The organism is Streptomyces sp. NPDC008121, assembly GCF_042957155.1.
GTDB lineage: Bacteria > Actinomycetota > Actinomycetes > Streptomycetales > Streptomycetaceae > Streptomyces.
Genome location: NZ_JBIBHT010000003.1, coordinates 794,123 through 849,541, shown reverse-complemented (window position 1 = coordinate 849,541; position 55,419 = coordinate 794,123). Strand labels below are relative to the sequence as shown.

General features: G+C 72.7%; 55 protein-coding genes (2 of these 55 only partly in view). 25 read left to right on the top strand and 30 right to left on the bottom strand.

The window, feature by feature from the left end:
* The 5 genes from ACFZBD_RS13900 to ACFZBD_RS13880 form a co-directional block, all read left to right on the top strand.
* Positions 1–504, top strand: the 3' end of a protein-coding gene (locus ACFZBD_RS13900) for an ABC transporter permease (protein ID WP_391139568.1). Its footprint begins 786 nt before the window's first position; only the last 504 of its 1,290 coding nucleotides appear in the window; the start codon falls outside the window, past its left edge; the stop codon is at positions 502–504.
* Positions 501–908 carry a cytidine deaminase gene (locus ACFZBD_RS13895; RefSeq protein WP_391139567.1) on the top strand — a complete coding sequence of 136 codons (408 nt, stop codon included), beginning with the start codon at positions 501–503 and terminating at the stop codon, positions 906–908. Before ACFZBD_RS13900 ends, ACFZBD_RS13895 begins: the two co-directional genes overlap by 4 nt.
* 82 nt (positions 909–990) lie before the next feature.
* Complete coding sequence (locus tag ACFZBD_RS13890; protein WP_391139566.1) at positions 991–2,268, top strand: thymidine phosphorylase; 1,278 nt, start codon at positions 991–993, stop codon at positions 2,266–2,268.
* Positions 2,269–2,384: 116 nt separating this feature from the next.
* Positions 2,385–2,975: a Uma2 family endonuclease gene (locus ACFZBD_RS13885; RefSeq protein ID WP_391139565.1), complete on the top strand. Its 591-nt coding sequence runs from the start codon at positions 2,385–2,387 to the stop codon at positions 2,973–2,975.
* A 96-nt stretch (positions 2,976–3,071) separates the two neighbouring features.
* On the top strand, positions 3,072–3,341 hold the full coding sequence (locus tag ACFZBD_RS13880) for an STAS domain-containing protein (protein ID WP_391139564.1): 270 nt from the start codon (positions 3,072–3,074) through the stop codon (positions 3,339–3,341).
* A gap of 17 nt (positions 3,342–3,358) precedes the next feature.
* Here ACFZBD_RS13880 and ACFZBD_RS13875 read toward each other — a convergent pair whose 3' ends face one another.
* The 3 genes from ACFZBD_RS13875 to ACFZBD_RS13865 form a co-directional block, all read right to left on the bottom strand.
* Positions 3,359–4,336, bottom strand: a complete 978-nt coding sequence (locus ACFZBD_RS13875; RefSeq protein ID WP_391139563.1) for an RNA polymerase subunit sigma-70 — start codon at positions 4,334–4,336, stop codon at positions 3,359–3,361.
* A gap of 81 nt (positions 4,337–4,417) precedes the next feature.
* Entirely contained in the window at positions 4,418–5,113 is a 696-nt protein-coding gene (locus ACFZBD_RS13870; protein ID WP_391139562.1) for a L,D-transpeptidase family protein, read from the bottom strand.
* Between the two features lie 77 nt (positions 5,114–5,190).
* Positions 5,191–6,465 carry an MFS transporter gene (locus ACFZBD_RS13865; RefSeq protein WP_391139561.1) on the bottom strand — a complete coding sequence of 425 codons (1,275 nt, stop codon included), beginning with the start codon at positions 6,463–6,465 and terminating at the stop codon, positions 5,191–5,193.
* A 62-nt stretch (positions 6,466–6,527) separates the two neighbouring features.
* On the opposite strand from ACFZBD_RS13865, the gene ACFZBD_RS13860 reads away from it, so the two are divergent.
* Entirely contained in the window at positions 6,528–7,499 is a 972-nt protein-coding gene (locus tag ACFZBD_RS13860) for a LysR substrate-binding domain-containing protein (RefSeq protein WP_391139560.1), read from the top strand.
* A gap of 94 nt (positions 7,500–7,593) precedes the next feature.
* Here ACFZBD_RS13860 and ACFZBD_RS13855 read toward each other — a convergent pair whose 3' ends face one another.
* The gene (locus ACFZBD_RS13855) at positions 7,594–8,361 is read right to left on the bottom strand and encodes an alpha/beta hydrolase (RefSeq protein WP_391139559.1); all 768 of its coding nucleotides are present in this window, start codon (positions 8,359–8,361) and stop codon (positions 7,594–7,596) included.
* Positions 8,362–8,490: 129 nt separating this feature from the next.
* On the opposite strand from ACFZBD_RS13855, the gene ACFZBD_RS13850 reads away from it, so the two are divergent.
* Positions 8,491–9,645: an adenosine deaminase gene (locus tag ACFZBD_RS13850; protein WP_391139558.1), complete on the top strand. Its 1,155-nt coding sequence runs from the start codon at positions 8,491–8,493 to the stop codon at positions 9,643–9,645.
* Between the two features lie 162 nt (positions 9,646–9,807).
* The gene (locus ACFZBD_RS13845; RefSeq protein WP_391139557.1) at positions 9,808–10,173 is read left to right on the top strand and encodes a hypothetical protein; all 366 of its coding nucleotides are present in this window, start codon (positions 9,808–9,810) and stop codon (positions 10,171–10,173) included.
* Positions 10,174–10,252: 79 nt separating this feature from the next.
* Here the strand turns inward: ACFZBD_RS13845 and ACFZBD_RS13840 are convergent, their stop codons facing one another.
* From ACFZBD_RS13840 to afsQ1, 5 genes are all read right to left on the bottom strand, one after another.
* Positions 10,253–10,453, bottom strand: coding sequence for a PspC domain-containing protein (locus ACFZBD_RS13840; protein ID WP_391139556.1), 201 nt, complete (start codon positions 10,451–10,453; stop codon positions 10,253–10,255).
* Positions 10,454–10,546: 93 nt separating this feature from the next.
* Positions 10,547–11,083 (bottom strand): VanZ family protein, encoded by a 537-nt coding sequence (locus tag ACFZBD_RS13835; protein ID WP_391139555.1) that lies wholly within the window; start codon positions 11,081–11,083, stop codon positions 10,547–10,549.
* 130 nt (positions 11,084–11,213) lie between these two features.
* Entirely contained in the window at positions 11,214–11,855 is a 642-nt protein-coding gene (locus ACFZBD_RS13830; RefSeq protein WP_391139554.1) for a hypothetical protein, read from the bottom strand.
* Entirely contained in the window at positions 11,852–13,327 is a 1,476-nt protein-coding gene (locus ACFZBD_RS13825; RefSeq protein WP_391139691.1) for an ATP-binding protein, read from the bottom strand. The genes ACFZBD_RS13830 and ACFZBD_RS13825 overlap by 4 nt, the downstream gene beginning before the upstream one ends.
* An 8-nt stretch (positions 13,328–13,335) precedes the next feature.
* On the bottom strand, positions 13,336–14,013 hold the full coding sequence (afsQ1, locus tag ACFZBD_RS13820; RefSeq protein WP_175439295.1) for a two-component system response regulator AfsQ1: 678 nt from the start codon (positions 14,011–14,013) through the stop codon (positions 13,336–13,338).
* Between the two features lie 159 nt (positions 14,014–14,172).
* Between afsQ1 and ACFZBD_RS13815 the strand changes: the two genes are divergently transcribed.
* Positions 14,173–14,895: a SigE family RNA polymerase sigma factor gene (locus ACFZBD_RS13815; RefSeq protein ID WP_391139553.1), complete on the top strand. Its 723-nt coding sequence runs from the start codon at positions 14,173–14,175 to the stop codon at positions 14,893–14,895.
* 121 nt (positions 14,896–15,016) lie between these two features.
* Here ACFZBD_RS13815 and ACFZBD_RS13810 read toward each other — a convergent pair whose 3' ends face one another.
* Complete coding sequence (locus ACFZBD_RS13810) at positions 15,017–15,649, bottom strand: uridine kinase (protein ID WP_391139552.1); 633 nt, start codon at positions 15,647–15,649, stop codon at positions 15,017–15,019.
* Between the two features lie 120 nt (positions 15,650–15,769).
* Here ACFZBD_RS13810 and ACFZBD_RS13805 point away from each other — a divergent pair, with 120 nt between their 5' ends.
* Complete coding sequence (locus tag ACFZBD_RS13805) at positions 15,770–16,177, top strand: hypothetical protein (protein WP_391139551.1); 408 nt, start codon at positions 15,770–15,772, stop codon at positions 16,175–16,177.
* Between the two features lie 83 nt (positions 16,178–16,260).
* On the opposite strand, the gene ACFZBD_RS13800 is transcribed toward ACFZBD_RS13805, so the two are convergent.
* Genes ACFZBD_RS13800 through deoC form a run of 3 tightly spaced genes read right to left on the bottom strand, consistent with a single transcriptional unit; the run spans position 16,261 to position 19,546 of the window.
* Positions 16,261–17,151, bottom strand: coding sequence for an aldehyde dehydrogenase family protein (locus tag ACFZBD_RS13800; protein WP_391139550.1), 891 nt, complete (start codon positions 17,149–17,151; stop codon positions 16,261–16,263).
* The gene (locus ACFZBD_RS13795; protein ID WP_391139549.1) at positions 17,144–18,580 is read right to left on the bottom strand and encodes an aldehyde dehydrogenase family protein; all 1,437 of its coding nucleotides are present in this window, start codon (positions 18,578–18,580) and stop codon (positions 17,144–17,146) included. The genes ACFZBD_RS13800 and ACFZBD_RS13795 overlap by 8 nt, the downstream gene beginning before the upstream one ends.
* A 6-nt stretch (positions 18,581–18,586) precedes the next feature.
* On the bottom strand, positions 18,587–19,546 hold the full coding sequence (deoC, locus tag ACFZBD_RS13790) for a deoxyribose-phosphate aldolase (protein WP_391139690.1): 960 nt from the start codon (positions 19,544–19,546) through the stop codon (positions 18,587–18,589).
* Positions 19,547–19,657: 111 nt separating this feature from the next.
* Between deoC and ACFZBD_RS13785 the strand changes: the two genes are divergently transcribed.
* Positions 19,658–20,290 carry a PH domain-containing protein gene (locus ACFZBD_RS13785; RefSeq protein ID WP_391139548.1) on the top strand — a complete coding sequence of 211 codons (633 nt, stop codon included), beginning with the start codon at positions 19,658–19,660 and terminating at the stop codon, positions 20,288–20,290.
* Positions 20,291–20,363: 73 nt separating this feature from the next.
* Here ACFZBD_RS13785 and ACFZBD_RS13780 read toward each other — a convergent pair whose 3' ends face one another.
* The 5 genes from ACFZBD_RS13780 to ACFZBD_RS13760 all read right to left on the bottom strand — a co-directional run bounded on the left by ACFZBD_RS13780 (position 20,364) and on the right by ACFZBD_RS13760 (position 29,128).
* Positions 20,364–23,759 carry a FlgD immunoglobulin-like domain containing protein gene (locus tag ACFZBD_RS13780; protein WP_391139547.1) on the bottom strand — a complete coding sequence of 1,132 codons (3,396 nt, stop codon included), beginning with the start codon at positions 23,757–23,759 and terminating at the stop codon, positions 20,364–20,366.
* A gap of 114 nt (positions 23,760–23,873) precedes the next feature.
* Positions 23,874–25,058 carry a mannosyltransferase family protein gene (locus tag ACFZBD_RS13775; protein ID WP_391139546.1) on the bottom strand — a complete coding sequence of 395 codons (1,185 nt, stop codon included), beginning with the start codon at positions 25,056–25,058 and terminating at the stop codon, positions 23,874–23,876.
* Between the two features lie 305 nt (positions 25,059–25,363).
* Positions 25,364–27,016: a phospho-sugar mutase gene (locus tag ACFZBD_RS13770; protein ID WP_391139545.1), complete on the bottom strand. Its 1,653-nt coding sequence runs from the start codon at positions 27,014–27,016 to the stop codon at positions 25,364–25,366.
* Between the two features lie 601 nt (positions 27,017–27,617).
* Positions 27,618–28,421, bottom strand: coding sequence for a purine-nucleoside phosphorylase (locus tag ACFZBD_RS13765; protein WP_391139544.1), 804 nt, complete (start codon positions 28,419–28,421; stop codon positions 27,618–27,620).
* A gap of 269 nt (positions 28,422–28,690) precedes the next feature.
* On the bottom strand, positions 28,691–29,128 hold the full coding sequence (locus ACFZBD_RS13760; protein WP_058941468.1) for a gamma-glutamylcyclotransferase: 438 nt from the start codon (positions 29,126–29,128) through the stop codon (positions 28,691–28,693).
* A gap of 170 nt (positions 29,129–29,298) precedes the next feature.
* On the opposite strand from ACFZBD_RS13760, the gene ACFZBD_RS13755 reads away from it, so the two are divergent.
* The gene (locus ACFZBD_RS13755) at positions 29,299–30,738 is read left to right on the top strand and encodes an NAD(P)H-quinone dehydrogenase (protein WP_391139543.1); all 1,440 of its coding nucleotides are present in this window, start codon (positions 29,299–29,301) and stop codon (positions 30,736–30,738) included.
* 224 nt (positions 30,739–30,962) lie between these two features.
* Positions 30,963–31,892: a DeoR family transcriptional regulator gene (locus ACFZBD_RS13750; RefSeq protein WP_391139689.1), complete on the top strand. Its 930-nt coding sequence runs from the start codon at positions 30,963–30,965 to the stop codon at positions 31,890–31,892.
* A gap of 53 nt (positions 31,893–31,945) precedes the next feature.
* On the opposite strand, the gene ACFZBD_RS13745 is transcribed toward ACFZBD_RS13750, so the two are convergent.
* Both ACFZBD_RS13745 and ACFZBD_RS13740 read right to left on the bottom strand, forming a co-directional pair.
* A complete protein-coding gene (locus tag ACFZBD_RS13745) occupies positions 31,946–32,491 on the bottom strand; it encodes a TetR family transcriptional regulator (protein WP_391139542.1) in 546 nt (181 codons plus the stop codon).
* 101 nt (positions 32,492–32,592) lie between these two features.
* A complete protein-coding gene (locus ACFZBD_RS13740) occupies positions 32,593–34,347 on the bottom strand; it encodes a biotin carboxylase N-terminal domain-containing protein (RefSeq protein ID WP_391139541.1) in 1,755 nt (584 codons plus the stop codon).
* Between the two features lie 362 nt (positions 34,348–34,709).
* On the opposite strand from ACFZBD_RS13740, the gene ACFZBD_RS13735 reads away from it, so the two are divergent.
* Positions 34,710–35,135 (top strand): hypothetical protein, encoded by a 426-nt coding sequence (locus tag ACFZBD_RS13735; protein ID WP_391139540.1) that lies wholly within the window; start codon positions 34,710–34,712, stop codon positions 35,133–35,135.
* 7 nt (positions 35,136–35,142) lie between these two features.
* Here ACFZBD_RS13735 and ACFZBD_RS13730 read toward each other — a convergent pair whose 3' ends face one another.
* From ACFZBD_RS13730 to ACFZBD_RS13720, 3 genes are all read right to left on the bottom strand, one after another.
* On the bottom strand, positions 35,143–35,748 hold the full coding sequence (locus tag ACFZBD_RS13730) for a Maf family nucleotide pyrophosphatase (protein WP_391139539.1): 606 nt from the start codon (positions 35,746–35,748) through the stop codon (positions 35,143–35,145).
* Between the two features lie 100 nt (positions 35,749–35,848).
* Entirely contained in the window at positions 35,849–35,977 is a 129-nt protein-coding gene (gene mmpB, locus ACFZBD_RS13725) for a morphogenic membrane protein MmpB (protein ID WP_261992414.1), read from the bottom strand.
* 75 nt (positions 35,978–36,052) lie between these two features.
* Positions 36,053–36,796, bottom strand: coding sequence for a TetR/AcrR family transcriptional regulator C-terminal ligand-binding domain-containing protein (locus tag ACFZBD_RS13720; protein ID WP_391139538.1), 744 nt, complete (start codon positions 36,794–36,796; stop codon positions 36,053–36,055).
* 76 nt (positions 36,797–36,872) lie between these two features.
* On the opposite strand from ACFZBD_RS13720, the gene ACFZBD_RS13715 reads away from it, so the two are divergent.
* Entirely contained in the window at positions 36,873–38,129 is a 1,257-nt protein-coding gene (locus tag ACFZBD_RS13715) for a GDSL-type esterase/lipase family protein (protein WP_391139537.1), read from the top strand.
* Between the two features lie 121 nt (positions 38,130–38,250).
* Here ACFZBD_RS13715 and ACFZBD_RS13710 read toward each other — a convergent pair whose 3' ends face one another.
* Both ACFZBD_RS13710 and ACFZBD_RS13705 read right to left on the bottom strand, forming a co-directional pair.
* On the bottom strand, positions 38,251–38,463 hold the full coding sequence (locus tag ACFZBD_RS13710; protein ID WP_391139536.1) for an acyl-CoA carboxylase epsilon subunit: 213 nt from the start codon (positions 38,461–38,463) through the stop codon (positions 38,251–38,253).
* 9 nt (positions 38,464–38,472) lie between these two features.
* Positions 38,473–40,065, bottom strand: coding sequence for a carboxyl transferase domain-containing protein (locus ACFZBD_RS13705; RefSeq protein ID WP_391139535.1), 1,593 nt, complete (start codon positions 40,063–40,065; stop codon positions 38,473–38,475).
* Positions 40,066–40,198: 133 nt separating this feature from the next.
* Here ACFZBD_RS13705 and ACFZBD_RS13700 point away from each other — a divergent pair, with 133 nt between their 5' ends.
* From ACFZBD_RS13700 to hutH, 5 genes are all read left to right on the top strand, one after another.
* The gene (locus ACFZBD_RS13700) at positions 40,199–41,050 is read left to right on the top strand and encodes a biotin--[acetyl-CoA-carboxylase] ligase (protein WP_391139534.1); all 852 of its coding nucleotides are present in this window, start codon (positions 40,199–40,201) and stop codon (positions 41,048–41,050) included.
* A 374-nt stretch (positions 41,051–41,424) separates the two neighbouring features.
* Positions 41,425–42,570: an adenylate/guanylate cyclase domain-containing protein gene (locus tag ACFZBD_RS13695; RefSeq protein WP_391139533.1), complete on the top strand. Its 1,146-nt coding sequence runs from the start codon at positions 41,425–41,427 to the stop codon at positions 42,568–42,570.
* 170 nt (positions 42,571–42,740) lie between these two features.
* Entirely contained in the window at positions 42,741–43,538 is a 798-nt protein-coding gene (locus tag ACFZBD_RS13690) for an enoyl-CoA hydratase-related protein (RefSeq protein ID WP_391139532.1), read from the top strand.
* A gap of 93 nt (positions 43,539–43,631) precedes the next feature.
* Positions 43,632–44,747: a diguanylate cyclase domain-containing protein gene (locus ACFZBD_RS13685; protein WP_391139531.1), complete on the top strand. Its 1,116-nt coding sequence runs from the start codon at positions 43,632–43,634 to the stop codon at positions 44,745–44,747.
* A 150-nt stretch (positions 44,748–44,897) separates the two neighbouring features.
* Complete coding sequence (hutH, locus tag ACFZBD_RS13680) at positions 44,898–46,439, top strand: histidine ammonia-lyase (protein WP_391139687.1); 1,542 nt, start codon at positions 44,898–44,900, stop codon at positions 46,437–46,439.
* A gap of 84 nt (positions 46,440–46,523) precedes the next feature.
* Here the strand turns inward: hutH and ACFZBD_RS13675 are convergent, their stop codons facing one another.
* On the bottom strand, positions 46,524–46,808 hold the full coding sequence (locus tag ACFZBD_RS13675; RefSeq protein WP_391139530.1) for a hypothetical protein: 285 nt from the start codon (positions 46,806–46,808) through the stop codon (positions 46,524–46,526).
* 109 nt (positions 46,809–46,917) lie between these two features.
* Between ACFZBD_RS13675 and ACFZBD_RS13670 the strand changes: the two genes are divergently transcribed.
* Positions 46,918–47,289, top strand: coding sequence for a hypothetical protein (locus tag ACFZBD_RS13670; protein ID WP_391139529.1), 372 nt, complete (start codon positions 46,918–46,920; stop codon positions 47,287–47,289).
* A 275-nt stretch (positions 47,290–47,564) separates the two neighbouring features.
* Complete coding sequence (locus ACFZBD_RS13665) at positions 47,565–48,830, top strand: Ig-like domain-containing protein (protein WP_391139528.1); 1,266 nt, start codon at positions 47,565–47,567, stop codon at positions 48,828–48,830.
* A 76-nt stretch (positions 48,831–48,906) separates the two neighbouring features.
* Here ACFZBD_RS13665 and ACFZBD_RS13660 read toward each other — a convergent pair whose 3' ends face one another.
* The gene (locus tag ACFZBD_RS13660) at positions 48,907–49,767 is read right to left on the bottom strand and encodes a helix-turn-helix domain-containing protein (RefSeq protein ID WP_391139527.1); all 861 of its coding nucleotides are present in this window, start codon (positions 49,765–49,767) and stop codon (positions 48,907–48,909) included.
* Between the two features lie 129 nt (positions 49,768–49,896).
* On the opposite strand from ACFZBD_RS13660, the gene ACFZBD_RS13655 reads away from it, so the two are divergent.
* Together ACFZBD_RS13655 and ACFZBD_RS13650 are read left to right on the top strand one after the other, a co-directional pair.
* A complete protein-coding gene (locus tag ACFZBD_RS13655; RefSeq protein ID WP_391139526.1) occupies positions 49,897–50,943 on the top strand; it encodes an alcohol dehydrogenase catalytic domain-containing protein in 1,047 nt (348 codons plus the stop codon).
* Between the two features lie 159 nt (positions 50,944–51,102).
* Entirely contained in the window at positions 51,103–51,474 is a 372-nt protein-coding gene (locus tag ACFZBD_RS13650) for a DUF1330 domain-containing protein (RefSeq protein WP_391139525.1), read from the top strand.
* Here the strand turns inward: ACFZBD_RS13650 and abc-f are convergent.
* The 3 genes from abc-f to ACFZBD_RS13635 form a co-directional block, all read right to left on the bottom strand.
* Entirely contained in the window at positions 51,442–53,097 is a 1,656-nt protein-coding gene (gene abc-f, locus ACFZBD_RS13645) for a ribosomal protection-like ABC-F family protein (RefSeq protein ID WP_391139524.1), read from the bottom strand. The two genes, ACFZBD_RS13650 and abc-f, sit on opposite strands and share 33 nt — an antisense overlap.
* 257 nt (positions 53,098–53,354) lie before the next feature.
* Positions 53,355–54,014: a peptide-methionine (S)-S-oxide reductase MsrA gene (msrA, locus tag ACFZBD_RS13640; RefSeq protein WP_391139523.1), complete on the bottom strand. Its 660-nt coding sequence runs from the start codon at positions 54,012–54,014 to the stop codon at positions 53,355–53,357.
* A gap of 94 nt (positions 54,015–54,108) precedes the next feature.
* Positions 54,109–55,221: a hypothetical protein gene (locus ACFZBD_RS13635; RefSeq protein ID WP_391139522.1), complete on the bottom strand. Its 1,113-nt coding sequence runs from the start codon at positions 55,219–55,221 to the stop codon at positions 54,109–54,111.
* A gap of 197 nt (positions 55,222–55,418) precedes the next feature.
* Between ACFZBD_RS13635 and ACFZBD_RS13630 the strand changes: the two genes are divergently transcribed.
* Position 55,419: a 1-nt sliver of a cystathionine gamma-synthase gene (locus ACFZBD_RS13630; RefSeq protein ID WP_391139521.1), read on the top strand. Its footprint extends 1,154 nt past the window's final position; only 1 of the gene's 1,155 nt is visible here; the start codon is cut by the window's right edge — 1 of its three bases falls inside, at position 55,419; its stop codon lies off the right edge, out of view.

Below are 55,419 nucleotides of genomic sequence, written 5' to 3'. Positions count from 1 at the left end.
AACGTCTACAAGTACAAGTACATCGCCGTGGTCGTCTCCGGCGGACTCGCCGGTCTCGGCGGCGCGTTCCTGTCGCTGGTCACCTCGCACATCTACAACGAGGGCCAGACCGGCGGCCGTGGCTACATCGGCCTCGCCGCGATGATCTTCGGCAACTGGCGGCCGGGCGGTCTCGCCATGGGCGCCGGCCTGTTCGGCTTCGCCGACGCGCTCCAGCTGCGCAGCGGCGGCCAGACCGTCCACGCGCTGCTCCTGCTGCTCGTCGCGATCCTCGTGGGCATCGCGGTCTGGAAGGCGTACAAGCAGCGTTGGATCACCGCGGCCATCAGCGCCGTCATCGGCGCCGGCGTGCTGGTCTGGTACCTCGGCACGGACACCGTTCCCGTCGAGTTCGTCAGCGCCACGCCGTACGTCGTGACCCTGCTGGTGCTCTCGCTCTCCGCGCAGCGGCTGCGGATGCCGAAGGCGGACGGCATGCGGTACCGCAAGGGGCAGGGCAAGTGACCCCCACGGCCGTGTCGGAGGCCGACTGGGAGACCCTGCGGAAGGCGGCGCGCGAGGCCATGGCCCACGCGTACGCGCCGTACTCGGGCTACCCGGTCGGAGCCGCCGCGCTCGTCGACGACGGCCGGGTGGTCTTCGGCTGCAACGTCGAGAACGCCTCGTTCGGCCTCGGCCTGTGCGCCGAGTGCGGCCTCGTCTCGCAGCTCCAGGCGACCGGCGGCGGCCGGCTGACGCACTTCGTGTGCGTCGACGGCCGCGGCGAGGCCCTGGTGCCGTGCGGCCGGTGCCGTCAGCTGCTGTACGAGTTCGGCGGCGCCGAGCTGGTACTGGAGACTCCGGCCGGACGGCTGACGCTCGCGGAGATGCTTCCGCAGGCCTTCGGGCCCGGCCACCTGGCCCCGTAGGACATCCGAGCGGCCCTTCCGGCACGATGGGAGGGCCGCTCTCCCTTTCCCACTCCTCTATGCGCGTAGAAAGAGGCACTTCATGGACGTCATCTCGGTCATCCGCACCAAGCGGGACAAGGGCGAGCTGAGCCCGGAGCAGATCGACTGGGTCATCGACGCCTACACCCGCGGCGAGGTCGCCGACGAGCAGATGTCGGCCCTCGCCATGGCCATCCTGCTCAACGGCATGAACCGCGGCGAGATCGCCCGCTGGACGGCCGCGATGATCGCCAGCGGCGAGCGCATGAACTTCTCGTCCCTCTCGCGCCCCACCTCCGACAAGCACTCCACCGGCGGGGTCGGCGACAAGATCACCCTCCCGCTGGCGCCGCTCGTCGCCGCCTGCGGCGCCGCCGTGCCGCAGCTCTCGGGCCGCGGACTCGGCCACACCGGCGGCACCCTGGACAAGCTGGAGTCGATCCCGGGCTGGCGCGCGCTGCTCTCCAACGAGGAGATGCTGCACGTCCTGGACACCACCGGCGCGGTGATCTGCGCGGCGGGCGAGGGCCTCGCCCCGGCGGACAAGAAGCTCTACGCGCTCCGTGACGTCACCGGAACGGTCGAGGCGATCCCGCTGATCGCGAGCTCCATCATGTCCAAGAAGATCGCCGAGGGCACCGGCTCGCTCGTCCTGGACGTCAAGGTCGGCTCGGGCGCCTTCATGAAGAACCTCGCGGACGCGCAGGAGCTGGCGCACACCATGGTCGGCCTCGGCACCGACAGCGGGGTGAAGACGGTCGCCCTCCTCACCGACATGTCCACCCCGCTCGGCCTCACCGCCGGCAACGCCCTGGAGGTCCGCGAGTCGGTCGAGGTCCTGGCCGGCGGCGGCCCGGCGGACGTCGTCGAGCTGACGGTCGCGCTGGCCCGCGAGATGCTCGACGCGGCCGGGATCAAGGACGCGGACCCGGCGCGGGCGCTGGCCGACGGCTCGGCGATGGACGTCTGGCGCCGCATGATCGCGGCCCAGGGCGGCGACCCGGACGCGACCCTCCCGGTCGCCCGCGAGCAGCACGTCGTCACCGCCCCGTCCTCGGGCGTCCTGACCCGCCTCGACGCCTACGACATCGGCATCGCCGCCTGGCGCCTGGGCGCCGGCCGCGCCCGCAAGGAGGACCCGGTCCAGGCGGGGGCGGGCGTCGAACTCCACGCGAAGCCCGGCGACCCGGTGACGGCCGGCCAGCCGCTGCTGACCCTGCACACGGACACCCCGGAGAAGTTCGACTACGCCCTGAAGTCCCTCGACACGGCCTGGGACATCGCGACGGCGGGCACGACCTTCACCCCGAACCCGATCGTCCTGGACCGCATCGCCTGACCGCTCCGTCCTCTCTGGCATGTGCCAGGGGCTCTTTCGAGTGAACGGGACCGGTGGACCTCCGCCGGTCCCGTTCGGCATGCTGGGATCGGTGACGACCGACTGAGGAGCACACCGTGAGCGCACTCGCCGTCGAGCCCGAGCCCGACGACGGGCACGGCTGGAACGACCTGGTCCGTCTCTGGGAGGAGACGGGGGCGCCGGAGGGCTGCAAGGTGGAGATCATCGAAGGGATCGTCACCGTGGCACCCGGCCCCGCCAACCAGCACAACAGCATCGCCAACCGGCTCCAGCGCCGGCTGTACGCGGGGATTGCCGAGGACTGGGGCATCTACCAGACGCTCGCCGTCGCCGTCCCTTCCCGCTCCGGCATGTTCATCCCGGATCTCGTCGTCGCCCCCGAGGCGGCCCTGCACGAGCCAGGGAACTACATCCCCGCCACCGCCGCCGAGCTGGTCGTCGAGATCACCTCGAAGTCCAACGCGAACCACGACCGTGTCGAGAAACTGCACGGCTATGCCACCGCCGCCGTGCCCCTCTACCTGTTGTTGGACAGCCGGCACTCCGGGCGCCCCACCGCCACGCTCTACGGTGAGCCGAGGAACGGTACCTACCGCGTCCTGTCGGCGGTGAAGTTCGGCGAGGAGATCTACCTGCCCGCCCCCTTCGACCTCGCGCTCGACACCAGCGCCTTCCCCGTCGGCTGAGACTCCGCCCGGCCCGGAACGGCGAAGACCTCGCCCCTCGGCGCGACGCCCCCCGGCCCTCCGATGAGTTCCGGCCGCGGCGGGGGTCTCTCTGATGTGGACACCAGTCGACCGCTCGTTCTGACCCTCGCCGCCCGGCCCACCCCGGACGAGGTGGCGCGGCTGTGCGCCGTGCTCGAAGCGGCGCCGCCCACGGACGTCCGCTGTGAGGTCGGCGCGCTCGCGCACGCCGACCTCGCCGCCGTCGACGCGCTGGCCCGGCTGCGGCTCACCGCGGGACGTCACGGCCACCGGCTCGTCTTCCGGGGCACCGGGCCCGAGCTGCGGCTCCTCCTCGGCCTGGTCGGCCTCGCCGACCTCGTCTGAACCGGTCGCCGTGCTCCCTACGCCTCCAGCCGCTCCGGCATGTCGAAGAGCGGGAACCACCGCTTGGTGTCCAGGAAGAAGTCCATCCCGCCGACCTTGCCGTCGCGGATGTCGAGGACGATCAGCGCCCACGGGCTGTATCCGCCCTCCGGGTCCGGGTGGTACTGCGCGAAGGCCGGCGAGCCGTTCGCCACGGTCGGCACCAGCTTCGAGCCCGCGCAGACCTCGCCGACGCCCAGCATCCAGCCCACGATGTCGTCGTGACCCCGCAGCCACAGGTCGTACGGCGGCATGGACATCGTCGCGTCCTCGTGCAGGAGCGCGGTGAGCGCCTTCATGTCGTACCCCTCGAAGGCGGCGACATAGCGTTCCAGCAGCTCCTTCTGCTCCTCGTCGAGCGGGTTCGCCGGGTCCGAGGCGCCCGGCTCGTGCTCCGCGAGCGTGGCCCGCGCCCGCTGGAGCGCGCTGTTGACCGACGCGACCGTGGTGGACAGCAGCTCGGCGACCTCGCTCGCCTTCCAGGCCAACACCTCGCGCAGGATGAGGACCGCCCGCTGCTTCGGCGGCAGGTGCTGCAGGGCGGCGACGAACGCGAGCCGCACGGTCTCGCGGGAGACCGCCGTGTCCGCCGGGTCGGCGACCGACGGCAGCACCCGCCCGTCCGGCACCGGCTCCAGCCAGGTGATCTCGGGCCGCGCGGTCAGCTGCGCCTGGGCGACCGGCGTGGCCGCCGTCAGGTCCATCGGCCGGGCCCGCTTGTTGCCCGCGTTGAGCGAGTCCAGGCAGACGTTGGTCGCGATGCGGTAGAGCCAGGAGCGCAGCGACGAGCGCCCCTCGAAGGAGTCGATGGACCGCCAGGCGCGGACCATCGTGTCCTGCACGGCGTCCTCGGCCTCGAAGGCCGAGCCGAGCATCCGGTAGCAGTAGCCGGTCAGCTCGGTGCGGTACTTCTCCAGTCGGGAGTCCAGGTCGTCGGTCGTCGCGGTATCGCTCATCGGGTCCACCCCACTCGCCCCTCACCGGTACCAACGCGATACCGGTGAGGGGAAGTTACCGCAGCGCACCGACAGCGGGGGTCAGGTTCCCGGCTTGCGTCCGTAGACGAACACGTCGTCGCCGTTCCTGAGCAGGTTCCAGTACGCCTTCGCGTCGGCCGGACGCATGTTGACGCAGCCCGCCGAGCCCGGCGGGTTCCACATCGACTTGGTGACGGAGTGGAAGGCCTGGCCGCCGTCGAAGAACTGCGCGTACGGCATGGAGACGTCGTAGAGCGTCGACCAGTGGTTGATGTTGCGCCAGTAGACCTTCTTGGAGCCGGTCCGGGTCTCGGCGCCGTTCCTGCCGGTCCGCACCGGCACCGGGCCGTACTTCAGCCGCGCGCCGTCCTGGATCCAGCTCAGCTGGCGGGTCAGGTCCACACAGGCGATCCGGCCGCGGTTGGTGGGGCACTTCCCGGCCTTGTTCGGAGTGGTGCCGGCCCACTTCTGCGTGTACATCGTGTACATCGTCTGCCAGGTCAGCGGGCCCGCGTAGCCCTGCGTCGGCGTGATGCCGTGCTTGCGCTGGAACCCCTGGATGGCCAGACAGTCCGCGCGCGACTGGCGGCCGTCCACCGGGCGGCCGAGGAACTGCTCGACCTGCTTCTGGTACGGCCCCGTCGTCGCGCCGCACGACGCCGCCTGAGCCGGTGCGGCTCCGAGGGCGACCGTCAACGGCACCACCATCGAGGTGATGCCGAGGACGATCCCGGCCCGCTTGCGTATGGCTCCCATGATCACCACTCCCCCTTCGTTTCCTATGCCGTAGGACGAACGGAAGGCCGTGGCGGTTGTACGGGAACGGCGTCGATTCAGGCGGCCGTGCGGACCTGGAAGCGGCGCGCCTCCGCCCGGGCCGAGACCCGCGCGCTGTGGCTGCCGTAGAGGGTGATCGACACGACGCCGAGGACCGCGGCCAGACCGAGCAGGACCGTGCCGGGCCAGCCGCCGGCGTGGAAGGCGACGGCGCCGAGCGTGCCGCCCACGCTGCTGCCGATGTAGTACGCCGACTGGTAGAGCGCCGAGGCCTGCGCGCGGCCCGTGGTGGCCGTCCGGCTCACCGAGGAGGAGGCGACCGCGTGCCCGGCGAAGAAGCCGGCGGTGATCAGGACCAGGCCGAGCAGGACGGCGCCGAGCGAGGAGGACAGCGACAGCAGCAGCCCGGCCGCCGTCGTGCCGACCGCGAGGTAGAGCGCGCCGCGCCGCCCCGTGCGGGCCACCAGCTTGCCGGCCGCGGCCGAGGAGACCGTCCCGACGAGGTAGACCAGGAAGATCGAGCCGATCACGCCCTGCGGGAGCGAGAAGGGGGCTTCGACCAGGCGGTAGCCGATGACGGTGTAGACCGCGCCGAACACCGTCATGAACAGGGCGCCGATCGCGTACAGCCGCATCAGCAGCGGGTCGGAGAGGTGGGTGCGGACCGTCCGGGCCAGAGTGCGGGGGTTCAGCGATCCGGGGGTGAAGTGCCGGGCCCGGGGGAGCAGCAGGCGGAACGCGACCGCGCACACCGCCGCCGTCAGACCGACCGCGAGCAGTCCCGCGCGCCAGCCCCACATCTGGGCCACCCAGCCGGTGACGATCCGGCCGCTCATCCCGCCGATGGAGTTGCCCGCGACGAACAGGCCGATCGCCGCGATCAGCGCCTTCGGCCGGACCTCCTCGGCCAGGAACGCCATCGCCGAGGCCGGCAGGCCCGCGAGGGCCGCGCCCTGGACGGCGCGCAGCGCGATCAGCCACTCCAGGTTCGGGGCGAAGGGGACGAGCAGTCCGACGGCCACCGCGACGGCGAGCGAGGCGGTCATCAGCGTGCGCCGCCCGAACCGCTCGGAGAGGGCGCTCATCGGCAGGACGAGCAGGGCGAGCGCGCCGGTGGCGGCGGAGACGGTCCAGGAGGCCGCGGAGGCGGTGGCCCCGAACTCGGCGGAGATCGCGGGGAGGAGGGCCTGGGTGGAGTAGAGGAGGGCGAAGGCGGCGAGTCCGGCGGCGAAGAGGGCGAAGCTCATGCGGCGGTAGCCGGGGGCACCGGGGGCGAGGCGGGTGTCGGCGGCCGTGCTGGTGGCGGCCGCCTTGGTACTGGCGGAAGGCATACCTCGAACGTAGGGCGCTCCGCTTGATGCGTCCAATGCATGGAACTGCTGTAATCGTTCCCATGGCGCATGAGTACAGGTCACAGGGTCGGCTGTCACCGAGTAGTTACGAAGAAGACATGGGGCTGCTGCTCGCGCCCCGGCTCGCGTACTTCGCGGCGGTGGCCCGGCACGAGCATGTGACCAGGGCGGCGGCCGAGATGGGGGTGCCCCAGTCGACGCTCTCCCGGGCGATGGTCCGGCTCGAAGGGGACCTCGGGGTCGCGTTGTTCGCCCGCAAGGGCCGCACGGTCTCGCTGACCCCGGCGGGCCGGACCTTCCTCGCCTCGGCGGAACGGGCGCTCGCGGAGGTGGAGCGGGCGGCGGACTCCGTACGGGCGGACGCCGACCCCACCGCGGGGCGCGTCGCCTTCGGCTTCCTGCACACGATGGGCTCGGAGACGGTGCCGGGGCTGATCCGGGCCTTCCGGGTCGGCCACCCCAAGGTCCGCTTCACGCTGGTGCAGAACTACGGCGAGGCGATGATCGAACGCCTGCGGGCGGGCGAGCTCGACCTGTGCCTGACCTCCCCGGTCCCGGACGCGCCCGACCTGGTCGCCCGGCGGATCGACGAGCAGCGCCTGCGCCTGGTGGTCCCCGACGACCACCGGCTGGCCTCCCGCAAGCGCGTCCGCCTCGCGGAGGCCGCCGACGAGACCTTCGTGACCCTGGAGCCCGGCTACGGCCTGCGCCGCATCACCGACGACCTGTGCGCCGAGGCCGGGTTCACGCCCCGGGTCGCCTTCGAGGGGGAGGAGGCCGAGACCCTGCGCGGTCTGGTCGCGGCCGGTCTCGGCGTCGCCCTGCTGCCCCCGCCGGCGGTCGCCCGACCGGGCGTCGTCGAGCTCACCGTCACCGCCCCGCGCGCCGTCCGCGAGATCGGCGTCGCCTGGCTCGACGGCCACCCGGACACCGCGCCGGTGGCCGCCTTCAAGAAGTTCCTGCTGAGCAAGCGGGGTCACCTGCTGCCGGAAGGCCGGGCGCTCCCGGAGTGACGGGCCGGTGTGACCGCCCGGCGGAATCCGGAGCCCCGGGCCGGCGCCGTCGGCCGTGTGACCGCCGGGCGGAGCCCGGAACGTGCTCCGCGGCTCACGAGCCTCCGAAGCCGGCCGCCAGCGGCATGCGCAGCCCCAGCGGCGGTGGTGCGGCCATCGCGTCGGCCAGCGGCCGGGCGTACGGGCGGGAGAAGAGCGAACCGAGGACGAAGTCGCAGGCCAGCGCGCGGACTTCGGCACCGTACTGGCGCAGCGCGTGACCGTCCGAGTGGACCTCGAAGCGGCAGGTGTCGCGGTTGGACTTCTTCGCCCGCTCGGCGAGCCGGTACGACAGCTCCGGATCCGTCCGCGCGTCGTTGGTCCCGTGCACCACGAGCACCCGGCGCCCCACCAGTTGCCGCACCGGCTCCGGCTCCGCCGCCACGTCGTCCTCCGGCAGCCAGGGCGCGAGGGCCAGGACGCAGTCGACCGCCGTGTGCCCGGCCGCCCGCAGCGCCGCCCGGGCGCCCATGCCGTGGCCGGCCAGGCAGACCGGGACGTCGCCGTAGCGCCGTACCGCCTCCGACACCGCCCAGGTCGCGTCGGCGGCCAGCTGTCCGTCCGAGCCGTTCCAGCCCCGCCCCCGGTAACGCACCACGTGCGCCACCAGGCCCTCCTCGCGCCCCGCGGCGGCCAGCCGCCGCCCCAGCGGCAGCGCCGCCAGATGCGTGCGGAGCGAGGCGCGCCGCCCGGACGCCACCTCCCCGTCGGGCAGCAGCAGGACCACACCGCCCACCGCCGGGAGGGGGTGCGATGCGCCGACCGGCCGCCCGAGCCGGGGTGTCCGGCCGTCGGCAGTCCCTACGAGTGCGGAGTGCGCCATGGCAGAACAGTCTCAGAAGTCGACGTGTACGCCAGCCGTACGCGCGGTCACTGTTACGTATCGACGGGAACGCGTCGACAGGCGATCGGACAGGGCGCGCTCTACGCGCGTAGGCGCTAGAGTGCCGCAATGACGAGCCAGACCCCCAACCTGCCCACCAAGGAACAGATCCGCCGGGCCCCGAAGGTGCTCCTGCACGACCACCTCGACGGTGGACTGCGCCCCGGCACGATCATCGAACTCGCCGCCGCCCAGGGCTATGACGGCCTGCCCGAGAACGAGCCCGACAAGCTCGGCATCTGGTTCCGCGAGGCCGCCGACTCCGGTTCGCTGGAGCGCTATCTGGAGACCTTCGCGCACACCTGCGCCGTCATGCAGACCCGCGAGGCGCTGGTGCGCGTCGCCGCGGAGTGCGCGGTGGACCTCGCCGAGGACGGAGTCGTCTACGCCGAGGTGCGGTACGCCCCCGAGCAGCACCTGGAAGCCGGACTCACCCTCGAAGAGGTCGTCGAGGCCGTCAACGAAGGCTTCCGCGAGGGCGAGCGCCAGGCGCGGGCCGACGGCCACCGCATCCGCGTCGGCGCCCTGCTGACCGCCATGCGGCACGCGGCCCGCGCCCTGGAGATCGCCGAACTGGCCAATCGCTACCGCGACGCCGGCGTCGTCGGCTTCGACATCGCGGGCGCCGAGGCCGGCTTCCCGCCCACCCGCCACCTCGACGCCTTCGAGTACCTGAAGCGGGAGAACAACCACTTCACCATCCACGCCGGCGAGGCCTTCGGCCTGCCGTCCATCTGGCAGGCGCTGCAGTGGTGCGGCGCCGACCGGCTGGGCCACGGCGTCCGCATCATCGACGACATCGAGGTGTCCGACGACGGCTCGGTGACCCTCGGCCGCCTCGCCGCGTACGTCCGCGACAAGCGGATCCCGCTGGAGATGTGCCCGACCTCCAATCTGCAGACCGGCGCGGCCGCCTCCATCGCCGAGCACCCGATCGGCCTGCTCCGCAAGCTCCACTTCCGGACCACGGTCAACACCGACAACCGGCTGATGAGCGGCACGAGCATGAGCCGGGAATTCGAGCTGCTGATCGATGCGTTCGCTTATACGCTCGACGACATGGCGTGGTTCACGGTCAATGCGATGAAATCAGCGTTCATTCCTTTCGATGAACGGCTCGCGATGATCAACGACGTGATCAAGCCGGGTTATGCCGAGCTGAAGTCCGAATGGCTGTTCCAGCAGACCGTCACCACCAGCGACTCTTCCCGCCAGAGCGACTGACGGGCGGCGGGAAAAAAGGCTTGATGCGGCCGGGAGACACGCACCCGGCCGCTTTTCGGTGTTTGCGGGAGCGTCCATTGCTGGCTAGTTTGCAAAGCCGCCCTGCATTCCCCGAATTCCTGCTTTCCCGCAGCTCAAAGATCCTCAGAGGATGATTTTCTGATGAAGCAGTCTGCCGCCAAGAAGCTCGGTGTCGCCGCTCTCGGTGCCGCTTTCGCCGCTGCCGCCGCCGGCACGGCCACCGCGGCCCCGGCCGCGCCCGCCGTCCCCGACGCGCTCGGCCTGGTCACCCAGACCGTGCCGCTGGGCGACGGCCTCACCGAGCTCCCCGACGGCGCGACCGAGTCCCTCACCGGCGCCCAGGGCGCCCTGGGCACCGGCGTCGACCAGGGCGTCAAGACCCTCCCCGCCACCGCCGACCAGGCCACCAAGAGCGTCCCGGTCGACGGTGTGACCAGCGCGCTCGGCGGCAGCGCGGTCACCGGCCTCCTCGGCGGCCTGCCGCTCAACGGCCTCCCCCTCGGCTGATCCACGCCGTACGCGCCGATGGGGCGCCCACCCGCACCGGGAGGGCGCCCCATCGGCGTTCGCGCGTCGCCGGCCGGCCTTACCAGGCGGTGCCCGCCGGCTTCTCCGCCGGCAGGAACAGCCACAGCGCCAGATAGATCAGGATCTGGGGGCCGGGGAGCAGGCAGGAGACGAGGAAGATGACCCGCATGGTGTTCGCCGAGGTGCCGAAGCGCCGTGCCAGCGCTGCGCACACTCCGCCGATCATGCGTCCGTCACGGGGGCGGGCAAGTGCGGCCATGGTGTGCTCCTTCGAGAGGCGTGTCCCGGGAGCCGCTTCGTCGGGCTCCCGGTGACTCCATACTCGCCCCCGAACGGGGGATAAAACGTCGGTCTACGGGGCGATCCCGACCCTGGGAATCGTCGGGGTCGCTCCCTGAGAGCCCTCGTCCCTCGACCGGGCCGGACCCCTGCGGGCCGTCCTCCCCGAGGAGGACCTGCCCCGCCCCGCGTCCTCCCCGCGGCGCAGCCGCGCCCGCCCTGCGGGCACCACGAGCAGATGGGCCAGGGCGACCCCGGCGCCGTTGAGCAGCAGCGCGTCGATGTCCACGACCTGGCCCGGCACGGCGGTCTGCAGCAGTTCGACGGCGAGGGAGATCAGCGTCCCGGCCGCGACCGTACGGGCCAGCGACGCCCAGGGGGATACGTGCAGGCGTCCCTCGGCCATCGGCAGCAGCACCCCGAGCGGGGCCAGGAGCAGCAACCCCTCGCCGATGCGGCGGGCCGCCTGGGCCGGGCCGAGCGCCAGATCCCCCTTGATACCGGCGAGCGGGGTCAGGTTCGGCGCGGTCACCCAGGGCACGTCGAGTGGTCGGAGCGAGACCCAGGCGACGAGCAGCAGATGCGTGAGGAGGAGAACGAACCCCGCCACACGGACGACCACGGCGGCACTGCCGCCTGAACCTTGACGCTGCACGCCCCCCAAGACGCGCCCCGAGCCGGAATCGGTTCCGCCGCGACGCGGAACACCCCGCCCCGCCCGCCCGCCGGCCCCGTGGGCCTCAGGCCGCCGGGGGTGTCACCAGGCCCGCCGTCGGGGCCGCCGATTCCGGGCGTTCCCGCAGCTCGGTCGTACAGCGGTAGCGGCGCGGCGGATAACCGCCCGGGCCGCCCAGGACGACCGAGTCCGCGCTCGGCTCCGCACCCGCCGCGCCCAGCGCGAAGGTGCAGACGATCTGCGACAGCGCGGTCGGCGCCAGGTCCTCCGGCTGCCTGCTCAGCCGCAGCGTGCCCGCCGGATCGCCCCGGTGCCCGCCGGAGACCGCCAGCGGCCCCTTCACGGCCGTGGTGAACCCGGCCTGCCGCTCGCTCTGCGACGGCTCGGTGCCCAACTGCGCCAGCAGCGCCGACGCCCTGCGCACCGCGTCGGCGCTCGCCTTCTCCTCCGGCAGCGGGGACTGGCGCTCCACCGCCTCCAACTGCGAACCGCACACCAGGAAGACCCGGACCGGGACGCCCGCCGCCCCCGGGGCCGCGTCCTCCTCCGGCACGCTGCACGGCACCCGCGACGGGGCGTGGCCCGCGTCCACGGGCACCGACGTCGTCCTGATCCCGCACCCCGAGAGCAGCACCGCCAGCGCGGCGACGACGCCCGCGCCCACCGCGCCGCGGCGGCCCCTTCCCGTACGCCGAAGCCGGCTCACCGCTCCCCACCCTCTTCTCCGGGCTCGCTCTGGCTCGGCAGCCGCAGCACGAACACCGCCCCGTCGCCGTCGGGCGAGTTCGCGGCCGTGATCGAACCGCCGTGGATCAGCGCGTTCTCCCGTGCGATCGACAGGCCGAGACCGCTGCCCTCCGACCGGGGCCGGGAGGCGCTCGCCTTGTAGAACCGGTCGAAGACGTGCGGCAGGACCTCCTCGGGGATGCCCGGGCCGTGGTCGCGCACCTCGATCACCAACGTGTCGTCCTCCATGCGGATCGCCACCCGCACCGGCGACCCGCCGTGCTTGAGCGCGTTGCCGATGAGGTTGGCCAGGATCACGTCGAGCCGGCGCGGGTCGAGCCGCGCCATGATGCCCCGCTCGGCGTCCAGCTCCACCGCGTCCAGCCAGGCCCGCGCGTCGATGCACGCGGTGACCTGGTCGGCGACGTCGACGTCGTCCAGGACGAGCCGGGCCGTGCCCGCGTCGAAGCGGGTCACCTCCATCAGGTTCTCGACCAGGTCGTTCAGCCGGCGCGTCTCGCTGACCACCAGCGCCACGGCCGGCGCGATCATCGGGTCCAGGGAGTCCTGCTCGTCCTCCAGGACCTCCGTCACGGCGGTCAGCGCCGTCAGCGGCGTGCGCAGCTCGTGCGACATGTCGGCGACGAAGCGCCGGCTGGACTCCTCCCGGGCGCTCATGTCCGCCACCCGTTTCTGCAGGGACTCCGCCGCGCCGTTGAACGTCCGTGACAGATCGGCCAGTTCGTCCGTCCCGGAGACCCGCAGCCGGGTGTCGAGCTTCCCCTCGCCCAGCTGCCGGGCGGCCTCGCCGAGCCGGTGCACCGGCCGCAGCACGGTCGTGGCGGCGGCCTGCGCGAGCAGCGCCGAGCCGATCAGGGCGAGCGTGGTGGCGATCCCCAGCGACCAGGCGAGCGAGTTCAGGTCGGCCCGCTCGGCCTCCAGGGACTTGAACATGTACCCCGTCGGACCACCGCCGTCGACCTTCGCCCCGCCCACCAGGTACGGCGTCCCGCCGCGCTGGGTGCGCTGCCAGAACAGGTGGTACGGATACGGGTTGGCGTCCGTGACGGGCCGCCGCTTCTCCACCTGCGCGCGCAGCGCGGACGGCACGTCCGCGAGGGTGAAGGTGTCCGGGTTCGAGGCCCCGATGATCGGCTTGCCCTCGTCCCGCTCCCCGAGCAGCAGCACGCTGTACCCGGCGCTGCCGCTCGCCATCTGCTCGGCCGCGCCGCGCAGTTCCTCCTCGGTGGGGTGCAGGGGCAGCGTCGCGGCCCGGTTCTGCATCTCCTGCCGGAAGTCGTTCAGCGCCCCGTCCTGGGTGCGGGTGAGGACCGCCTCGCGGTTCAGCCAGTACGCGATGCCGGACGCGGACGCGGCGGCGGTGAGCGCCACCAGCGCGAAGACGACGACCAGCCGCAGCCGCAGGCTGGTGAAGCGCAGGCCCGCGAACATCCCCTTTCTCACGCAGGGACGTCCAGTCGGTAACCGACGCCCCGCACCGTACGGATCAGGGTCGGGGAGGACGGCACGTCCTCCACCTTGGCGCGCAGCCGCTGGACACAGGCGTCCACCAGACGCGAGTCGCCCAGATAGTCGTGCTCCCACACCAGGCGCAGCAACTGCTGGCGGGAGAGGGCCTGGCCGGGCCGCCGGCTCAGTTCGAGGAGCAGCCGCAGTTCGGTCGGCGTGAGCTGCAGGTCCTCCCCGTTCTTGGTCACGGTCATGGCCGAACGGTCGATGACGAGCGAACCGAACGTGGCCGAGTCCGTGGACTCCCGCTCGCCCCGCCGCAGTACGGCACGGATCCGGGCGTCGAGCACCCGGCCCTGGACCGGCTTGACGACATAGTCGTCGGCCCCGGACTCCAGACCCACGACGACGTCGATGTCGTCGCTGCGCGCGGTCAGCAGGATGATCGGCAGCTGGTCGGTGCGCCGGATGCGCCGGCACACCTCGAAGCCGTCGATCCCGGGCAGCATCACGTCCAGCACGACCAGGTCGGGCCGCTGCTCGCGCAGCAGTTTCAGGCCGTCCTCGCCCGTCGCCGCGGTGGCCACTCGGTGGCCCTGGCGAGACAGGGAGAGCTCGAGGGCCGTGCGGATGGCGTCGTCGTCCTCGATCAGCAACAGGAAAGGCACGGCGCCATTCTGTCCCATGCGGCCCTCGGAGTTCGACTGCGCGGCGTCACCGCCCCCTGTGACACGGCTGTGACAGTCGACGGACACCGCGATGAAGTGCGGGCGGCAAGCTTCTTGGCACACGGACCGAAGCCGACTCCAACCGACGGGGGGCGTGAGATGAACGCACTGCACAGCACCACCTCGAACGCAGTTGTCACGCGTCTCCACGACGTCGTGCGGAGCACCGAGAAGTCCGGCGGGGTGAACGGACGGGGGTGCGTTCGCAGCGCCGGACGTCAGCACAAGGCGCCGTATATGGTCGCCGTGGCTGACGGGGGAGCGGCGTACAGGGAGGGCACGGGGGAGCGGACGTCCCTGTCGGAGGCGGAGTTCACCGCCTACGTACAGGAACGCCGAGCCTCCCTGTACGCCACCGCCTACCACCTCACCGGTGACCGCTTCGAGGCCGAGGACCTGCTCCAGAGCGCGCTCTTCTCGACGTACCGGGCGTGGGAGCGGATCAGCGACAAGGCGGCGGTCGGCGGCTATCTGCGCCGCACCATGACGAACCTGCACATCAGCGCCTGGCGCCGCCGCAAGCTCAACGAGTACCCGACCGAGGAGCTGCCGGAGACGGCGGGCGACACGGACGCGATGCGCGGCACCGAGCTGCGGGCGGTCCTGTGGCAGGCCCTGGCCCGGCTGCCCGAGCTCCAGCGCACGATGCTGGTGCTGCGCTACTACGAGGGCCGTACGGATCCGGAGATCGCGGAGATCCTGGACATCAGTGTCGGCACGGTGAAGTCGAGCATCTGGCGCTCCCTGCGCCGGCTGCGCGAGGACGAGGTCCTCAGCTTCGGCCGTGACGAGGAGGAGTCCTTCGGCGAGCTGGTGGCCTGAAGGAACGGGGGGAACCACGGGGGAGACACGGGGGCCCGTACGGGGGGTACGGGGCACGGGGGAAAAGGCGCGGGTCGGACAAGCCGGGGGGGCTTGTACGGCCCGCGTCGTGTCGTCCCCGTCAGTGCGAGGCGGCCGGGGCGCGGTGGCGGCCCGCCGCCGCGGCGGCGAGACGCCCCAAGGCCTCCTGCTTGGCACAGGGGTGGGCGCCCAGCGCGGTCTGGCGGGCCACGATGGAGCGTTCCGCCCGCATCAGGCGCCAGCCGCGGCGCAGCAGGAACGGGACCGACTTGCGGCCTTCCCTGAGGTCGCGGACGAGCCGGCGGCGGAACGTCGTCGAGGGCCGGCCGCGCAGGCACAGCGCGTCGGCGAGCACGCCGAGGTCCGCGCAGCGCGCCACGATCTCGGCGGCGAAGATGCCCTCCGCGACGAAGAGCGGGGTCCGCCCGATGTCCAGCAGCTCGTGGTCCACGCGTGCGCTGGTGGCGAGGTCGTACACCGGAACGTCCGTACGGCCCGACCGGCACAGGTCCAGGATCGCCGCGACGGCGGTGTCCGCGTCCCAGGACAGCGGCGAGTCCCAGTCGATGTCGGCGCTGCCCGCCACCAGCGGGAGCGTCGGGTCGTCGGCTTCTTTGTAGAAGTCGTCGAGGCGCAGGACGGGGAGGCCGGCGGCGGCGGCGAGGGACGACTTGCCGGAGCCGGAAGGGCCCGCGAGCAGGACGACACGGGTCACAAGCGAAGGGGAACTCACGGGACACCAGTGTGAGGCATCACCCGGGGGAGCGGACCCACCCGGGAGGACGTTGGTGCGCGCATCACGGCGCCACTACTCTCGGTGCCTTCGTGGTTACTCGAAGTCGGAGGACTTTTCATGGCGCGTCACGCAGCATCCGGGACCTCTCGCCGCGGTGCCTGGTCGAAGGCCGGGCTGACCGTCACGGCCGCGGGGGCGGCGGTCCTCGGGCTGGGCGCCGCCGCCCAGGCGGCCCCGTCCGCCCCGGCGCCGCTGCCGGTCGACTCGGTCGTCGGCTCGGACGCGGCGGCCGCCGGGGCGGGCGTCCTCGGTGCCGTCGGCCACGGCGTCGGCCCCCTGACGGAGCTGCAGCTCGACCCGCTGGCCAACACCGGCGTCGACCCCCTCGCCAACGGCGTGGGCACCCAGGTCGCGGACTTCCGCCCGGTGGGCACGAACCTGGTGACCGACCCCGTCACGAAGGGCGGGGCGCTGGCCGATCTGCCCGTGGCCGGCGAGGCGGTGAAGACTCTGCTGCCCCGGTAGCGACGCCCGGTTCCGTACGGAACGCGCGCGACGGCCCCCGGGGTCGGTTCCCCGGGGGCCGTCGTGCGGTGGTGCTCGGTGTGTCAGTACGAGGAGCCCGAGGCGCCCAGTGAACCCGTCGGGTGCCACACCGTCTTCGTCTCCAGGAAGGCGGTCAGCCGCTCCGTGCCCTGGGGCCGCGTGAAGTCCGTCGCCCGCGGGCGCAGGACGCGCTTGAGGTTGTCCGCCGCCGCGATCTCCAGCTCGCGCGCGAGGTCCGCGTCCGCGCCGGTCAGGTCGATGGCGTTGACGTCCTGGTGCGCCGCGAGGTGCGGGCCCATCTCCGACGCCTTGCCGGAGAGGATGTTGACGACGCCGCCCGGAAGGTCGGAGGTGGCGAGCACCTCGCCCAGGGACAGGGCCGGCAGCGGGGCCTTCTCGCTCGCGATCACGACCGCGGTGTTGCCGGTCGCGATCACCGGGGCGATCACCGACACCAGGCCGAGGAACGAGGAGTCCTGGGGCGCCACGACGGTGACGACACCGGTCGGCTCCGGGGTGGAGAGGTTGAAGAACGGACCCGCGACCGGGTTCGCCCCGCCCACGACCTGGCCGATCTTGTCCGTCCAGCCGGCGTACCAGACCCAGCGGTCCACGGCCGCCTCGACGATCTCAGCCGCCTTGGACTTGGACAGGCCCTCGGCCTGCGCGACCTCGCGCACGAACTGGCTCTTGCGGCCCTCCAGCATCTCGGCGACGCGGTAGAGGATCTGGCCGCGGTTGTACGCCGTCGCGCCGGACCAGCCGCCGAACGCCTTGCGCGCCGCCACGACGGCGTCACGGGCGTCCTTGCGGGAGGAGAGCGGCGCGTTCGCCAGCCACTTGCCCTTGTGGTCCTGCACTTCGTACACCCGGCCGCTCTCGCTGCGGGGGAACTTGCCCCCGACGTACAGCTTGTAGGTCTTGAAGACGCTCAGACGGTTCTCATCAGACATCGAGGTACGCCTCCAGGCCGTGGCGACCGCCCTCGCGGCCGAAGCCCGACTCCTTGTAGCCGCCGAAGGGCGAGGTCGGGTCGAACTTGTTGAACGTGTTGGCCCAGACGACACCGGCGCGGAGCTTGCCGGCCACGGCCAGGATCCGCGAGCCCTTCTCCGTCCAGATGCCCGCCGACAGGCCGTACTGGCTGTTGTTGGCCTTGGCGACCGCCTCGTCCGGCGTACGGAACGTCAGCACGGAGAGCACCGGGCCGAAGATCTCGTCGCGGGCGATGGTGTGCGCCTGCGTGACGTTGGTGAAGAGCGTCGGGGCGAACCAGTACCCGGACGCGGGCAGTTCGCAGGACGGCGACCAGCGCTCGGCGCCCTCCGACTCGCCCTTCTCCACCAGCGTGGTGATCCGGGACAGCTGCTCGGCGGAGTTGATCGCGCCGATGTCGGTGTTCTTGTCCAGCGGGTCGCCGAGACGCAGCGTCGACAGGCGCCGCTTGAGCGAGTCGAGCAGCTCGTCCTGGATCGACTCCTGGACCAGCAGGCGCGAACCCGCGCAGCAGACCTGGCCCTGGTTGAAGAAGATGCCGGTGACGATGCCCTCGACGGCCTGGTCGATGGGCGCGTCGTCGAAGACGATGTTCGCGCCCTTGCCGCCCAGCTCCAGCGTCAGCTTCTTGCGGGTGCCGGCGACCGAACGGGCGATGGCCTTGCCGACCGCGGTGGAGCCGGTGAAGGCGACCTTGTTCACGTCCGGGTGCTCGACGAGCGCGGCGCCGGTGTCGCCGTAGCCGGTGAGGATGTTGACGACACCCTTGGGCAGCCCCGCCTGGCGGCAGATGTCCGCGAAGAACAGGGCGGAGAGCGGGGTGGTCTCGGCGGGCTTCAGGACGACGGTGTTGCCGGTGGCCAGGGCCGGGGCGATCTTCCACGCCAGCATCAGCAGCGGGAAGTTCCACGGGATGACCTGGCCGGCCACGCCCAGCGGGCGGGGGTTCGCGCCGTAGCCGGCGTGGTCGAGCTTGTCGGCCCAGCCGGCGTAGTAGAAGAAGTGCGCGGCGACGAGCGGGAGGTCCGCGTCGCGGGTCTCCCGGATCGGCTTGCCGTTGTCCAGGGTCTCCAGGACGGCCAGCTCACGGCTGCGCTCCTGGATGATCCGGGCGATGCGGAAGAGGTACTTGGCGCGCTCGGAGCCGGGCAGCGCCGACCACTTCTCGAACGCCTTCCTGGCCGCCTTCACCGCGCGGTCGACGTCCTCGGCGCCCGCCTGGGCGACCTCGGCGAGGACCTCCTCGGAGGAGGGCGAGACGGTCTTGAAGACCTTGCCCTCGGCCGCCTCGACGAACTCGCCGTCGATGAACAGGCCGTACGACGGGGCGATGTCGACGACCGAGCGCGACTCGGGCGCCGGGGCGTACTCGAATACAGATGCCATGATCGATCAGTCCACCGTGACGTAGTCGGGGCCGGAGTAGCGGCCGGTCGCCAGCTTCTGACGCTGCATGAGCAGATCGTTGAGCAGGCTGGAGGCGCCGAAGCGGAACCAGTGGCTGTCCAGCCAGTCCGCTCCCACGGTCTCGTTGACCAGGACCAGGAACTTGAGGGCTTCCTTGGTGTTGCGGATGCCGCCGGCCGGCTTCACGCCGATCTGGACGCCGGTCTGCGCGCGGAAGTCGCGCACCGCCTCCAGCATCAGCAGCGTGTTGGCGGGGGTGGCGTTGACCGCGACCTTGCCGGTCGAGGTCTTGATGAAGTCGGCGCCGGCCATCATCCCGAGCCAGGAGGCGCGGCGGATGTTGTCGTACGTGGACAGCTCGCCGGTCTCGAAGATCACCTTGAGGCGGGCGCGGTCGCCGCACTCGGCCTTGATCGCGGCGATCTGCTCGAAGACCTGCAGATACCGGCCCGCGAGGAAGGCGCCACGGTCGATGACCATGTCGATCTCGTCGGCGCCTGCGGCGATCGCGTCGGCGGTGTCGGCGAGCTTCACGGGGAGCGCGGCGCGCCCGGCAGGGAAGGCCGTGGCGACGGAGGCGACCTTGACGTCGGAGCCCGCGACGGCGGCCTTGGCGGTGGCCACCATGTCGGGGTACACGCAGACGGCGGCGGTCGTCGGGGTCGTACGGTCGGACGGGTCGGGATGGACGGCCTTGGCGGCGAGCGCCCGGACCTTGCCCGGGGTGTCCGCGCCTTCGAGCGTCGTCAGGTCGATCATCGAGATGGCCAGGTCGATGGCGTAGGCCTTGGCCGTCGTCTTGATCGAGCGGGTGCCGAGGGACGCGGCGCGCGCCTCCAGGCCGACGGCGTCGACGCCGGGCAGCCCGTGGAGGAAGCGGCGCAGCGCACTGTCGGACGCGGTCACGTCGGCGAAAGTGTGTGCTGCAGGTGCAGTGGTGGGCATGGTCACCAGTCGAGCATATCTACGCGCGTAGCGACCTGTACAGGCCCCGCCTTCCTTCGCGTGCCCGAGCCGCCTGAGCCGTGGCGGGGGCGCTGAGGCAGAATCGGCGGTATGACGAGCCCCCAGCCGCCCGCCGAGCCGGCCTACGCCGACCGCGTCTTCCGTTCGCCCTTCGGGATCGCCGGCGGAGTCCTGACGCTCGCACTCGTCGGCTGGTTCTGCGGTGACGCGATCGTCCGCGGCCACGGGCGGACCCCGTGGGTGGCGCTGGCGGCGCTCCTGTTCCTCGTGCCGCTCATCGTGGCGTTCACCTTCCGGCCCGCGGTCTACGCGAGCGAGGACCGGCTCCGGATCCGTAACCCGTTCCGCGACATCACGCTGCCGTGGGCCGCCGTCGCCGACGTCCGGGCCGGGTACTCCAGCGAGGCGCTCACCCGGTCCGGGACGAAGTACCAGCTCTGGGCCGTCCCCGTCTCGCTGCGCCAGCGCAAGCGGGCCGCGCGGCGCCAGACCCGCGCCGCGCAGGACGACCCGCACGGCCGCACGTCCGTCCACGCCGATGTGAGCGACGCCTCCCGGCTCGCCCCCGCCGACCGGACGGTCGCCGACCTCCGCGACCTCGCGGAGCGGTGCGGCACCCGGCCCGGAGCCCAGGGCGAGCCGCGGCTGCGGTGGGCGTACGAGATCATCGCGCCCGCGGCGGCCGGTCTGGTGCTGCTCGTGGTGCTGCTCGCGACGGGCTGAGCGTCCGCCGTACGACGAAGGGCCGGGGACGCACGCGGTGCGCACCCGGCCCTTCGCTCTGCCTACCGTCGGCTCAGGGGGCGTGGAAGCCCTGGACGTCGGCGATGAGGTCGACGCTGCCGTTGCGGTTGTAGAAGCTGACCTTGCCGTCCTTGACGGGGACGACGACGAGGTTGGGGACGGTCTGTCCCGCGGCGACGTTGAGGTTCGACGCGCTGGTGCGGGTCGTGCCGTAGGGGTGCACGGAGACGAACGTTCCCGCCGTGGGGTTGGTGGCGGTGACGTTGAGGACGACGGCGGTGACTCCGGTGGCCGGGACGCCGCCCTTGCCCGCGACCGTCAGGGTGACCGTCTCGCCGGCGCCGACCTTGGCCTTGGCCACGCCCGTGCCGTCCCGGGTGTCCATCACCCGTGACGGTGTCACCGGCTCGTAGAGCGAACCCGCTTGTGTGTCGGTGTAGTACCCGGCGACGTCGGCGATGAGGTCGACGCTGCCGTTGCGGTTGTAGAAGCTGACCTTGCCGTCCTTGACGGGGACGACGACGAGGTTGGGGACGGTCTGTCCCGCGGTGACGTTGAGGTTCGACGCGCTGGTGCGGGTCGTGCCGTAGGGGTGCACGGAGACGAAGGTCCCCGCCGTGGGGTTGGTGGCGGTGACGTTGAGGACGACGGCGGTGACTCCGGTGGCCGGGACGCCGCCCTTGCCCGCGACCGTCAGGGAGACGGTCTTGTCGGCGCCGACCTTGGCCCTGGCCACGCCCGTGCCGTCCCGGGTGTCCATCACCCGCGACGGCGTCACCGGCTCGAACCGGGAACCGGAGCCCGTGAGGGTGTAGTACCCGGCGACGTCGGCGATGAGGTCGACGCTGCCGTTGCGGTTGTAGAAGCTGACCTTGCCGTCCTTGACGGGGACCACGACGAGGTTGGGGACGGTCTGTCCCGCGGTGACGTTGAGGTTCGACGCGCTGGTGCGGGCCGTGCCGTAGGGGTGGACCGAGACGAACGTTCCCGCCGTCGGATTGGTGGCGGTGACGTTCATGACCACCGCGGAGACGCCCCTGGCCGGGACGCCGCCCTTGCCCGCGACCGTCAGGGAGACGGTCTTGCCGGCGCCGACCTTGGCCTTGGCCACGCCCGTGCCGTCCCGGGTGTCCATCACCCGTGACGGTGTCACCGGCTGGTACGCCCCGGAGGCCAGGGACTGGGCGCGGGTCAGCGCGACGTCACCGGTCAGCGTGAGCGCCGCTCCCTCGCCGTCCGCCGGGACGGCCGTCAGCGACCAGTCGTACAGCCCGTCCGGCAGCGTCGTCCCCGACGCGTCCTTGCCGTCCCAGGTCGCCTCGATCCGGCCGCGGGTCTCGCCGCCCTGGAGGGTTCGGACGACGGTGCCGGCCGCGTCGCGGACGGCGATCCGCCAGGACGAGGCGGGCTTGGACAGCCACCAGCTGCCCGACCACGTCGGGTCGGCGGCCTTGCGGTCCAGGACCCCGGCGGGGGCAAGGGTGTCGAGCACCCGCAGGGGCGGCGCCGCCACCCCGACGGGTACGACATGGATGTTCTCCGCGGCGTCCACGTAGGAGACGTGGCCGCCGAACCGGTCCACGGTCCAGCCGCGATGCGGTACGGGATCCGCCACGGTCCCGATGACGCGGGTCGCCCCGCCCCCGCGCAGGGGGGTGGCGGAGACCGTGTGGCCCTGGACGTGGGCGATGTAGCCGTCGCCGAGCAGTGCGGAGGTGTGGGCGGGCAGGGAGACGTTCGCGGACGTGTCGAGGTTCTTCACCCCGGTGGCCGTCGCGCACTTCCAGTACACGGCGGCGCCGACCGCCTGCAGCCCCGTCAGGTCGCAGTTCGCCACCTTCACCGAGCGCGTGGTCGCGCCGGTCCTGACGTCGACCGCGTCGACGACCCCGGCGGTCCCGCTCTCCACCCACAGCGTGCCGCCGTCGAGCGAGGTCAGCCGGTCCCCGATCGCACGGGAGAAGACGTTCTTGTCGGTGTCGATGTCGTGGACCTTGTACGTCTTCGGCGTGCTGTGGTCTTCGACGTACGCGACGTACCGGCCGGACGACTGGAATCCGGACGGGTCGAGACGGGTGTCCGTCCACTGGTTGCGCTCGAGAACGCTCCCCTCCTCGGCGACCCGGACGTTGCCCGGGTATCCGGTCCAGAGGAGCCGGCCGTCGCCGGAGGGAACGATCGTCTCGCACGAATCGCGGCAGTATCCCGGGACGTTGTTGTAGCCGTCCTGGCCGCGGTCGATCCTCGGACCCGCCGCGAGGTCACCGCTGAGGGTGAGGTTCCGGGAGACGACCGCCGCCGCGTTGTACCGGTCGTACTCGTAGTTCTCGGTGCCGTGCAGGACGCCCTGCGCGACGACCAGCTGTTCCGTGCGGGTGATGCCCAGCGCGGTCTCGTACAGCGGCGTGAGGACGGGCTCGGACCCGTCCTCGGGGATCTGGACCCGATGAACCTTGTACGTCCCGTCCGCGCCCTTGACCGTCGCCAGCGCGCCGTCGTCCGGGGCGCCGAGGACCGCGTCGGCGTCGAACGCCGGGCGTGGCTCGCCCCCGTCCAGCGGATACAGCGCGTGCGGGTCGTCACCGTCCTGGTACTTCTCTCGGACCACCGCGTAGTCGCCCAGGAGCGCCGAGGGCGGCTCGGGTACGGAGATCTCCGCGACCGGCCGGGTGAGGTCGCCCTCGGTGTCCCACACCTTGAGGCGGCCGGTTCGGTAGTCGAAGTCCATGACGCGCGAGCCGACGAGCGGCGCGGTGCGGCCGGTGATGTCGTACGCGATTCCCGTCGGACGGACGACCAGGTCGTCGAGGCCGACCCAGCCGACCCGTTGGGCGCCGTCCGCCGTGTACGAGACGAAGAACCCCTTGCCGTTGCCCTGATCCCTGTGGGCCGTGACCCGCTCGGCACCGGCCGGCGCGATCACCGTGCGGTCCTTCAGCACACCGTTCTCGTGGGAGAGGACATGGACGGTCTTCGCGCCCGCGTGTTCGGTGGTGACGACCGAGCCGGCCTCGACATGGGCGAACGACTGGTTCACGGGGACCGTCACGGTCCGCTCGGCAGCCGTGGGGCCGTCCTGGAAGACCACCCGCTTGGGTCCCCCCAGCGGCTCGTACAGGCGGGCGATCCCGGTACCCGTGCCGTACACGTTGTGGGCGTCCTTGGCGTCGTACCGGACGGCGGCGCCGTCGGCGTACGTCACCCAGACGTACCCCTGCCAGTCTTTCTGCAGGAAGCCGGTCGCCCCCGCGTAGACGATCTGCCCCGGGACCCGGGACTTCTGGGCCGGGATGGTGAGCGGTGCCGTCGGGGTCGCGCCCTCCGCCGCGACCGCCGGCCCGCCGGTGAGCGGCAGGAGCGTGGCGGCCGCCGCCGCGGCGACGGCGACGGCGATCGCCGCCGGTCGCCGACGTGCCTGATCCGTGTGTCTTCTCGCGCGATAGCGCAAAGTGGCCCCCCACTGTGGTTAAACGGTCAAAGGTTCGAGGCTAACAACGGACTCTGACGACCCCTCTGCTTCCCTCGTCACGACTCCGTCCCGACTGTCACAGCTCTGTGACGGTCACGGGGGCCCGTGCCAGACGAGGAGCATGTAACCGCCCAGCCAGGCCGAGGACAGGGCCGCCGCCGCCAGGACCAGGGCGGCCGCGTGGAGGCGGGCGCGGGCCAGGGCGTGGGCCAGGGGGAGGAGGAGCGGGAAGCCCGGCAGGAGGAAGCGGGCGCGCGGGAAGTAGACGCCGCCGCTGCCGAGGACCACCAGCAGCAGGACCCCCGTGAAGACCAGCAGCGGCAGCGGCTGCCGGTCGCCCAGGCAGAGCAGGAACAGCGCCGCCGCGCCGATCAGCACCACCGAGACCACGACCAGGAAGAGCTGGGGCCTGCGGTCGTACACCAGGAGCTCCCGCAGGGTCCGCGCGGTCTCGGCGCCCCCGTCCCACTCGTTCGTCCACAGTCGCTGGACGGCGAAGTAGCCGTCCCAGCGGCCCAGGCGCAGCCCCACCCAGCCCACATAGCCGAGCCAGCCCAGCGGGGCCGCGAGCGCCGCCGCCAGGGCGGGGCGGCAGCCGCGCCGGGCCGCGAGCAGGCCGGCGGCCGTCACCGCCGCGGCGAGGGCGATCCCGGTCGGCCGGGTCAGCCCCGCGGCCACCGCGAGCCCCGCCGCCCAGGCCCAGCGGCCGGTGAGCACGGCGTACAGCGCCCAGGCGGTCAGCGCGGTGAACAGCGACTCGGTGTAGCCCATCCACTGGACGACGGCGACCGGCAGCGCGCCCCACAGCACGGCGAGGACGGTGCCGGTCCGGCGGCCGTGCAGCCGGTCGCCGACGGCGAAGACGCCCCAGGCGGCGATCAGCGAGCAGACCCCGGCGACCACCAGCGCCACGGAGGCCGGTGAGCCCGGCGTGAGGGCGGAGAAGACCCTGATCAGCGCGGGGTAGAGCGGGAAGAACGCGAGGTTGTTGCCGTAGGTCCGCTCGCCGAGCTCCTGGGCGTAGCCGTGTTCGGCGATGCCCAGGTACCAGGACGAGTCCCAGGAGGTCGCCAGCGTCGGCCAGACGCCGTGGCCGCGCAGATGCGCCCAGCGGGTGAGGACCAGCAGGCCCAGGAGCCGTACCACCAGATAGCCCAGCAGCGCGGGGGCGGCGTGCCGCAGGTTTCCGCGCACCCGCTCCGGGAGGGCGTCGCGCGGCGGGTCCTGAGGCCGTCGCGAGGCGGGCACGGTGGGGCGGACGGTCAGCACCGGGGGCACCGCGGCGGCTCCAGGGGTGGACGTTCGGGATACCGGGTCACCCTGGCCCGGGGCACCTGATCGCGGGACGCGCGTTGCATCCGTTGCCGTACCGGATTCACTCGTACGGGAAGGACGGAGGACGTGACCGGGGGCGCGGGGGGAAAACGGCGAGGGGCCCGTACGGAAGCGATTCCGTACGGGCCCCTCGGGCGTGTCGTCGCAGCACCGCCGACCGGGCGGGCGCCTGGGACCGGCGGGTGCTCAGAGGCGGGCGCCTGGGCCGGGCGGGTGCTCGGAGGCCGGTGCCTGGGACCGGCGGGTGCTCAGAGGCCGGCGGCGATCGCCAGGTCCCGCTTGATCGCGGCGAGCACCTCGGCGCCCTTCGCGCGGGCCGCGGCCAGCTCGTTCGCGCCGCCGACCGGGACCACGACCTCCAGGTAGCACTTGAGCTTGGGCTCGGTGCCGCTGGGGCGGACGATCACCCGGGCCTTGTGCTCGCCGTCCAGGTAGTAGCGCAGACCGTCCGTCGGGGGCAGCGACTCCGTGCCCTTCGTCAGGTCCTCCGCCCGCGTCACGGTCAGGCCGGCCAGCGAGACCGGCGGCCGCTCGCGCAGCGCGCTCATGGCGTCGGCGATGACGCTCAGGTCCTCGACCCGTACCGACAGCTGGTCCGTGGCGTGCAGGCCGTGCGCCACCGCCAGGTCGTCCAGGAGGTCGGTCAGCGTCCGGTCCTTCTCCTTCAGCTCCGAGGCCAGCTCGGCGACCATCAGCGCGGCGGTGATGCCGTCCTTGTCGCGGACGCCCTCGGGGTCGACGCAGTACCCCAGCGCCTCCTCGTAGCCGTACCGCAGGCCGTCGACGCGGGCGATCCACTTGAACCCGGTCAGGGTCTCCTCGTAACCGACCCCGGCGGCCTCGGCGATGCGGCCGAGCAGCGAGGACGACACGATCGACTCGGCGAAGACGCCCCGCGCGCCCTTGCGGACGAGGTGCGCGGCGAGCAGCGAGCCCACCTCGTCGCCGCGCAGCATCCGCCAGCCGCCCTCGGCACCGGCGTCCGGCACCGCCACCGCGCAGCGGTCGGCGTCGGGGTCGTTGGCGATCACGATGTCGGGGTGCACGGCGCGGGCCGCCTCGAACGCGAGGTCCATCGCGCCCGGCTCCTCCGGGTTGGGGAAGGCGACCGTCGGGAACGCCGGGTCCGGCTCGGCCTGCTCGGCGACGAGCGCCGGCGGCGGGAACCCGGCGCGCGCGAAGGCGGCGGTCAGGACGTCCTTGCCGACGCCGTGCATGGCGGTGTAGACGGTCCGCACGGTCCTGGGCGACCCAGGGGTCAGGACGGCCTCCGTACGCGCCAGGTAGGCCTCCAGGACCTCGTCGCCGAGGGTCTCCCAGCCGGTCTCCGGGCGGGGCACGTCGGCGAGCGAGCGCACGGCGGCGATCTCGGCGGCGATCTCCGCGTCGGCGGGCGGCACGATCTGCGAGCCGTCGCCGAGGTAGACCTTGTAGCCGTTGTCGCGCGGCGGGTTGTGGCTCGCGGTCACCTCGACGCCGGCGACGGCGCCCAGGTGCCTTATGGCGAACGCGAGGACGGGCGTCGGCAGCGGGCGCGGGAGCAGGGCGGCGCGCAGGCCGGCGCCGGTCATCACGGCGGCGGTGTCGCGGGCGAAGTCGGCGGACTTGTAGCGGGCGTCGTAGCCGATGACGACGAGGCCGCCCTCCTGGCCCTTGGCCTTGAGGTACGCGGCGAGTCCGGCGGCCGCGCGGATCACGACCGAGCGGTTCATCCGCATGGGTCCGGCGCCCAGCTCCCCGCGGAGGCCGGCGGTGCCGAACTGCAGCGTGCCGGCGAACCGGACCGCGAGCTCGTCGGTCTCGCCGTCGGCGAGGAGCCGGGCCAGCTCGTCGCGGGTCTCGTTGTCGGGGTCCTCGGCGAGCCAGGCCTGGGCCCGGGCGAGGAGGTCGTCCTGCGTCACGGTGTGTGCCTTTCGGAGGGTACGGACGGGAGGGCGCGGGCGGGTTCTCTTCCCCGCCCCGCCCCTTCCCGAACGGGGGAGGAGGCCGGGGAGGCGGCGCGGCTCCTGCGGATGCCGCCCTGAGGGTGCCGGTACCGGTGCCGGGCCGCGGTCGTCGAACCCGACCGGGGCCACGAGCCGCCCCCGTGCCGCGCCGGGCGTACGGGCCGGGAGGCGGCCTCCCGGACGCCGGGCCGTGGCGCGACGAGCGCTCCGAGCCACGAAGCCTTACGGACCCGGGCCGACGGGCACCGAGGCCGGGCCTCGGTGCCCGTCGGGCGCCGGAGCCGCGCGCGCTGGGAATGCCGCAGGCCTCCACGCCTGGCAGCCCGACCGGCGACGAAGCCCCACCGGCCGCAGGCGCCCTGGGCGCACGCCCCGCGCCCCGCAGGGGCCCTGGCGTCCGGGGCACGTCGGGCGCGGGGAGGGCTGGGTGCGGGCCTCGGGACCGGCAGACGTCGAGCCGGCCGGGTCGCGACCCGGTCTCGGCGTCGGACAGCTGCCGATCCGGTAGCGGCCCCGGAGTACGAGCGGTCCGCCGGGCGGCCGGGCCGGTCGAACGTCAGATGCGGTCGAGTACGCGGGTGAGCAGTTCGCCCATGCGCGCGGCCGAGTCGCGGCCCGCCTGGAGGACCTCCTCGTGGTTCAGCGGCTCGCCCGAGAGCCCCGCCGCCAGGTTGGTCACCAGGGAGATGCCCAGGACCTCGGCGCCGGCCTCGCGGGCCGCGATCGCCTCCAGGACGGTGGACATGCCGACGAGGTCGCCGCCCATGACGCGGACCATGTTGATCTCAGCCGGGGTCTCGTAGTGCGGCCCGGGGAACTGGACGTACACGCCCTCTTCCAGGGTCGCGTCGATCTCCTGGCACAGTGCGCGCAGCCGCGGCGAGTACAGGTCCGTGAGGTCCACGAAGTTCGCGCCGACGATCGGGGAGGCGGCCGTCAGGTTGATGTGGTCGCTGATCAGGACCGGCTGGCCGGGGCGCATGCCCTCGCGCAGACCACCGCAGCCGTTGGTCAGCACGACGGTCTGGCAGCCGGCGGCGACGGCGGTGCGCACGCCGTGGGCGACGGAGGCGACGCCCCGGCCCTCGTAGAAGTGCGTGCGGCCCAGGAAGACCAGCACCCGCTTCTCGCCGATCTTGTACGAGCGGACCGTGCCGCCGTGGCCCTCGACGGCCGGCGGCGGGAAGCCGGGCAGCTCGGTGACCGGGAACTCGGCCTGCGGGGCGCCGAGCGCGTCGACGGCCGGCGCCCAGCCGGAACCCATCACCAGGGCGACGTCGTGGTTCTCGGTGCCGGTGAGCTCGCGAAGGCGCGTGGCAGCGGCCTCGGCGGCCTCGTACGGGGTGGCAGTTGCGTTCACTGACTCTCTCGCCTCGGGGAGGGGATGTCCGAGGGGAGCGCCCCGGACGGATTTCCTACGCGCAGAAGCGTAGCCCGAGATTGCCTACGCGCGTAGATGACGATGCTGACGGACATGCGATCGTTGTCTTGTCGTTTCCGACGAACGGCGCCGCCGCACGGCGCCCCGCTTCCGCCGAACCGGATCCCGGCCGACAGGCAGGGCCTCCTCCGCCGAAGCGAGGGCGCGGGCCAGGCGTCGCGGGCCAGGCGGAACTTTCCGGACACGACCTAGCAGGGCCGCTTCCGCAGCTCCATCACGTAGTCGTGCGGCGCGCCCGCCGACTCCGCCGCGTCGGCGATCTCGCCGAGGTAGCGCGCGGACGGCAGGCCGCCCTCGTAACCGTTGAGGACGTACACCCAGGCGGGTTCCTCGCCGTCCAGGGTGTGCACCCGCAGCCGCATCCGGCGGTAGATGTCGAGCCCCACGCCTTCCCAGCGGTCCATCGAGTCCTCGTCCATCGGCGCGATGTCGTACAGCGCCACGAAGACCTGCGAGCGCGGCGCCTCCACGATGGTGGCCAGCGCCCCCTCCCACCCCATCTGCTCGCCGCCGAAGGTGAGCCGCCAGCCGTTGAGCCAGCCGGTGCCGCGCAGCGGGGAGTGCGGGGCGCGGCGGGTCATGAGCCGCGCGTCGAGGTTGCCGGCGTACGCGGCGTAGAGCGACATGGGTCCGAGGGTACGGGAGGGGGAGGCGTGATCGCGGAAGCCCGTGGTGGGGGCCGTATGGAGGCCCCGACGAGAGCACCCTTGAAGCGTGCGGGACAATGGGGTACGCACTGCACGCAGCCCCACGGGGTCACCCCCCCGGCAGAACGAGAGCGCGAGGCGTAACCCACGTGACCCGGATCGTGATCATCGGTGGCGGACCCGGCGGATACGAGGCGGCCCTGGTGGGCGCCCAACTCGGCGCGGAGGTGACCGTCGTCGACTGCGACGGCCTCGGCGGCGCGTCCGTCCTGACCGACTGTGTCCCCTCGAAGACCCTCATCGCGACGGCCGAGGTGATGACGACCTTCGACTCCTCGTACGAGGAGCTGGGCATCATCGTGGCCGACGACACCCCGCACGTGGAGCAGGCCGCCCGCGTCGTCGGTGTCGATCTCGGGAAGGTCAACCGCCGGGTGAAGCGCCTCGCGCTCGCCCAGTCCCACGACATCACCGCCTCCGTCACCCGGGCCGGCGCGCGGGTGCTGCGCGGCCGTGGCCGGCTGTCGGGGCAGCAGGCCGTGGACGGCTCCCGCCAGGTGATCGTCACCGTCGCCGACGGCAAGGAGGAGGCGCTCACCGCCGACGCCGTGCTGATCGCGACCGGCGGGCACCCGCGCGAGCTGCCCGACGCCCAGCCGGACGGCGAGCGGATCCTGAACTGGACCCAGGTCTACGACCTCAAGGAGCTCCCCGAGGAGCTCATCGTGGTCGGCTCCGGTGTCACCGGCGCCGAGTTCGCCGGCGCCTACCAGGCCCTCGGCTCCCGGGTCACCCTCGTCTCCTCCCGTGACCGCGTGCTGCCCGGCGAGGACCCGGACGCCGCCGCCGTCCTGGAGGACGTCTTCCGCCGCCGGGGCATGAACGTCATGGCCCGCTCGCGCGCCGAGTCCGTCAAGCGGGTCGGCGACCGGGTCGAGGTCACCCTGGCCGACGGCCGGGTCATCTCCGGCACCCACTGCCTGATGGCGGTCGGCGCCATCCCGAACTCGGCCGGAATGGGTCTGGAGGAGGCCGGGGTCCGGCTGAAGGACTCCGGCCACATCTGGACCGACAAGGTCTCCCGTACCTCCGCCCCGGGCGTGTACGCCGCCGGTGACGTGACGGGCGTCTTCGCGCTCGCCTCGGTGGCGGCCATGCAGGGCCGGATCGCGATGTACCACTTCCTCGGGGACGCGGTGGCGCCGCTGAACCTGAAGACGGTCTCCTCGAACGTCTTCACCGACCCGGAGATCGCCACCGTCGGCTACACCCAGGCGGACGTGGACGCGGGCAAGATCGACGCCCGGGTCGTCAAGCTGCCGCTGCTCCGTAACCCCCGCGCGAAGATGCAGGGCATCCGGGACGGTTTCGTCAAGATCTTCTGCCGTCCCGGTACGGGGATCGTGGTCGGCGGCTGTGTCGTCGCCCCGAAGGCGAGCGAGCTGATCCATCCGATCTCGATCGCGGTCGACAACAATCTGACCGTCGAGCAGATCGCGAACGCCTTCACCGTGTACCCGTCCCTGTCGGGCTCGATCGCGGAAGTGGCACGGCAGTTGCACACCCGAAAGGCGACGGGCGAGGCGTAGTCCGCCCGGCGGGCCGGGGGAGCGCGCGGCGCCCCCCGGCGAGCCCCGGCGAAATCGGGGCCACCGCGCGCATGAGGGGATCGACGACGGGGCTTCCCATATCAGTTGGGAGCCCCGTCTGTGCGCATCTTCTGCAATTCGGCGCATACTGCTGAAAAGTATCGGCCGCTCAGGTTACTGTCAGTTTCGTGTTCGCTGCAGAACGTCGTCAGTTGATCCTCGAAATGGTGCGCGCCAACGGTGCCGTGTCGCTCCGTGAGCTCGCCCGCGTCGTCCAGACCTCAGAAGTGACCGTACGGCGAGACGTGCGGGCACTGGAGGCAGAAGGACTCCTCGACCGCCGGCACGGCGGTGCGGTACTGCCGGGCGGGTTCACGCGAGAGTCCGGCTTCCCGCAAAAGTCCCATCTCGCGACCGCGGAGAAGACGGCCATCGCCGACGTCGCCGCGAGCCTCGTCGAAGAGGGCGAGGCCATCGTCGTCGGCGCCGGGACGACCACGCAGGAGCTGGCCCGCCGGCTCGCCCGCGTGCCCGGTCTGACCGTGGTCACCAACTCCCTGCTCGTCGCCCAGGCCCTCGCCCACGCCAACCGGGTCGAGGTCGTCATGACCGGCGGCACGCTGCGCGGGTCGAACTATGCCCTGGTGGGCAGCGGGGCCGAGCAGTCCCTGCAGGGGCTCCGGGTCTCCCGCGCCTTCCTGTCCGGGAGCGGACTGACCGCCGAGCGCGGCCTGTCCACCTCCAACATGCTCTCGGCGAGCGTGGACCGGGCCCTCGTGCAGGCGGCCGCGGAGGTCGTGGTCCTCGCCGACCACACCAAGCTCGGCACCGACACGATGTTCCAGACGGTGCCCACGGACGTGATCACCCGCCTGGTCACCGACGAGCCCCCGCCGCACGACGACCGGGCGGCGACGGAGCTCCAGGCGCTGGCCGACCAGGGCGTCCAGATCGCGGTGGCGGGCACGGGCGCGGCTCCGGGCGCGGGAGGTGACCAGGTCCCCCCGGGCGGCGGCCGCCCCCGACGTGACGTACCGCTGCCCGGTCAGCGGGGGCGGTATCCGGCCGGGCAGTTCCGCGGCGCCGCCGCGATGGCCGCCGAGCCGCTCGCGCAGGAGAGAACCGCCCGCGTCGCGGACATGCGCCGCCGCTGACCCTCCCTGCCGCCGCGAACCGCCCCGCCCGCCGAGGGCGCGGCGGCGCCCCGTCACCTCGCGAGGCCCCGCAGCGTCAGGGCGAGCAGCCGGTCCGCCAGGCCCCGGTCGTCCGGCGACTGTTCGGCGGCCAGGGCGATCGCCTTGGTGAGCTGCATCAGATCGCCGATCGACACGTCCTCGCGGACCGCACCCGCCCGCACGGCCCGGTCGAGCAGCCGCTCGCCCGCCGCCCGCAGCGGGACACTGCACGGCGCGAGCGCCGAACTCTCGTCGCACGAAGCCGACATGAGCGCCCGCGCGAGCCCGCGGTACTCACCCGCATGGGTGATCAGGGCGCGCAGCCACTCGGTGAGCGCCCCGCACGGATCCGCCGCCTCCGCCAGGTCACGGGAGCGCTGGAGCAGCGCCCCCAGCGCCTCCTGGAAGACCGCGTTCACCAGCGCGTCCCGGGTCGGGAAATGCCGGTACAGCGTGCCGATGCCGACCCCCGCCCGGCGGGCGACGTCCTCCAGCGAGGCATCCGTGCCGTGCACCGCGAACGCGGCACGGGCCTCGGCGAGCAGCCGCTCGTGATTGCGGCGCGCGTCGGCACGCATCCTTCCTCCCACCCCCGTTGCGGTCGACCCGGCCCCGTCGACGAAGGGCCCGCAGGCGGAGTGCGCCTGCGGGCCCTTCGTACGGTACCGGTGTGCCCGGGTCAGTCCTTGATCTCGCAGATCGGGGCGCCCGACGTGACCGAGGCGCCGACCTCCGCCGCCAGGCCCTTCACCGTGCCCGAACGGTGGGCGTTGAGGGGCTGCTCCATCTTCATGGCCTCCAGGACGACGATCAGATCGCCCTCCTTGACCTCCTGGCCCTCCTCCACCGCCACCTTCACGATGGTGCCCTGCATCGGCGAGGCCAGGGTGTCACCGGAAGCGGACGGGCCCGACTTCTTCGCGGCGCGGCGCTTCGGCTTGGCACCCGCGGCCAGACCGGTGCGGGCCAGGCTCATGCCCAGCGAGACCGGCAGCGAGACCTCCAGGCGCTTGCCGCCGACCTCGACGACGATCGTCTCGCGACCGGACTCGTCCTCCTCCGCCTCGGCACCGGCCGGGGCGAACGGCTTGATCTCGTTGACGAACTCCGTCTCGATCCACCGGGTGTGGATGCGGAACGGATCGCTGGTGAACGCCGGGTCGACCACGACGGCCTGGTGGAACGGGATGGCCGTGGCCATGCCCTCCACCGTGAATTCCGACAGCGCGCGGGCGGCGCGCTGCAGAGCCTGCTCACGGGTGGCGCCGGTCACGACCAGCTTCGCCAGCAGCGAGTCCCAGGCCGGGCCGATCACCGAACCGGACTCCACACCGGCGTCCAGCCGGACACCGGGACCGGTGGGCGGGTTGAAGACGGTGACGGTGCCGGGCGCCGGCAGGAAGTTGCGGCCCGGGTCCTCGCCGTTGATACGGAACTCGAAGGAGTGACCGCGCACCGGCGGGTCGTCGTAGCCGAGGACCTCGCCGTCGGCGATGCGGAACATCTCCCGCACCAGGTCGATGCCGGTGACCTCCTCGGTCACCGGGTGCTCGACCTGGAGACGGGTGTTGACCTCCAGGAAGGAGATCGTGCCGTCGGTGCCGACGAGGAACTCGACCGTGCCGGCGCCGACGTAGCCGGCCTCCTTCAGGATCGCCTTCGACGCCGCGTACAGCTCCGCGTTCTGCTGCTCCGTCAGGAACGGCGCGGGCGCCTCCTCGACGAGCTTCTGGTGGCGGCGCTGGAGGGAGCAGTCACGGGTGGAGACCACGACGACGTTGCCGTGCGTGTCCGCCAGGCACTGCGTCTCGACGTGACGCGGCTTGTCGAGGTAGCGCTCGACGAAGCACTCGCCGCGACCGAAGGCGGCCACGGCCTCGCGGACGGCGGAGTCGTACAGCTCCGGGACTTCCTCCAGGGTGCGGGCGACCTTCAGGCCGCGCCCGCCACCGCCGAAGGCGGCCTTGATCGCGATCGGCAGCCCGTGCTCCTCGGCGAAGGCGACGACCTCGTCCGCGCCGGACACCGGGTCCGGCGTGCCCGCGACCAGCGGCGCACCGGCGCGCTGGGCGATGTGACGGGCGGCCACCTTGTCACCGAGGTCGCGGATGGCCTGCGGCGGCGGGCCGATCCAGGTCAGACCCGCGTCGAGCACGGCCTGGGCGAACTCGGCGTTCTCGGAGAGGAAGCCGTACCCGGGGTGGATCGCGTCCGCCTCCGCGTCCTTGGCCGCCTGCAGCACCTTGGCCATGTCCAGATAGCTGGCGGCCGGGGTGTCACCGCCCAGAGCGAACGCCTCGTCGGCCGCGCGGACGTGCAGAGCGTCCCGGTCCGGGTCGGCGTAGACGGCTACGCTCGCGATCCCGGCGTCCCGGCACGCCCTGGCGACGCGGACAGCGATTTCGCCACGGTTGGCGATGAGCACCTTGCGCACGATGGCTCCCTCCTTGAAACAAGCTGAGTTTAGGGACTGCCGACACGGCCTTTCGACCCGTCCCCAGTGGTGAGCTTGCCCACACGGAGCGTGATACGAGGCCCGCTCGGGTCGTGAAATCCCTTGTCGCACCACGGTACGCAGGGTTCCTTTACGGCACAGTAGCTCCGAGGTGTGGCGCAGGTCTCTGTTCCAGCGGCCAGTCGCCGAGCGGGTTTCTTTGTGGAGTCCCTACGAATGGCCCAATGATTCTTTGCCGTCGGCTCCGGCTGCGCGGACCCTTGTCCGAAGGTTTACCAGTCAGTAGCCTTCGCGCTGTCGTCCGTACTGCAGGTAACAGCCGTACTCAGGGGGTGGCCCGCGTGGCCCGAAGACCGATAGCACTCGTGACGGCGGCGGTGCTCCTCCTGGAGGCGCCGGGCATCGTTGTCCTCAACGCCGTGATGGCGCGGTTCGTGGAGATCCAGTCGATGTCCCTCGACGGGCTCGACCCGGACGCGATGGTGACGGGCACCTGGGCGCTCGGCATCGTCTCGGGCGTCCTGCTGGCCCTGTGCGCCCTGGTGGCCGCCCTGGCGGGCATCCGCGACCGGCGTCCGGGCCGGGCGGGCCGCGCCCTCCTCATCGGCTGCGCGGTGATCCACGGCATCCTCGCCGCGGTGACGGTCGGTCTGATCGGCTGGGGCGCCTTCGCGTTCCTGTCCGTGGTGCTCGGTCTCGTCGTCCTGACGCTGGTGGCGTACGGGAAGACCGAGGGAGGCCCCGAAGGGGCTCCGGCGACCGCCTAGGGGGCGCTCAGGTCCACAGGTCGGTGATCGGGACCCCGAGCTTGCCGAGCAGCGTGCGCAGCAGCGGCAGGGACAGTCCGATCACGTTGCCCGGGTCGCCGTCGATGCCCTCGATGAACGGCGCCGAGCGGCCGTCCAGGGTGAACGCGCCCGCCACGTGGAGGGGTTCGCCGCTCGCCACGTAGGCGGCGATCTCGTCGTCCGTGGGCTCGCCGAAGCGGACCACGGTGGAGGCGGTCGCCGATTCGTACCGCTTGGCGGCCGTGTCGTAGACGCAGTGGCCCGTCTGGAGGATGCCGACCCGGCCCCGCATGGCCTTCCAGCGGGCCGTGGCCTCCTCGGCGTCGGCCGGCTTGCCCAGGGCCCGGCCGTCGAGCTCCAGGACGGAGTCGCAGCCGATGACGAGCGCGCCGAACGCCTCGGGGCGGGCGGCCACGTGGGCGGCCTTCGCCTCGGCGAGGGCGAGGGCGAGTTCGGCCGGGGTCGGGGCGTGCGTCTTGTCCTCGTCGACGCCGCTCACGATGACCTCGGGGGCGAGTCCGGCCTGCCGCAGCAGTCCGAGCCGGGCGGGGGAGGCGGAGGCGAGCACGACACGGCGGCGATCAGCAGTCATGGGGGAAGCGTAGCCAGTCCGCGGCACCGGCCGCGGGCGCGCCGGCCCGCGCGCCCGGCGCGGGCGGGGTCCTTCGGCTCCCCGGGCGCGGGTGACGGCGTCAGTGCAGGCCCGCCGCGAGCATCGCCACCAGCATCGCCAGAGCCAGCAGGATGGACGCGCGCCGCAGCATCGCCTGCATGTCGCGCATCTCCTTGGGGGGCTCGTTCTTCGGGTCGGACCAGAGCATGTCCCGATCCTGCGGCCGACGGCGGCCGGTGCGCCTGAGTACCCGTACTCAAGACCCCCGGTCCCGATGGACTACTCACCCCCGGGTGAAGACCCCGGCACCGGCCGCCGTGAGGGCCGCCGTGACCGCTCGCTCGGCGTCGTCGGCCCCCAGCGGCTCGCGGGTGATCATGAAGCGGTAGTAGAGCGGGGCCGAGACGGCCCGGAGCAGTTCGAGGCCGTCGGTCCCCGCCGGGACCTCGCCGCGGGCGGCGGCCCGCTCGACGACCGGGGCCCATTCCTCCAGGCGGGCGCGGTAGAAGCCGTTCAGGGCGGCGGCGCACTCCTCGTCGCAGGCCGCGGCGGCGATGACCGCGCGGAAGACCGCGCCCATCCTCGGATCGGTGAGGGTGTGGCGTACGAGCGTGGCGTTGGCCCGCAGGTCGTCGGCGAGGCTCCCGGTGTCGGAGGCGGGCAGGGAGCGGTCCGCCATGTCCCGCAGGAGGTCGGTCACGAGGCCGACGGGGGAGCCCCAGCGGCGGTAGACGGTCGTCTTGCCGACCCCCGCGGCGGCGGCGACGTGGTCCATGTTCAGCGCGTGGAAGCCGGCGCCGGCGAGGGCGTCCTCGGTCGCGGCCAGGACCGCCGCGCGGACCTTGGCGGTACGGCCGCCGGGCCGGACCGTGCCGGGCGTGCCCTCCGCGGCCGGCGTCCCGGCCCCCGTCCCGGCCCTCTCTCCGCCCCCGGGCCCGTTCCCGGCTCCGTTTCCGGCCTCCGGGCCGCCCTGGCGACCGCCGCCCTCCGGGCCACCGGCTCCACCCAAATGGGTCTGCTGTTCCATTAACGCCTCCGACTCTGCTACCGTCCTTCCATCTTAACGGAACTTGGTTCCCGTTAGCCCTCGGAAGGGTCGTGTCATGAAGAAGTTCCTCCCGCCGCTGCTCGCCGCCGCCCTCGGCCTCACCCTCCTCTCCGGCCCCCCGGCCGGCGCCCGCCCCGCCCACGGGCCCGGCTGGCAGGCCGCCTGGGGCGCCGCCCCGCAGGCGCCCGCCACCGGCTTCACCCCGAACTGGTCGCAAGAGGGGTTCTCGCGCCAGACCGTCCGTCAGGTCGTCCGCGTCACCGAGGACGGCGACCACCTCCGGATCCGGCTCTCCCACGCGTACGGCACCTCGCCGCTCGTCGTCACCGGCGCCACCCTCGCCCGTACGGACACCGGCCCCGGCCGGGCCGCCGCGGTCGTACCCGGCTCGGTCCGCCACCTCACCTTCGGCGGCAGACGGTCCGTGACCGTCCCCGCCCGCGGCGAACTGCGCAGCGACCCCGCCACCCTCCCGGTGCGCCGGCTGGAATCCGTCACCGTCACGCTCCACTTCGCCGGGACGACCGGCCCCGCGACCTTCCACTCCCAGGCCTGGGCCGACAGCTACCGGGCCGAGGGCGACCACCGCGCCGATGTGAGCGGCCGGGCGTTCACCGCCCGCACCTCGTCCTGGTACTACCTCAGCGGGGTGGAGGTGAGCGGCGGGACCCCGCCCCGCTCCGGCGCGGTGGTCCTCTTCGGCGACTCCCTCACGGACGGCTTCGGCTCCACCCCCCACGCCGACCGCCGCTACTCCGACGCGCTCGCCGAGCGCCTCGACCGGCCCGTGGTGAACTCCGGCATCGGCGGCAACCTCGTCCTCAACGACTCCGCCTGGTACGGCGAACGGGCCACCGCCCGCTTCCGCCGCGACGCCCTCGACCAGCCCGGCGTCTCCACCGTCGTCCTGCTCCAGGGGGTCAACGACATCGGCTTCAGCGAGGCCGCGCTCAAGGCCGACCCCGCGCCCACCTACAAGCCCTCGCCGGTCGTCACCTCCGCCGAACTCATCGCCGGGTACCGGACGCTGATCGACGCGGCCCACGACCGGGGCGTGCGGATCGTCGGCGCGACGCTGCCGCCCTTCAAGGGCAGCAGCCACTGGGGCCCGACGGCCGAGCGGACCGCCGCCGAGGTCGACCACTGGATCCGTACGTCCGGGGAGTTCGACGCGGTCGTCGACTTCGCCCGGCTCCTCGCCGACCCGGCCGACCCCCGGGCGCTGCACCCCGCCTACGCGTACGAGGACCGGCTGCACCCGAACGACGCCGGCTACCGCCTCATGGCCGAGGCGGTCGCCCCCCTCGTCTGACCGCGCCCGGCCGGACCGGGGGACGCGCGAAGCTCTTCCGTACGGCGCTGCCGGCCGGCCCCGGGACGCGCGAAGGCCGGACCTCCCGCACAAGAGGTCCGGCCTTCCGTGCGCGCAGGCGTCAGACGGGCCAGTAGGAGCGCGCCCACGAGCGCGGCCCCGGCCGGTGCCGTACCCCGCGGGCGATCCGCGACGGGTCGGACCAGCCCTCGGGAACCCCCGGGCCGCCCTCGGCGGCGGACGCCGCCGCCGTCGCCGCGGCCCGGGCCTGGACCACCGCCAGTGCGGCGGCCAGCTCCTCCGGGGTCGGATTGCCTCGAACGACCTTGATCACAACGGCTCCTTACAGGGGGATGTTGCCGTGCTTCTTCGGAGGCAGGGATTCCCGCTTCGTCCGCAGCTGACGCAGACCCTTGACGATCTGCAGACGGGTGTCCGACGGCATGACCACACCGTCGATGTACCCGCGCTCGGCCGCCGTGTACGGGTTGAGCAGCGTGTCCTCGTACTCCTGGATCAGCCGCGCCCGCTCGGCCTCCTGGTCCTCGGCCGCCGCGATCGTCCGGCGGTGCAGGATGTTGACCGCGCCCTGCGCGCCCATCACCGCGATCTGCGCGGTCGGCCAGGCCAGGTTGAGGTCGGCGCCCAGGTGCTTGGAGCCCATGACGTCGTACGCGCCGCCGAACGCCTTGCGGGTGATGACCGTGATCAGCGGGACCGTCGCCTCGGCGTACGCGTAGATCAGCTTGGCGCCCCGGCGGATGATGCCGCCGTACTCCTGGTCCACGCCCGGCAGGAAGCCCGGCACGTCCACGAAGGTGATCACCGGGACGTTGAAGGCGTCACAGGTCCGGACGAACCGCGCGGCCTTCTCGGACGCGTCGATGTCCAGACAGCCGGCGAACTGCATCGGCTGGTTGGCGACGATGCCGACCGGGAAGCCCTCCACCCGGCCGAAACCGGTGAGGATGTTCGGCGCGAACAGCGCCTGCGTCTCCAGGAACTCGCCGTCGTCCACGACGTGCTCGATGACCCGGTGCATGTCGTAGGGCTGGTTCGCGGAGTCCGGGATCAGGACGTCCAGCTCGCGGTCCTCGTCCGTCACGTCCGGCTCGGCGACCTCCGGGAAGGCCGGCGGCTCGGAGAGGTTGTTCGACGGCAGGTACGACAGCAGGGACTTGACGTACTCGATCGCGTCCTTCTCGTCGCCCGCCATGTGGTGCGCGACGCCGGAGGTGGCGTTGTGCGTCCGGGCTCCGCCCAGCTCCTCGAAGCCGACGTCCTCGCCGGTCACCGTCTTGATGACGTCCGGGCCGGTGATGAACATGTGCGAGGTCTGGTCCACCATCACCGTGAAGTCGGTGATCGCGGGGGAGTAGACCGCACCGCCCGCGCACGGGCCGACGACCAGCGAGATCTGCGGGATCACCCCCGAGGCGTGCGTGTTGCGGCGGAAGATCTCGCCGTACATCCCGAGCGCGCTGACGCCCTCCTGGATGCGGGCGCCGCCGGAGTCGTTGATGCCGATGACCGGGCAGCCGGTCTTCAGGGCGAAGTCCATCACCTTGATGATCTTCTGCCCGAAGGTCTCTCCCAGGGCGCCGCCGAAGACCGTGAAGTCCTGGGAGAAGACGGCGACCGGACGGCCGTCGACCGTGCCGTAACCGGTGACGACACCGTCTCCGTACGGCCGGTTCTTCTCCAGACCGAAATTGGTCGACCGGTGCCGGGCCAGCTCGTCCAGCTCCACGAACGAGCCCTCGTCGAGCAGCAGCTCGATCCGCTCGCGCGCGGTCAGCTTCCCCTTCGCGTGCTGCTTCTCCACGGCACGTTCGGAGCCGGCATGGGTCGCCTCGTCAATGCGGCGCCTCAGATCCGCGATCTTGCCCGCGGTCGTGTGAATGTCGATTTCTTGCGGCTCTACCGACTCGGACATCGGGATGCGGCTCCCTGCCTGGTCACGGGGGTACGTTGACTACCAATGGGCTACTGCTGGGCTACTGATCCGTAGGGTATCGACGCCGATACCGTTCGGCACTGCGGTCTTTGCCACACCTAGGCTGCCTTGCATGACGTCCTCTCATGGCTCAGGAGGGCCCTGGTCCGACCTGGACCGGCCCCCGCTCAACGCCGCCGCGCTGCGCCGCGCGCTCCTGCTCCCCGACGGCCTGTGGACCTCCCTGGACGTGGTCCCCACGACCGGCTCCACCAATTCCGACCTGGCCGCCCGCGCCGGCGACCTGCCCGAGGGGGCGGTCCTGGTCGCCGAGGAGCAGACCGCGGGACGCGGCCGCCTCGACCGCGACTGGGTCGCGCCGGCCCGGTCGGGCATCTTCGTCTCCGTCCTGCTCAGGCCCGACGTGCCGGTCCACCGGTGGGGCTGGCTCCCGCTGCTGACCGGCGTCGCCGCCGCGACCGGCCTCGCCAAGGCCGCCGGCGCCGACCTGTCCCTCAAGTGGCCCAACGACCTGCTGGTTTCGGTCGGCGGCGAGGAACGCAAGACCGGCGGCATCCTCGCCGAGCGCGCCGGGGAGGACGGGGTCGTCCTCGGGCTCGGCATCAACGTCACCCTCCGCGAGGACGAACTCCCCGTCCCGGCGGCCGGCTCCCTGCTCCTCGCGAACGCCGTCTCCACCGACCGCGACACGCTGCTGCGGGCCGTGCTGCGCTCCCTGGAGCAGTGGTACGGGGAGTGGGTGCGGGCGGGCGGCGACCCCGAGCGCTCGGGCCTGCAGGCGGCGTACGCGGCGGGCTGCGCCACGTTCGGCCGGCGCGTCCGGGCCGAGCTGCCGGGCGAGCGGATGCTGGAGGGCGAGGCGGTGGCCGTGGACGGCGACGGCCGGCTGGTGGTGGCGACGGAGGGCGGCGGCACCGAGGCGGTCTCGGCGGGCGACATCGTCCACCTGCGCGCCGAGGAGTAGCACCCGGCGGAGGAGGAGCCGGCCGCCGCGCGGAGGAGCCGGCCGCCGCGCCGAGGGGCCGGCCGCTGCCCGGCGCGGACGCTCACGCGGAGGAGCCGACCGCCGGGGGGCCGGGAGGCGGCGCGTCGCGGAGCCGGGAGTGCGGCGCGCCGCGGACCGGGCCAGACTGACCGGACACGGCCCGGGGCTCCTCCCCGGTGAGGGACCCGGAGCGCCCGCCCCCTGGGGCGGGCGCCCGGCACCCGCCGTGGCGTGACGACGGGGGCCCGGCACACGGTTACGGCGTGAGCTGGCACACACCTGTCGTATCGTGGAGCGCGATCCAGGCGACAGATCGGCAGGGCAGTGGGCAGGGAACGGGCAGGAGGCGGCCGGTGACCGTCGACGACGAGAACGCGGGCGGGGACGAGCCGGCCACGTATCCCACCCCCCACCATGTCGTCGACCACACGGCCGAGCCGACCGACGATCCCCTGGCCATCCGCCTCGAACAGCTCATCCTCGGGGCCGAGCGCCGCTACACCCCCTTCCAGGCGGCCCGCACCGCCGGCGTCTCCATGGAGCTCGCCTCCCGCTTCTGGCGCGCGATGGGCTTCGCCGACATCGGACAGGCCAAGGCGCTCACCGAGGCCGACGTCCTCGCGCTGCGGCGCCTGGCCGGTCTCGTCGAGGCGGGGCTGCTGAGCGAGCCGATGGCCGTCCAGGTCGCCCGCTCCACCGGCCAGACCACCGCCCGGCTGGCGGAGTGGCAGATCGACTCCTTCCTGGAGGGCCTGACCGAGCCGCCCGAGCCCGGCATGACCCGGACCGAGGTCACGTACCCCCTGGTCGAGCTGCTCCTGCCCGAGCTGGAGGAGTTCCTGATCTACGTCTGGCGCCGCCAGCTCGCCGCCGCCACCGGCCGGGTCGTCCAGGCCGGTGACGACGAGGAGATGGTCGACCGGCGGCTGGCCGTCGGCTTCGCGGACCTCGTCGGCTTCACCCGCCTCACCCGGCGCCTGGAGGAGGAGGAGCTCGGCGAGCTGGTCGAGGCCTTCGAGACGACCTGCGCGGATCTGGTCGCCGCGCACGGCGGCCGGCTGATCAAGACGCTCGGCGACGAGGTGCTGTACGCGGCGGACGACGCGGGGACCGCCGCCGAGATCGCGCTGCGGCTGATCGAGACGCTCGGCCACGACGAGACGATGCCCGCCCTGCGCGTGGGCATCGCCTTCGGCACGGTGACGACCCGGATGGGCGACGTCTTCGGCACGACCGTGAACCTCGCCAGCCGCCTCACCTCGATAGCCCCGAAGGACACCGTCCTGGTGGACGGGGCGCTCGCCGAGGAGCTGACCAGGACCGGCGAGGCTCCCGTCTCCGAGACCCAGGCGGCGGAGGAGGCGGCCCGCGCCGAGAAGGAGGGCGAGGAGGCGCCGGCGTACCGCTTCGCGCTCCAGCCCATGTGGCAGCGGCCGGTGCGCGGTCTCGGCGTCGTGGAGCCCTGGCACCTCAGCCGCCGCCCGGTCCCCGGCAGCTGAGCCGCACCCGGGGGCCCGGCGGGACTCTCCGGGCCCGACCTAGGCCCCGGCCCCGGCAGCCGGGCACCCGCCTCCGCGGTCCGGCGGCCGCGCCATCCACAGGCCTGGCAGCCGGGCCGTCGCCCCGCCTAGGATCCCGGTGAACAGTCGTTAACCGGGAGGGTGCGGTCATGTCGGTCCAGTCCGAGCAGCGCTTTGGTGAGTTCGTCGTGGTCCGGAAGGACGGGCACGTCGCCGAGCTGGTCCTCGACCGGCCCAAGGCGATGAACGCCGTCTCCTCCGAGATGGCCCGCTCCCTCGGCGCCGCCTGCGACGCGCTCGCCGCCGACGCCGAGGTGCGGGTGACGGTGCTGACCTCGTCGAACGACCGGGCGTTCTGCGTCGGCGCCGACCTCAAGGAGCGCAACTCCTTCACCGACGCCGAGCTGGTCCGCCAGCGGCCCACCGCCCGCGGCGCCTACACGGGCGTCCTCGAACTGCCGATGCCGACCGTCGCGGCCGTGCACGGCTTCGCGCTCGGCGGCGGCTTCGAGCTGGCGCTCGCCTGCGACGTGATCGTGGCGGACGCGACGGCCGTGGTCGGCCTGCCCGAGGTCTCCGTCGGCGTGATCCCCGGCGGCGGCGGTACGCAGCTGCTGCCGCGCCGGGTCGGCGCGGCCCGCGCCGCCGAGCTGGTCTTCACCGCCCGCCGGGTGGAGGCGGCCGAAGCCCGCGAGCTGGGCCTGGTCGACCTGCTGGAGGAGGACGCCAGGACGGCCGCGCTGGAGCTGGCGGGACGGATCGCGGCCAACTCCCCGGTCGGGCTGCGCGCCGCCAAGCGCGCCATGCGGCTCGGCCAGGGCCTGGACCTGCGGGCCGGCCTGGAGGTCGAGGACGCGGCGTGGCGGTCGGTGGCGTTCTCCGGGGACCGGGCCGAGGGCGTGGCGGCGTTCAACGAGAAGCGGAAGCCGCAGTGGCCCGGCGAGTGAGAAAGCCCTGAGAAACGCCCCCTTTTGTCCGTCATGTAACTTTCCGTGACGCTCCACAGGTGAAAAAGGGCCAACCCTCCCTAAGCTGTAGAAATGGGAGAGGACGTGCGGTTGCGAGCCGTGGTGGCGCTGGCGCAGGCGATGGCGGCGACGCACACTCCGCGCGAGTTCTGGCGGGCGGCGGCGCTCGGCGCCCGCGACGCGCTCGGCGGCAGTTTCGCCGCACTGTCCGTCTGGCAACGCGACCACGGCCGGCTGAAGGTGCTGGTGAACGCGGGGGACCGGGCGCTGGGGGAGGAGGAGTTCCCCGACGCCGAGACCTACCCCGTCCACCAGTTCCCCGAGATCACCGAGTTCCTGCACGAGCAGTGGGCGGGCGGCGCCGAGCCGGACGCCTGGGTGGAGACCGCGGACGACCACGTCGTGACCGGCCGGGTCGCCGGGCTGCGCCGCCGCGGCCGCGGCTGCTGCGTGGTCGCGCCGGTCGTGCTCCACGGCCGAGCCTGGGGCGAGCTGTACGTGGCGCGCCGGGCCGGGGCGCCCGTCTTCGACCGGGGCGACGCCGACTTCGCGGCGGTCGTCGCCGCCGTGGTGGCGGCGGGGATCGCCCAGGCCGAGCGTCTGGAGGAGGTGCGCAAGCTCGCCTTCACCGACCCGCTGACCGGGCTCGCCAATCGCCGGGCCGTCGACACCCGGCTCGACGAGGCCGTCGAGCGGTACCGCGTGGACGGCTCCGTGGTCAGTCTCGTGGTGTGCGACCTGAACGGCCTGAAGCGGGTGAACGACACCCACGGCCACGCGGTCGGCGACCGCCTGCTGGAACGGTTCGGCTCCGTCCTCTCCCGCTGCGGCGCGATGCTGCCGGGCGCCCTCTCCGCCCGCCTCGGGGGCGACGAGTTCTGCCTCCTCTCGGTGGGGCCGACCGCCGACGAGGTGGTGGCCGTCGCGGACGAGCTGTGCGTACGGGCCGGGGAGCTGGAGCTCGGCGAGGGCGTGGCGTGCGGGGTCGCCTCCACCGGCGACCCGATCGGCCCGCTCAAGTCGGCGCGCCGCCTCTTCCGTCTGGCGGACGCGGCCCAATACCAGGCGAAGGCCGCGCGCTCGGCGAAGCCGGTGGTCGCCGGGCGCGACGGTTCGGTCATCCCGCTCGCCGACGCCCCGCCCGGAGCGCGCGACCGCCGCCGCTTCCGCGACGCCCCGCCGGTATGAGGGGCCGTACGCCCTCGGTTCCGGGCCCGCCCGGGCGCTCCGCACCTGCTCCGGACCCGTCGGCCCCGTAAGGGTCCGTCGGTCGACTGGATGGTGACTCGATGCCTAGTGACACGTTGAGATTCAGTCCGTAGGGTGCTGAATATGGATATGCACTCTGTCGTCCTTGGTCCGTCCGGCACCACCGCGCAGGACGTGATCGACGTCGCCCGCCACGGCGCCCGCGTCGAGCTGTCGGCCGAAGCCGTGCAGGCGCTCGCCGCCGCCCGGACCATCGTCGACGCGCTCGCCGCCAAGCCCGAGCCGGTCTACGGCGTCTCCACCGGCTTCGGCGCGCTGGCCACCCGGCACATCAGCCACGAACTCCGCGCCCAGCTCCAGCGCAACATCGTCCGCTCCCACGCGGCCGGCATGGGCCCGCGCGTCGAGCGCGAGGTGGTGCGCGCGCTGATGTTCCTGCGGCTGAAGACCGTCGCCTCCGGGCACACCGGCGTCCGCCCCGAGGTGGCGCAGGCGATGGCCGACGTCCTCAACGCCGGCATCACCCCGGTCGTGCACGAGTACGGCTCCCTCGGCTGCTCCGGCGACCTCGCCCCGCTCTCCCACTGCGCGCTCGCGCTGATGGGCGAGGGCGACGCGGAGGGCCCGGACGGGACGGTCAGGCCCGCGGGCGAGCTGCTCGCCGAGGCCGGCATCCAGCCCGTCGAGCTCCGCGAGAAGGAGGGCCTCGCCCTCCTCAACGGCACGGACGGCATGCTCGGCATGCTGATCATGGCCCTCGCCGACCTCGACACCCTCTACACCTCGGCCGACATCACCGCGGCCCTCTCCCTCGAAGCCCTCCTCGGCACCGAGAAGGTCCTCGCCCCCGAGCTGCACGCCATCCGCCCCCACCCCGGCCAGGGCGCCTCCGCCGCCAACATGCTCGCCGTGCTCCAGGGCTCCGGGCTCACCGGCCACTTCCAGGCCGACGAGGCGCCCCGCGTCCAGGACGCGTACTCGGTGCGCTGCGCCCCGCAGGTCGCCGGCGCCGGACGCGACACGATGGCCCACGCCCGCCTGGTCGCCGAGCGGGAGCTGGCCGCCGCCGTCGACAACCCGGTCGTGCTGCCCGACGGCCAGGTCCGCTCCAACGGCAACTTCCACGGCGCCCCCGTCGCGTACGTCCTGGACTTCCTCGCCATCGCCGCCGCCGACCTCGGTTCCATCGCCGAGCGCCGCACCGACCGGCTCCTCGACAAGAACCGGTCCCACGGCCTGCCGCCGTTCCTCGCCCACGACGCCGGCGTCGACTCCGGCCTCATGATCGCCCAGTACACCCAGGCCGCCCTGGTCAGCGAGATGAAGCGGCTGGCCGTCCCGGCCTCCGCCGACTCGATCCCGTCCTCCGCGATGCAGGAGGACCACGTCTCCATGGGATGGTCCGCCGCCCGCAAGCTGCGCACCGCGATCGGCAACCTCAACCGGATCATCGCCGTCGAGCTGTACGCCGCCACCCGCGGCATCGAACTCCGCCACGGCCTGACCCCGGCCCCCGCCTCCCGGGCCGCCATCGACGCCCTGCGCGCCGCCGGCGTCCAGGGCCCCGGCCCCGACCGCTTCCTCGCCCCCGACCTGGAGGCCGCCGACGCCTTCGTACGGGACGGAAAGCTCGTCGCGGCCGTCGAGCAGGTCACCGGCAAGCTGGCGTGACCGGCCGGGCGGAATCCCGCCCGTACGACGACGAAGGGCCGCCCCCCACGCCGGGGGGCGGCCCTTCGTCGTCGTACGGGCCGTCTAGGAAGCCCGGCCGCCGCGTCTCATCGCCAGCGCCACGAAGCCCGCGCCCACGGCGAGGAAACCCGTCCCGCCGATCAGATACGGCGTCGTGGCCGGCGTACCGGTCTCGGCCAGGCGCGCTCCACCGGTCTCCCCGGCCGCGCCCCCGTCCTCGGTCACCGCTGTCCGAGCGCCCCCGGGAAGCTCATCGTTCGTGGCGTTCGCCGAGGGAACGAACCACAGAGCGCAGAGCAGTGTCCCGGCGGCGGTGGCGGTCAGCAGCGGGCGTCGTGCGACGGACACAGATTTCGATCCCCCTTGCGGAAACCGCGAATTGGTGTGTGGCGCCGATGCTAATGAACACAGCGGGTCGCGGGAAAGCCGAGGGCTCGCGGAGCCTACGCTCGGTCGTATGAGCACTTCCGAGACATCACGTTACGTACGGCTTCGGGTGGAGGTCGTCCTGGAGATCGACGGCCCCGAGGAGCTGACCGAGGCGGCCGTCGGCCGGATCGACACCGACGAGTTCATGCCCGACGACGAGCGCGTCCACGCCCGCTCCTCCGTCCAGGACGACAGCGCCGAGGCGCTCGCCTATCTCGTCGAGCCGTTCGATCTGGTCAGCACCGTGCCCGGCGTCGAACTCGTCCAGGCGTCCTGGAGCAGCGAGGGGATCGACTACGACCCCGACGCACAGGAGTGGGACCTCGACGAGGAAGATGGGGAGGACGAGGAAGACGAAGCGGACGACGCCGACGAGGCGGACGACGAGGAACGGGTTTAGGGCCCGTCGTCACGGGCCAGGCGGGTCTGTGAGGACAGAGCCTGGCGGGGACACGACGGCAGGGCCTGGCGGGGACCGCGGCGCTTGCCGCCCCCCGCCACGAGCCCCGGTGCGACGTCGCTCGGCGCGACGTCCGCCGGGGCTTTCACGTGTACGGGAACCGGGCGGCCCGCGTCAGCGTGTCGATCAGTGGTGTTTCCCACAATCCTTCCGGTTCCGGAACCGGAAGGGGTGTCATGGATGTTCAGAGCAGTGTGGGCAGGGACTCGGCGACGATGGAGAAGCGTGTGATGACGGACGGCAAGCGCCGCCGCAAGAGCCTGGCGGCCGCGGCCGCGGTGCTCGGTGGCGTATTGGTGCTCTCGGCGTGCAGCGACGGGGACAAGGGCAGTGCCGGCTCGCCGACGCCGAACTCACAGGCGCAGGTCGACGAGGCGGCGGCGCAGAAGACGTCGAAGGCCCAGATATCCATCTCGCCGAAGAACGGCGCCGACAACGCCTCGATCAACAAGGACGCCAAGGTCACCGTCGTCGACGGCACGCTGACCGAGGTCACGATGACCACGGCCGACGGCGCGAGCGTCAAGGGCGAGATCGCCGCCGACGGCAAGAGCTGGGCCCCGACCGAGCAGCTGAAGCGGTCCACGGTCTACAAGATCGCCGCCTCGGCGAAGGACGCGGACGGCCTGGAGGCGCACGAGAACTCCTCCTTCACCACCGTCTCCCAGGCCAACAGCTTCATCGGCAACTTCACCCCCGAGGACGGCTCCACCGTCGGCGTGGGCATGCCGGTCTCGATCAACTTCAACAAGGCGATCACCGACAAGAAGGCCGTCCAGAGCGGCGTCACGGTGACCTCCAGCAGCGGCCAGGAGATCGTCGGGCACTGGTTCAACTCCCAGCGCCTGGACTTCCGTCCGGAGGACTACTGGACCGAGGGCTCGACCGTCACCCTGAAGCTGCAGCTCGACGGCGTCGAGGGCGCCGACGGCGTCTTCGGCGTCCAGCAGAAGACCGTCACCTTCAAGATCGGCCGCAACCAGGTCTCCACCGTCGACGTCGCCACGAAGACCATGAAGGTCACGCAGGACGGCAAGACGGTCAAGACCATCCCGATCTCCGCCGGCTCCCCGGAGAACCCGACCTACAACGGTCAGATGGTGATCTCCGAGAAGTTCAAGGAGACCCGGATGAACGGCGCCACCGTCGGCTTCACGGACGACGACGGCAAGGGCGAGTACGACATCAAGGACGTCCCGCACGCCATGCGGCTCTCCACGTCCGGCACCTTCATCCACGGCAACTACTGGGGCCCGGACTCCATCTTCGGCAACTCCAACACCAGCCACGGCTGCGTGGGCCTGAACGACGTCAAGGGCGCCGGCGACCCGAACCAGACGGCCGCCTGGCTCTACGACCACTCGATCGTCGGCGACGTCATCATCGTCAAGAACTCCAAGGACAAGACGATCGCCCCGGACAACGGCCTCAACGGCTGGAACATGAGCTGGTCCGCGTGGAAGGCCGGCTCGGCGGTCTGACCCGCGAGCCACCCGTACGAGAAACGGCGGCCCCCTCCCGACCGGGAGGGGGCCGCCGTACGCGTACCGGCCGGCCTCAGCGCACGACCTCCTCGACCCCCCACTGCGCGAGCAGCGCGAGCGCGTCCGCCGACGCCGTCCCCGGCTCCGCCTGGTACGTCACGAGCACCAGGTCCGGGTCCCCGCCCGCCACCTTCAGGCTCTCGTACGCCAGCGTCATCTCGCCCACCAGCGGATGCCGCAGCCGCTTCGTGCCGTGCCCCTTGTCCGCGACGGTGTGCGCCGCCCAGAGCGAGCGGAACTCCTCACTGCGCACCGACAGCTCGCCCACCAGTGCGAGCAGTGCCGGGTCCTCCGGATAGCAGCCCGCGTACAGCCGCAGCACGCTCACCACCTCGGTCGCCTTGCACTCCCAGTCCACGTACAGATCACGCGAGTTGGGCCCGAGGAAGACCATCCTGGCCAGATTGCGCTCCTCCGGCTCCATCGCCGCAAAGTCGCCGAGCAGCGCCCGGGCCATCCGGTTCCACGCCAGGACGTCGAGCCGCCGGCCGACCAGGAAGGCCGGGACACCGTCCAGCGAGTCCAGCAGATGACGCAGCCCCGGCCGCACCTGCTGGGGCCGGACGATCGCCGCCCGCTGCTGCTTCTTCTTCGCCGTCGGCTTCGCCAGGTGCGTCAGATGCGCCCGCTCGGTGTCGCTCAGCCGCAACGCCCGGGCGATCGCGTCCAGGACCTCCATCGACACATTGCGGCCGTTGCCCTGTTCGAGACGGGTGTAGTACGCCACGGACACCCCGGCCAGCTGCGCCAGCTCCTCCCGGCGCAGCCCCGGCACCCGCCGATGACGCCCGAACTCCGGCAGACCCACGTCCTCCGGCTTCAGCCGGGCCCGGCGCGAGCGCAGGAATTCGCTGAGTTCGGCACTGAGATCCATGTGTCCTGATTATCCCAGGTCGGGTGCCCGGACGGACCGGCCAGCCTGTCCCTGCCAGTGGTAGGCACGCTGGACGTAGGCAGAACAGGGGGCTGGGTACGTTCCGCCCGGCCAGGCATGCTCGACAGCATGACCACGAACGTTTCCGCCTATGCCGCACCCGCCGCCAACGCCCCGCTGGAGCGCACCACCGTGCCGCGCCGTCCGGTGGGGGAACACGACGTCCTCATCGAGATCAAGTACGCCGGCATCTGCCACTCCGACATCCACCAGGCGCGCGACGGCTGGGGCGAGGGCATCTTCCCGATGGTGCCCGGCCACGAGATCGCCGGAATCGTCACCGAGGTCGGCTCCGCGGTCACCCGGCACCAGGTCGGCGACCGCGTCGGCGTCGGCTGCTTCGTCGACTCCTGCCGGGAGTGCGCGTACTGCCTCCAGGGCCTGGAGCAGTACTGCGCCGGCGGCGGCATGATCGGCACGTACAACGCCCTCGACAAGAGCGGCGAGCCGACCTACGGCGGCTACTCCACCCACATCGTCGTCGACGAGAACTACACCCTGCGCATCCCCGAGGGCATCGCCCTCGACGAGGCCGCCCCGCTGCTCTGCGCCGGCATCACCCTCTACTCCCCGCTCGCCCACTGGAACGCCGGCCCCGGCAAGAAGGTCGCGATCGTGGGCCTCGGCGGCCTCGGCCACATGGGCGTCAAGATCGCCCACGCGCTCGGCGCGGAGGTGACCGTGCTCAGCCAGTCCCTGAAGAAGCAGGAGGACGGCCTCAAGCTCGGCGCCGACCACTACTACGCCACCGCCGACCCGGAGACCTTCACCCGGCTCGCCGGCTCCTTCGACCTGATCGTCTCCACCGTCTCGGCCCCGATCGACTTCGGCGCCTATCTGAGCCTGCTCAAGACGGACGGCGCGCTCGTCAACGTCGGCGCCCCCGAGGAGCCGATCGCGCTCAACCTCTTCTCGCTGATCGGCGGCCGCAAGACGCTCGCCGGCTCCATGATCGGCGGCATCGCCGAGACGCAGGAGATGCTCGACTTCTGCGCACGGCACGGCCTGGGCGCCGAGATCGAGCTGATCAGCGCCGACCGGATCAACGAGGCGTACGAGCGGGTGCTGGCGAGCGACGTGCGCTACCGCTTCGTGATCGACGCGTCGACGATCTGACGGACGCCCGGGCGCGACGCGGCATCGGCCCCCACGCCAGGACGCCGGGGCACGCCGGCCGCCCGGGGCGCACCCGCCGTCCAGGCGGTCACCCCGGAGGCCGGGGCATGACCTCCGGGGTCATCGACCCCGTACGTCATGCCCCGGCATCCTGACGTCATGACCGCTTACGCGCTGGCCAACCTGTACCCCCGGACCGCCCCCGTCGAGGACGTCCTCGTCTACATGGAGCGGATCCAGGCCACCCTCGACCCCTACGACGGCCGCTTCCTCGTCCACGGCGCCCCCGAGCGCGAGGTCAAGGAGGGCGAGTGGCCCGGCAGCGTCGTCCTCATCGGCTTCCCTTCCATGGGCCACGCCCGCCGCTGGTACGACTCCGCCGCCTACCAGGAGCTGATCCCGCTGCGCACCCGGCACATCCCGGGCGACATCCAGCTCATCGACGGCGTCGGCCCCGGCTACGACCCGGCCGGCACCGCCGCGCTCCTGCGCGCGGAGTCACACGCGGGGTCGGGCGACGGCACGGCCTGAGCACAGATCGAGCCGCCTGCCGTCGAAGCACGCGCGGAAACGGTCGTCGTGCGAGACCACGACCACCGCGCCCGCGAACGCCGCGAGGGCCGCCTCCAGCTCCTCCACCAGCGACAGCGCCACATGGTTCGTCGGCTCGTCCAGGACGAGCAGATCCGCCGGCCGAGCCACCAGCCGGGCCAGCTCCAGCCGCCGCCGCTGCCCCACCGAGAGCGCGGCCACCGGCACGCCCAGGTCCTCCTCCCGGAAGAGCCCGAGGGCGAGCAGCTCCGGCCCGTACTCCTCCGGCGGTCCCGGACGGCCCGCGGCGTACGCCGTGAGCAGCGGCGCGCGGACCGGCACTGCGGGCAGCTCCTGCGCCAGATAGCCGACGTGGTCCGGGCGGCTGACCGTGCCGCTGTCGGGCCGCAGGTCCCCGGCGAGCACCCGCAGCAGCGTGGTCTTGCCGGCGCCGTTGGGCCCGGAGACGAGCAGCCGCTCCCCGGCCCGGACCCGCAGTTCGTCGATCCTCAGCCGATCGCCGACCACGACGTCGGCGAGCGTGGCGAGGACGTCACCGGGCCCCGCCGGATCCGGGCCCCCGGCCCGGGCCGTGGCGAGCCGCGCCGTGAACCGCAGCGGCTCCGGCGGCGCCGGCACCGGCTCCCTGAGGAGCTGCTCGAGCCGCTGACGGGCCGCCCTGACCTGCCCGGACAGCTTGTTCTCGTGCGAGCGCCGGTGCTTGCCGAAGCCCTGCCCCGGATCCTTGCCGGAGACGGCGAGCCGCTGCCCGGCCGCGGCCACCAGCCCCTGCGTACGGGCCACTTCCTCCCGCCACTCCTCGTGCTCCCGCGCCCGGCGGCGGCGGGCGGCGGCCTTCGCGGCGCGGTAGCCGGACCAGCCGTCGCCGTACCGCGTCACCGCCCGGGTGTCCCGGTCGACCTCCAGGATCGTGGTCGCCATCCCCTCCAGGAACGCTCGGTCGTGGGTGACCGCCACCACCGTGCCGCGGTGGGTCCGCAGCCGCTCCTCCAGCCAGCGGGCGGCGGCCCGGTCGAGATGGTTCGTCGGCTCGTCGAGGAGCAGCAGCTCGGCGCCCGAGGCGAGCACGCAGGCGAGCGCCAGCCGCGACTGCTCCCCGCCGGAGAGCGTCCCGATCCGGCGCTCGTACGGGACGTGGCCGAGGCCGAGCCCGTGGAGTGCGGCGTCGACGCGGGCGTCGGCCTCGTAGCCGCCGCGCTCCTCGAAGGAGGTCAGCAGCTCGCCGTAGGCGGCGAGCCGCTCGGGCGTCGCGGTGCCGAGCGTCTCCTCGGCGGCGCGCAGTTCCCGTTCCATCGCCCGGAGGCCGGCGAGCGCGGCGTCGACGGTGTCCCGCACGGTCCGGTCGGGGCCGACGCCGTACGTCTCGGCGAGCGTCTGGGCGAGCCGGGCGACGCCACCGGGGAACCGGACGGTGACCTCCCCGGTGTCCGGGGCCTCCGCCCCGCCGATCAACCGCAGGAGGGTGGACTTCCCGGCGCCGTTCTCGCCGATGACGGCGGCCTTCTCGCCGGGACGGACGGTGAGGGAGACCTGGTCGAGGACGGAGCGGTCCCCATAGGCCTTGGAGACATGACCGAGCGTGAGCTGGGCGCGATCGCGCATGGTTCTTTCCCTGGATGCTGGGTTCTTCCTGGCCGGACGGGAAGGGGACACCGGCGATCGCCACCGCCGCGTCGCGAGACGCCGTCAGCGGGTCGAGCCGTGTCCGCGGCCGGGATCAGAGAAAGAAGTAGTACGAACCCATCATGCGAGCGAGTCTAACGCCGGGCTCCCAGGGGGTCCCAGCGATTTAGGGGAGCGGCCGAGAGGGGCGGGCCGGTCGCGCCGGCCCGCCCCTCTTCACCGCTGTCCCGTTGCTCCTACTCGGCCTTCGCCACGCCGATCGGGCAGGAGACGCCCGTCCCGCCGATGCCGCAGTAGCCCGCCGGGTTCTTGTCGAGGTACTGCTGGTGGTACCCCTCCGCGGGGAAGAAGGTCCGGCCCTCGGCGGGGAGGATCTCCGTGGTGATCGTGTCGAAGCCGGAGCCGGTCAGGACCCGCTGGTAGGCGGCGCGGGAGGACTCCGCCGTCCCGGCCTGCTCGGGGGAGCGGGTGTAGATCGCCGAGCGGTACTGGGTGCCGACGTCGTTGCCCTGGCGGAAGCCCTGGGTCGGGTCGTGCGATTCCCAGAAGAGCTTGAGCAGCCGCTCGTACGAGACGACCGACGGGTCGAAGACGACCCGCACGGCCTCGGTGTGGCCGGTGAGGCCCGAGCACACCTCTTCATAGGCCGGGTTAGGGGTGTGACCCCCCTGGTAGCCGACGAGCGTCGTCCAGACGCCCTCGGTCTGCCAGAACGTGCGCTCGGCGCCCCAGAAGCAGCCGAGGCCGAAGTCCGCGACCTCGAGCCCCTCGGGATACGGCCCGAGCAGCGGGTTGCCGAGGACCGTGTGGCGCTCCGGCACTGCGAACTCGGGCTCAGGACGGCCCTTGAGCGCCTGCTCGGGGGTGGGGAGGACGGGGGTGCGTGACAGGAACATGCGGCATCTCCTCGACGGTGGGCAGTACGCACAACGCCCGGGGGCCGGGAGGGATTCCCCCCGGCCCCCGGGCGCGGCTCACGCGAGACGCGGCTCAGTGCGACAGCGTCGCCGGGCTGCCGCCGTTCGCCTCGTACCCCGCCACCGCCAGGTTGCGGTAGACCGTGTACTCCGCCGCCGGGTCGCCGTTCAGCGTCCACGGCAGCGCGCCGACGTGCCCGTCCACGTGCACCAGCTGCCGCATCGCCTCGGCCCACCGTTCCCCGCGGACCAGGAACAGGACGAGCAGGTGGCGGACGTGGGCGAGCATCGGGTCGTCGGGGCGGGCCGAGTGGACCGCGTACAGCGCGCCCTCCATCGCCTTGCCGACCACCGCCGAGCGGTAGAAGTCCCGCACCATGATGACCTCGGGCAGGTGCTCGTACACCGCGAACAGCGGCAGCGCGGCGAGCAGCGAACCCCGCGGGGCGCGGGCCGCGGCCGCCGTCGCGAACCGGTCGGCGTCCTCGCGCGAGCCGTGCCACTTCTCGCACCAGAAGTGCAGCGCGGAGAGGTGGGCGCCCATGTGGTGCGGCGCCCGGTCGATGATCTTCGCCCAGACCTGGTCGAACTCCTCGTGGCTGTAGCCGAGGCCGCGGGCGATGGCGAGCTGCGTGATGTACGGGACGGGGTCGCCGGGTGCCAGCAGCGCCGCCTCCTCGGTCACCTTGCGGGCCTCTTCGAGGATGATCCGGAAGTCGTCGGTGCCGGCCGCCGAGGAGCGCCACGCCTGCTGCACGAGGAACTCGGCGTGCACGGCCGCGCCGCCCGCGTCCTTCGGCGCGTCCGCGCGCCAGGCGCGCAGCCACGCGCCGCCCACCCCGGGCCGTTGCTGGAGATCCAGGGCGGCCGCGCCCGCGAACGCCTGGACGCGCTGCCAGCGGACCTCGCCCTCCTTCTCCGTCCCGGCCAGCAGCTGCGCGGCCGCCCGCCAGTCCTGCGTCGCCTGCACCACGTCGAGGACGTCGAGCAGGTCGGGGTCGGGGCCGGGCATCCGCACGTCCTGCTCCTCCTGGCGGAGGAAGCCGTACGCCTCCGGATCGGCGGCGTCGGGGGAGCCGGGCGCCACCTGGTGGATGCCGACGACATCGCCCCGGCGGCGCCGTACCAAGGGAGCGACGACCGCGAAGAGCAGCCCCATCGCGAGCAGGAACCAGAGAATCTCCATGCGTCCATTGTCCCGTACGGCCGGCGGACACCGGCCGGGGTGCCCGCCGGCCGGGACCGGCCGCCCGGGGGGAGACGGGCCCGGCGCCCCCCCGGAGCCCGGACCCGGCGCCCGTCGGCCACGGATCCGGCCTCCGTGAGACACCGGTCGAGACGGTGGGCGGCGCGGAGCCGGTCTCGGGACTACGCTCCTGAACCA

Bases quoted from the DNA above. Each gene is read 5' to 3' on its own strand.
- ACFZBD_RS13890 (WP_391139566.1), top strand. From the start codon at position 991: ATGGACGTCATCTCGGTCATCCGCACCAAGCGGGACAAGGGCGAGCTG.
- ACFZBD_RS13875 (WP_391139563.1), bottom strand. From the start codon at position 4,336: ATGAGCGATACCGCGACGACCGACGACCTGGACTCCCGACTGGAGAAG.
- ACFZBD_RS13870 (WP_391139562.1), bottom strand. From the start codon at position 5,113: ATGGGAGCCATACGCAAGCGGGCCGGGATCGTCCTCGGCATCACCTCG.
- ACFZBD_RS13865 (WP_391139561.1), bottom strand. From the start codon at position 6,465: ATGCCTTCCGCCAGTACCAAGGCGGCCGCCACCAGCACGGCCGCCGAC.
- ACFZBD_RS13860 (WP_391139560.1), top strand. From the start codon at position 6,528: ATGGCGCATGAGTACAGGTCACAGGGTCGGCTGTCACCGAGTAGTTAC.
- ACFZBD_RS13855 (WP_391139559.1), bottom strand. From the start codon at position 8,361: ATGGCGCACTCCGCACTCGTAGGGACTGCCGACGGCCGGACACCCCGG.
- ACFZBD_RS13850 (WP_391139558.1), top strand. From the start codon at position 8,491: ATGACGAGCCAGACCCCCAACCTGCCCACCAAGGAACAGATCCGCCGG.
- ACFZBD_RS13845 (WP_391139557.1), top strand. From the start codon at position 9,808: ATGAAGCAGTCTGCCGCCAAGAAGCTCGGTGTCGCCGCTCTCGGTGCC.
- ACFZBD_RS13840 (WP_391139556.1), bottom strand. From the start codon at position 10,453: ATGGCCGCACTTGCCCGCCCCCGTGACGGACGCATGATCGGCGGAGTG.
- ACFZBD_RS13825 (WP_391139691.1), bottom strand. From the start codon at position 13,327: ATGTTCGCGGGCCTGCGCTTCACCAGCCTGCGGCTGCGGCTGGTCGTC.
- ACFZBD_RS13815 (WP_391139553.1), top strand. From the start codon at position 14,173: ATGAACGCACTGCACAGCACCACCTCGAACGCAGTTGTCACGCGTCTC.
- ACFZBD_RS13805 (WP_391139551.1), top strand. From the start codon at position 15,770: ATGGCGCGTCACGCAGCATCCGGGACCTCTCGCCGCGGTGCCTGGTCG.
- ACFZBD_RS13800 (WP_391139550.1), bottom strand. From the start codon at position 17,151: ATGTCTGATGAGAACCGTCTGAGCGTCTTCAAGACCTACAAGCTGTAC.
- ACFZBD_RS13795 (WP_391139549.1), bottom strand. From the start codon at position 18,580: ATGGCATCTGTATTCGAGTACGCCCCGGCGCCCGAGTCGCGCTCGGTC.
- deoC (WP_391139690.1), bottom strand. From the start codon at position 19,546: ATGCCCACCACTGCACCTGCAGCACACACTTTCGCCGACGTGACCGCG.
- ACFZBD_RS13785 (WP_391139548.1), top strand. From the start codon at position 19,658: ATGACGAGCCCCCAGCCGCCCGCCGAGCCGGCCTACGCCGACCGCGTC.
- ACFZBD_RS13760 (WP_058941468.1), bottom strand. From the start codon at position 29,128: ATGTCGCTCTACGCCGCGTACGCCGGCAACCTCGACGCGCGGCTCATG.
- ACFZBD_RS13750 (WP_391139689.1), top strand. From the start codon at position 30,963: ATGGTGCGCGCCAACGGTGCCGTGTCGCTCCGTGAGCTCGCCCGCGTC.
- ACFZBD_RS13745 (WP_391139542.1), bottom strand. From the start codon at position 32,491: ATGCGTGCCGACGCGCGCCGCAATCACGAGCGGCTGCTCGCCGAGGCC.
- ACFZBD_RS13730 (WP_391139539.1), bottom strand. From the start codon at position 35,748: ATGACTGCTGATCGCCGCCGTGTCGTGCTCGCCTCCGCCTCCCCCGCC.
- mmpB (WP_261992414.1), bottom strand. From the start codon at position 35,977: ATGCTCTGGTCCGACCCGAAGAACGAGCCCCCCAAGGAGATGCGCGAC.
- ACFZBD_RS13720 (WP_391139538.1), bottom strand. From the start codon at position 36,796: ATGGAACAGCAGACCCATTTGGGTGGAGCCGGTGGCCCGGAGGGCGGC.
- ACFZBD_RS13715 (WP_391139537.1), top strand. From the start codon at position 36,873: ATGAAGAAGTTCCTCCCGCCGCTGCTCGCCGCCGCCCTCGGCCTCACC.
- ACFZBD_RS13705 (WP_391139535.1), bottom strand. From the start codon at position 40,065: ATGTCCGAGTCGGTAGAGCCGCAAGAAATCGACATTCACACGACCGCG.
- ACFZBD_RS13700 (WP_391139534.1), top strand. From the start codon at position 40,199: ATGACGTCCTCTCATGGCTCAGGAGGGCCCTGGTCCGACCTGGACCGG.
- ACFZBD_RS13690 (WP_391139532.1), top strand. From the start codon at position 42,741: ATGTCGGTCCAGTCCGAGCAGCGCTTTGGTGAGTTCGTCGTGGTCCGG.
- ACFZBD_RS13685 (WP_391139531.1), top strand. From the start codon at position 43,632: ATGGGAGAGGACGTGCGGTTGCGAGCCGTGGTGGCGCTGGCGCAGGCG.
- hutH (WP_391139687.1), top strand. From the start codon at position 44,898: ATGCACTCTGTCGTCCTTGGTCCGTCCGGCACCACCGCGCAGGACGTG.
- ACFZBD_RS13670 (WP_391139529.1), top strand. From the start codon at position 46,918: ATGAGCACTTCCGAGACATCACGTTACGTACGGCTTCGGGTGGAGGTC.
- ACFZBD_RS13665 (WP_391139528.1), top strand. From the start codon at position 47,565: ATGGAGAAGCGTGTGATGACGGACGGCAAGCGCCGCCGCAAGAGCCTG.
- ACFZBD_RS13660 (WP_391139527.1), bottom strand. From the start codon at position 49,767: ATGGATCTCAGTGCCGAACTCAGCGAATTCCTGCGCTCGCGCCGGGCC.
- ACFZBD_RS13655 (WP_391139526.1), top strand. From the start codon at position 49,897: ATGACCACGAACGTTTCCGCCTATGCCGCACCCGCCGCCAACGCCCCG.
- ACFZBD_RS13650 (WP_391139525.1), top strand. From the start codon at position 51,103: ATGACCGCTTACGCGCTGGCCAACCTGTACCCCCGGACCGCCCCCGTC.
- abc-f (WP_391139524.1), bottom strand. From the start codon at position 53,097: ATGCGCGATCGCGCCCAGCTCACGCTCGGTCATGTCTCCAAGGCCTAT.
- msrA (WP_391139523.1), bottom strand. From the start codon at position 54,014: ATGTTCCTGTCACGCACCCCCGTCCTCCCCACCCCCGAGCAGGCGCTC.
- ACFZBD_RS13635 (WP_391139522.1), bottom strand. From the start codon at position 55,221: ATGGAGATTCTCTGGTTCCTGCTCGCGATGGGGCTGCTCTTCGCGGTC.